At 59.0% G+C, this 57,671-nt stretch carries 49 protein-coding genes and 6 pseudogenes (1 of these 55 running past the window's edge); 29 read left to right on the forward strand and 26 right to left on the reverse strand.

Annotation, left to right across the window (positions count from 1 at the left end):
* Positions 1 to 869, reverse strand: an 869-nt coding sequence (gene clpX, locus SO139_RS23200) for an ATP-dependent Clp protease ATP-binding subunit ClpX (RefSeq protein ID WP_498540668.1), incomplete at its 3' end; no start/stop codon positions are given.
* A 60-nt stretch (positions 870 to 929) separates the two neighbouring features.
* Positions 930 to 1,181, reverse strand: coding sequence for a hypothetical protein (locus SO139_RS23205; protein ID WP_498540619.1), 252 nt, complete (start codon positions 1,179 to 1,181; stop codon positions 930 to 932).
* 1,342 nt (positions 1,182 to 2,523) lie between these two features.
* Here SO139_RS23205 and SO139_RS23210 point away from each other — a divergent pair.
* The 5 genes and pseudogenes from SO139_RS23210 to msrA all read left to right on the forward strand — a co-directional run bounded on the left by SO139_RS23210 (position 2,524) and on the right by msrA (position 5,728).
* Positions 2,524 to 2,763, forward strand: a complete 240-nt coding sequence (locus tag SO139_RS23210) for a hypothetical protein (RefSeq protein WP_498540620.1) — start codon at positions 2,524 to 2,526, stop codon at positions 2,761 to 2,763.
* Between the two features lie 210 nt (positions 2,764 to 2,973).
* Positions 2,974 to 3,909, forward strand: coding sequence for a LysR family transcriptional regulator (locus tag SO139_RS23215; protein ID WP_498540621.1), 936 nt, complete (start codon positions 2,974 to 2,976; stop codon positions 3,907 to 3,909).
* A gap of 207 nt (positions 3,910 to 4,116) precedes the next feature.
* Entirely contained in the window at positions 4,117 to 4,443 is a 327-nt protein-coding gene (locus SO139_RS23220) for a redoxin domain-containing protein (protein WP_498540622.1), read from the forward strand.
* A 326-nt stretch (positions 4,444 to 4,769) separates the two neighbouring features.
* Positions 4,770 to 5,213: pseudogene (gene msrB, locus SO139_RS23225) on the forward strand (peptide-methionine (R)-S-oxide reductase MsrB).
* Positions 5,214 to 5,215: 2 nt separating this feature from the next.
* A complete protein-coding gene (gene msrA, locus SO139_RS23230) occupies positions 5,216 to 5,728 on the forward strand; it encodes a peptide-methionine (S)-S-oxide reductase MsrA (RefSeq protein WP_498540623.1) in 513 nt (170 codons plus the stop codon).
* An 842-nt stretch (positions 5,729 to 6,570) separates the two neighbouring features.
* Here the strand turns inward: msrA and SO139_RS23235 are convergent.
* The 3 genes from SO139_RS23235 to SO139_RS23245 form a co-directional block, all read right to left on the reverse strand.
* Entirely contained in the window at positions 6,571 to 7,524 is a 954-nt protein-coding gene (locus SO139_RS23235) for an AraC family transcriptional regulator (RefSeq protein WP_498540624.1), read from the reverse strand.
* Positions 7,525 to 8,002: 478 nt separating this feature from the next.
* The gene (locus tag SO139_RS23240) at positions 8,003 to 8,392 is read right to left on the reverse strand and encodes a S16 family serine protease (protein ID WP_498540625.1); all 390 of its coding nucleotides are present in this window, start codon (positions 8,390 to 8,392) and stop codon (positions 8,003 to 8,005) included.
* Positions 8,393 to 8,617: 225 nt separating this feature from the next.
* Positions 8,618 to 8,911, reverse strand: coding sequence for an L-histidine N(alpha)-methyltransferase (locus SO139_RS23245; protein ID WP_498540626.1), 294 nt, complete (start codon positions 8,909 to 8,911; stop codon positions 8,618 to 8,620).
* 305 nt (positions 8,912 to 9,216) lie between these two features.
* On the opposite strand from SO139_RS23245, the gene SO139_RS23250 reads away from it, so the two are divergent.
* The 4 genes from SO139_RS23250 (at position 9,217) to SO139_RS23265 (ending at position 12,155) form a co-directional block, all read left to right on the forward strand.
* Positions 9,217 to 9,342, forward strand: a complete 126-nt coding sequence (locus SO139_RS23250; protein WP_498540627.1) for a hypothetical protein — start codon at positions 9,217 to 9,219, stop codon at positions 9,340 to 9,342.
* A 529-nt stretch (positions 9,343 to 9,871) separates the two neighbouring features.
* Entirely contained in the window at positions 9,872 to 10,093 is a 222-nt protein-coding gene (locus SO139_RS23255; protein ID WP_498540669.1) for a GMC oxidoreductase, read from the forward strand.
* The gene (locus tag SO139_RS23260; protein WP_498540628.1) at positions 10,090 to 10,467 is read left to right on the forward strand and encodes a c-type cytochrome; all 378 of its coding nucleotides are present in this window, start codon (positions 10,090 to 10,092) and stop codon (positions 10,465 to 10,467) included. The genes SO139_RS23255 and SO139_RS23260 overlap by 4 nt, the downstream gene beginning before the upstream one ends.
* A 686-nt stretch (positions 10,468 to 11,153) precedes the next feature.
* Positions 11,154 to 12,155: a hypothetical protein gene (locus tag SO139_RS23265; protein ID WP_498540629.1), complete on the forward strand. Its 1,002-nt coding sequence runs from the start codon at positions 11,154 to 11,156 to the stop codon at positions 12,153 to 12,155.
* A 361-nt stretch (positions 12,156 to 12,516) separates the two neighbouring features.
* Here the strand turns inward: SO139_RS23265 and SO139_RS23270 are convergent, their stop codons facing one another.
* The gene (locus SO139_RS23270) at positions 12,517 to 13,098 is read right to left on the reverse strand and encodes a helix-turn-helix domain-containing protein (protein WP_498540630.1); all 582 of its coding nucleotides are present in this window, start codon (positions 13,096 to 13,098) and stop codon (positions 12,517 to 12,519) included.
* A 524-nt stretch (positions 13,099 to 13,622) separates the two neighbouring features.
* Between SO139_RS23270 and SO139_RS23275 the strand changes: the two genes are divergently transcribed.
* The 3 genes from SO139_RS23275 to SO139_RS23285 are packed head-to-tail and all read left to right on the forward strand — an operon-like array spanning position 13,623 to position 15,044.
* A complete protein-coding gene (locus SO139_RS23275; RefSeq protein WP_498540631.1) occupies positions 13,623 to 14,387 on the forward strand; it encodes an MFS transporter in 765 nt (254 codons plus the stop codon).
* The gene (locus tag SO139_RS23280) at positions 14,320 to 14,859 is read left to right on the forward strand and encodes an MFS transporter (protein WP_498540632.1); all 540 of its coding nucleotides are present in this window, start codon (positions 14,320 to 14,322) and stop codon (positions 14,857 to 14,859) included. The genes SO139_RS23275 and SO139_RS23280 overlap by 68 nt, the downstream gene beginning before the upstream one ends.
* A 47-nt stretch (positions 14,860 to 14,906) precedes the next feature.
* Complete coding sequence (locus SO139_RS23285; RefSeq protein WP_498540670.1) at positions 14,907 to 15,044, forward strand: helix-turn-helix domain-containing protein; 138 nt, start codon at positions 14,907 to 14,909, stop codon at positions 15,042 to 15,044.
* 58 nt (positions 15,045 to 15,102) lie between these two features.
* Here SO139_RS23285 and SO139_RS23290 read toward each other — a convergent pair whose 3' ends face one another.
* Both SO139_RS23290 and SO139_RS23295 read right to left on the reverse strand, forming a co-directional pair.
* Positions 15,103 to 16,548: an MFS transporter gene (locus SO139_RS23290; protein ID WP_498540633.1), complete on the reverse strand. Its 1,446-nt coding sequence runs from the start codon at positions 16,546 to 16,548 to the stop codon at positions 15,103 to 15,105.
* 32 nt (positions 16,549 to 16,580) lie between these two features.
* Positions 16,581 to 17,057 carry a redoxin domain-containing protein gene (locus tag SO139_RS23295; protein ID WP_498540634.1) on the reverse strand — a complete coding sequence of 159 codons (477 nt, stop codon included), beginning with the start codon at positions 17,055 to 17,057 and terminating at the stop codon, positions 16,581 to 16,583.
* A gap of 1,096 nt (positions 17,058 to 18,153) precedes the next feature.
* On the opposite strand from SO139_RS23295, the gene SO139_RS23300 reads away from it, so the two are divergent.
* The gene (locus tag SO139_RS23300) at positions 18,154 to 18,624 is read left to right on the forward strand and encodes a hypothetical protein (protein WP_498540635.1); all 471 of its coding nucleotides are present in this window, start codon (positions 18,154 to 18,156) and stop codon (positions 18,622 to 18,624) included.
* Positions 18,625 to 19,031: 407 nt separating this feature from the next.
* Here SO139_RS23300 and SO139_RS23305 read toward each other — a convergent pair whose 3' ends face one another.
* Both SO139_RS23305 and SO139_RS23310 read right to left on the reverse strand, forming a co-directional pair.
* A complete protein-coding gene (locus SO139_RS23305; protein WP_498540636.1) occupies positions 19,032 to 19,313 on the reverse strand; it encodes a DUF427 domain-containing protein in 282 nt (93 codons plus the stop codon).
* Between the two features lie 268 nt (positions 19,314 to 19,581).
* Entirely contained in the window at positions 19,582 to 19,971 is a 390-nt protein-coding gene (locus SO139_RS23310) for an MAPEG family protein (protein WP_498540637.1), read from the reverse strand.
* A gap of 82 nt (positions 19,972 to 20,053) precedes the next feature.
* On the opposite strand from SO139_RS23310, the gene hemH reads away from it, so the two are divergent.
* Both hemH and SO139_RS23320 read left to right on the forward strand, forming a co-directional pair.
* Positions 20,054 to 21,091: a ferrochelatase gene (gene hemH, locus SO139_RS23315; protein WP_498540638.1), complete on the forward strand. Its 1,038-nt coding sequence runs from the start codon at positions 20,054 to 20,056 to the stop codon at positions 21,089 to 21,091.
* A 9-nt stretch (positions 21,092 to 21,100) separates the two neighbouring features.
* Complete coding sequence (locus SO139_RS23320; RefSeq protein WP_498540639.1) at positions 21,101 to 22,123, forward strand: ABC transporter substrate-binding protein; 1,023 nt, start codon at positions 21,101 to 21,103, stop codon at positions 22,121 to 22,123.
* Positions 22,124 to 22,241: 118 nt separating this feature from the next.
* On the opposite strand, the gene SO139_RS23325 is transcribed toward SO139_RS23320, so the two are convergent.
* Positions 22,242 to 23,159, reverse strand: a complete 918-nt coding sequence (locus tag SO139_RS23325) for an NADP-dependent oxidoreductase (protein WP_498540640.1) — start codon at positions 23,157 to 23,159, stop codon at positions 22,242 to 22,244.
* 596 nt (positions 23,160 to 23,755) lie between these two features.
* On the opposite strand from SO139_RS23325, the gene SO139_RS23330 reads away from it, so the two are divergent.
* Positions 23,756 to 24,442, forward strand: coding sequence for an antibiotic biosynthesis monooxygenase family protein (locus SO139_RS23330; RefSeq protein ID WP_498540641.1), 687 nt, complete (start codon positions 23,756 to 23,758; stop codon positions 24,440 to 24,442).
* Positions 24,443 to 24,848: 406 nt separating this feature from the next.
* Here the strand turns inward: SO139_RS23330 and SO139_RS23335 are convergent, their stop codons facing one another.
* Positions 24,849 to 25,394, reverse strand: a complete 546-nt coding sequence (locus SO139_RS23335) for a carboxymuconolactone decarboxylase family protein (RefSeq protein WP_498540642.1) — start codon at positions 25,392 to 25,394, stop codon at positions 24,849 to 24,851.
* Between the two features lie 16 nt (positions 25,395 to 25,410).
* Positions 25,411 to 26,046: a nitroreductase family protein gene (locus tag SO139_RS23340; protein ID WP_498540643.1), complete on the reverse strand. Its 636-nt coding sequence runs from the start codon at positions 26,044 to 26,046 to the stop codon at positions 25,411 to 25,413.
* Between the two features lie 487 nt (positions 26,047 to 26,533).
* Here SO139_RS23340 and SO139_RS23345 point away from each other — a divergent pair, with 487 nt between their 5' ends.
* Positions 26,534 to 27,193: a hypothetical protein gene (locus tag SO139_RS23345; RefSeq protein ID WP_498540671.1), complete on the forward strand. Its 660-nt coding sequence runs from the start codon at positions 26,534 to 26,536 to the stop codon at positions 27,191 to 27,193.
* Between the two features lie 16 nt (positions 27,194 to 27,209).
* On the opposite strand, the pseudogene SO139_RS23350 reads toward SO139_RS23345, so the two are convergent.
* The 7 genes and pseudogenes from SO139_RS23350 to SO139_RS23380 form a co-directional block, all read right to left on the reverse strand.
* Positions 27,210 to 27,272, reverse strand: a pseudogene (locus tag SO139_RS23350) (hypothetical protein); the annotation flags it as partial.
* Positions 27,273 to 27,377: 105 nt separating this feature from the next.
* Positions 27,378 to 28,040: a peroxiredoxin-like family protein gene (locus tag SO139_RS23355; protein WP_498540644.1), complete on the reverse strand. Its 663-nt coding sequence runs from the start codon at positions 28,038 to 28,040 to the stop codon at positions 27,378 to 27,380.
* Positions 28,041 to 28,516: 476 nt separating this feature from the next.
* On the reverse strand, positions 28,517 to 29,062 hold the full coding sequence (locus SO139_RS23360) for an OsmC family protein (protein ID WP_498540645.1): 546 nt from the start codon (positions 29,060 to 29,062) through the stop codon (positions 28,517 to 28,519).
* 519 nt (positions 29,063 to 29,581) lie between these two features.
* Positions 29,582 to 30,463, reverse strand: a complete 882-nt coding sequence (locus SO139_RS23365; RefSeq protein WP_498540646.1) for a LysR family transcriptional regulator — start codon at positions 30,461 to 30,463, stop codon at positions 29,582 to 29,584.
* A pseudogene (locus tag SO139_RS23370) lies at positions 30,463 to 30,789 on the reverse strand (carboxymuconolactone decarboxylase family protein); the annotation flags it as partial. The pseudogene SO139_RS23370 and the gene SO139_RS23365, both read right to left, overlap by 1 nt.
* Before the next feature lie 449 nt (positions 30,790 to 31,238).
* Positions 31,239 to 31,754, reverse strand: a complete 516-nt coding sequence (locus SO139_RS23375; RefSeq protein WP_498540647.1) for a Dps family protein — start codon at positions 31,752 to 31,754, stop codon at positions 31,239 to 31,241.
* Positions 31,751 to 33,502 (reverse strand): GMC family oxidoreductase, encoded by a 1,752-nt coding sequence (locus SO139_RS23380; RefSeq protein ID WP_498540648.1) that lies wholly within the window; start codon positions 33,500 to 33,502, stop codon positions 31,751 to 31,753. The genes SO139_RS23375 and SO139_RS23380 overlap by 4 nt, the downstream gene beginning before the upstream one ends.
* A 946-nt stretch (positions 33,503 to 34,448) precedes the next feature.
* Here SO139_RS23380 and SO139_RS23385 point away from each other — a divergent pair.
* Positions 34,449 to 34,566, forward strand: a pseudogene (locus SO139_RS23385) (LuxR C-terminal-related transcriptional regulator); the annotation flags it as partial.
* Positions 34,567 to 34,595: 29 nt separating this feature from the next.
* On the forward strand, positions 34,596 to 34,883 hold the full coding sequence (locus SO139_RS23390) for a response regulator (RefSeq protein WP_498540649.1): 288 nt from the start codon (positions 34,596 to 34,598) through the stop codon (positions 34,881 to 34,883).
* A 173-nt stretch (positions 34,884 to 35,056) separates the two neighbouring features.
* Here SO139_RS23390 and SO139_RS23395 read toward each other — a convergent pair whose 3' ends face one another.
* Together SO139_RS23395 and tnpA are read right to left on the reverse strand one after the other, a co-directional pair.
* Entirely contained in the window at positions 35,057 to 40,579 is a 5,523-nt protein-coding gene (locus SO139_RS23395; RefSeq protein WP_498540650.1) for a trifunctional serine/threonine-protein kinase/ATP-binding protein/sensor histidine kinase, read from the reverse strand.
* 183 nt (positions 40,580 to 40,762) lie between these two features.
* Positions 40,763 to 41,225, reverse strand: a pseudogene (gene tnpA, locus SO139_RS23400) (IS200/IS605 family transposase).
* Positions 41,226 to 41,371: 146 nt separating this feature from the next.
* Here tnpA and SO139_RS23405 point away from each other — a divergent pair.
* From SO139_RS23405 to SO139_RS23420, 4 genes and pseudogenes are all read left to right on the forward strand, one after another.
* Positions 41,372 to 42,639: pseudogene (locus tag SO139_RS23405) on the forward strand (IS256 family transposase).
* Between the two features lie 320 nt (positions 42,640 to 42,959).
* Positions 42,960 to 43,937: a TRAP transporter substrate-binding protein gene (locus SO139_RS23410; protein ID WP_498540651.1), complete on the forward strand. Its 978-nt coding sequence runs from the start codon at positions 42,960 to 42,962 to the stop codon at positions 43,935 to 43,937.
* Between the two features lie 240 nt (positions 43,938 to 44,177).
* On the forward strand, positions 44,178 to 44,630 hold the full coding sequence (locus SO139_RS23415) for a TRAP transporter small permease (RefSeq protein ID WP_498540652.1): 453 nt from the start codon (positions 44,178 to 44,180) through the stop codon (positions 44,628 to 44,630).
* The gene (locus SO139_RS23420; protein WP_498540653.1) at positions 44,627 to 45,907 is read left to right on the forward strand and encodes a TRAP transporter large permease; all 1,281 of its coding nucleotides are present in this window, start codon (positions 44,627 to 44,629) and stop codon (positions 45,905 to 45,907) included. Before SO139_RS23415 ends, SO139_RS23420 begins: the two co-directional genes overlap by 4 nt.
* A gap of 186 nt (positions 45,908 to 46,093) precedes the next feature.
* Here SO139_RS23420 and SO139_RS23425 read toward each other — a convergent pair whose 3' ends face one another.
* On the reverse strand, positions 46,094 to 46,753 hold the full coding sequence (locus SO139_RS23425) for a response regulator transcription factor (RefSeq protein WP_498540654.1): 660 nt from the start codon (positions 46,751 to 46,753) through the stop codon (positions 46,094 to 46,096).
* Between the two features lie 556 nt (positions 46,754 to 47,309).
* Here SO139_RS23425 and SO139_RS23430 point away from each other — a divergent pair.
* Positions 47,310 to 47,837, forward strand: coding sequence for a response regulator transcription factor (locus SO139_RS23430; RefSeq protein ID WP_498540655.1), 528 nt, complete (start codon positions 47,310 to 47,312; stop codon positions 47,835 to 47,837).
* A gap of 229 nt (positions 47,838 to 48,066) precedes the next feature.
* Here the strand turns inward: SO139_RS23430 and SO139_RS23435 are convergent, their stop codons facing one another.
* Positions 48,067 to 48,531 (reverse strand): hypothetical protein, encoded by a 465-nt coding sequence (locus SO139_RS23435; RefSeq protein WP_498540656.1) that lies wholly within the window; start codon positions 48,529 to 48,531, stop codon positions 48,067 to 48,069.
* Between the two features lie 1,076 nt (positions 48,532 to 49,607).
* Between SO139_RS23435 and SO139_RS23440 the strand changes: the two genes are divergently transcribed.
* From SO139_RS23440 to SO139_RS23455, 4 genes are all read left to right on the forward strand, one after another.
* Positions 49,608 to 50,414, forward strand: a complete 807-nt coding sequence (locus tag SO139_RS23440) for a sensor histidine kinase (RefSeq protein WP_498540657.1) — start codon at positions 49,608 to 49,610, stop codon at positions 50,412 to 50,414.
* 690 nt (positions 50,415 to 51,104) lie between these two features.
* A complete protein-coding gene (locus SO139_RS23445; protein ID WP_498540658.1) occupies positions 51,105 to 52,079 on the forward strand; it encodes a LysR family transcriptional regulator in 975 nt (324 codons plus the stop codon).
* Between the two features lie 516 nt (positions 52,080 to 52,595).
* Entirely contained in the window at positions 52,596 to 52,760 is a 165-nt protein-coding gene (locus SO139_RS23450) for a hypothetical protein (RefSeq protein WP_498540659.1), read from the forward strand.
* Positions 52,761 to 52,958: 198 nt separating this feature from the next.
* On the forward strand, positions 52,959 to 53,357 hold the full coding sequence (locus SO139_RS23455) for a hypothetical protein (protein WP_498537722.1): 399 nt from the start codon (positions 52,959 to 52,961) through the stop codon (positions 53,355 to 53,357).
* A gap of 1,167 nt (positions 53,358 to 54,524) precedes the next feature.
* Here the strand turns inward: SO139_RS23455 and SO139_RS23460 are convergent.
* Positions 54,525 to 54,749 carry a hypothetical protein gene (locus SO139_RS23460; RefSeq protein ID WP_498540660.1) on the reverse strand — a complete coding sequence of 75 codons (225 nt, stop codon included), beginning with the start codon at positions 54,747 to 54,749 and terminating at the stop codon, positions 54,525 to 54,527.
* 78 nt (positions 54,750 to 54,827) lie between these two features.
* On the reverse strand, positions 54,828 to 55,184 hold the full coding sequence (locus SO139_RS23465) for a hypothetical protein (protein ID WP_498540661.1): 357 nt from the start codon (positions 55,182 to 55,184) through the stop codon (positions 54,828 to 54,830).
* A 1,567-nt stretch (positions 55,185 to 56,751) separates the two neighbouring features.
* On the opposite strand from SO139_RS23465, the gene hemC reads away from it, so the two are divergent.
* Positions 56,752 to 57,671: the 5' portion of a hydroxymethylbilane synthase gene (hemC, locus tag SO139_RS23470; protein ID WP_498540662.1), read on the forward strand. Its footprint extends 16 nt past the window's final position; 920 of the gene's 936 nt are visible here — the first part of the coding sequence; the start codon lies at positions 56,752 to 56,754; the stop codon falls past the right edge of the window.

The raw sequence follows: 57,671 nt of genomic DNA on the forward strand, positions 1-57,671 counted from the left end.
TTCAGGAGATCCTCGGGCTCGACGTGACGGAAGATCTCGCCGGTGCGGCGATCTTCCGGTGCCATCACCGAGGCACCAAAGCCGATCGAGGTCGACCGGCCGCGCGCCGAGATGATCTTCTCGAGGCCCGAGAAGGCGCCGCCGCAGATGAACAGGATGTTGGTGGTGTCCACTTGCATGAACTCCTGCTGCGGATGCTTGCGGCCGCCCTGCGGCGGGACCGAAGCCACAGTGCCTTCCATGATCTTCAGCAGTGCCTGCTGCACGCCCTCACCCGACACGTCGCGCGTGATCAAGGGATTGTCGGACTTGCGGCTGATCTTGTCGATCTCGTCGATGTAGACGATGCCGCGCTGCGCGCGCTCGACATTGTAGTCGGCGGCCTGGAGCAGCTTCAGGATGATGTTCTCGACGTCCTCACCGACGTAGCCGGCTTCGGTCAGCGTCGTCGCATCGGCCATCGTGAAGGGCACGTCCAGGATGCGGGCGAGCGTCTGCGCGAGCAGCGTCTTGCCCGAGCCGGTCGGACCGATCAGCAGGATGTTCGACTTCGCGAGCTCGACGTCGTTGTGCTTGGTCTGGTGGTTGAGGCGCTTGTAGTGATTGTGCACCGCGACCGACAGGACCTTCTTCGCATGGCTCTGGCCGATCACGTGGTCGTCCAGCACCTTGCAGATTTCCTTCGGCGTCCGAGTACCGTCGCGCGACTTCACCAGCGAGGACTTGTTCTCCTCACGGATGATGTCCATGCAGAGCTCGACGCACTCGTCGCAGATGAAGACGGTCGGTCCCGCGGCCAGCTTGCGGAGTGTATCCTTGGAGAGTGACTGAACCGCTATGGCGGCCTCAAACCACATCCAGGTGGTCATAAGCGGGAAGATGATCATCTGCAGACCTCGTGCATCGTCGTTGTCAGAGAATAGTGATGGTCAGCCGCCGGATTTCGTCGCCAACAGCCGTTGGAAAGCGTTGATCACGGAATCGAGCGCAGTTAACGCCAGCGCGTCGTCGACGCGGCCAGCAGGAGCCTGCCGCAGCACCTCGGACTCATAAAATGAGGCTGCGTAGGCGCGACACGGCTTCTCTTTGTCGGCCGCATTACCGGGTTCGCTGTGTACAGTCGCCGAGACCGCGCGAGCGGCGTTAACATCGCTGTTTAACGCCGCGAGCGGCGTTAACATCGCTGTTTAACGTGGACCCGCCGCAAGCCTGGGAATGTAAACGCATTGATCAGAGCAGAAGCGATGAGAATAGTGTGATGCTCCCAATGATCGGACTCCACAACGCGAGTTGTTGCGAGAAGATCTACATTTCTGCCGGTCTATCTTCTATTGCACGTGGGTTGTTTAGGGTATTGCTTCTCGGCTCGCCGCTCGTAGTAGTCGGCAAGAGCCTTAAGTTGAGCCGCAATAGCTTGGTCCATCATGATTTTGGCAGGGCGAAGCAAGGTCCGCGCTGTCTTCAAATACTCCTTGCCTCGTTGTGAGTTCTGAAGCGTCATGACGCCCGCGCGCGGTTTTCGGGCGACTGGTCGAAAGCGATTTGGAACCAGCCCATCCAATTGTGGTTACTTTGCCGGCGCGCCTTCAAGGGATCGACGGACTTCATGGAGCAAAGCGGCGTTCGCCACGAATAATGCCGGACGAGACCAAACTTGCCCTCACAGACTGGACATCGCAGGGCCTTGTCAGACCCGTAACTTTCCAAGCGGCAAGGCACTGTTCACTCCTTTCGGCCTTTGTGCATTTCGGCTGAACTAAGACGGGATTGTCACCAACGGGTCAATTGAGCGCAGGTTGAGCTCGGGCATCCAAAGGGAGCGGGACGATGATACGAGGGCTCGGACGAGCCCCGGAGTTCGCCCGCCACGATCCCGCGACTGCTTTCGTCCGGAGGAAGCCTCAATCACAAGCCATGCCGGAATGGTTCGCAATCAGGCTCGCAACTTCGCGTTGAACATGTGCTGCGCTCCGGGGGACCCCGGCGCTGTCCATGAACATGATAACATCCTCAGACGGGCTCTCGGCGAGGCTGTGGAGGGTTTGTCAATTGTCTCTCTGATCTGCATGTCGGGCCTCCTGGCCTGCGATCGTTAACAGAACGCTGACTTCGACTCGTACACGTGCGCGGGCGACGATGGTTGCAGATTGAGTTCAAGCCGGTTGAAAGGAAAATCACCTCTCGCCATGGAGTTGATAGCCGACCGTTATCGGAACGGCTGAGGCACGCCTGGGTCCTGCGGCCAGACTGCGGCGCTCGTTCACGAGGATTCGCTCGAGCGGAACTCTCGGCCGGCGCGAAGAGGTCTTCAAACTCCAATCATCAGACCTCTGTATTACACGCGGTTATGGAGATCATAGCTTTACCGGAGAATTTCGCGGCGATAACGCAGGCTGCCCTGATGGGGTCGCGAGACAGCGGCCGACGGCCCGCACCTCGCGGCAATCAGGATCGCGAGCACGAACATGACCCAGAGCATGGAAGGACAACCTGCCCCTGAACTCCCGCGGCCGCATCACCTCAGTGCGCATTGACAGCCAGCTCGCTATCACCATCGACGAAGGAGCCACGGCAAGGGCCGTCGCCGGGCTGGGAATTGCCGCGTCGGGCGAAAACAGCGCGTGGGCAGAGCTCGAGGCCGGGCAGTTCGTGCGGATGCTGCCTGACTGGGACTTCGGCTCGATAAAAAGTGAATGCGCTCTTCGTCAGCGGAATGACCATAAAGCCTGCCGCCCGGCATTTGTCCACTTCCTACTCAGGTAGCTCCGAACTGATCCCAGTCCTCGCCACCTCGTCACGCACTAGCTCGGCTCTCAGAGGCTCCAGAAAGCGTGTCCGTGAGTCCAAACCAATAGACCGAGCCGTTCCAACGTGTGTATGCAAGCGCATCCATGCGCCATGATTGTGGCGTGCCCCGCACATCGTCGAGTGCAAAGGCTCGTCAGCATGGCAGGAGCAACTGGAGAACAACCCATGGAGCTTCATCAAGTTCGCTACTTCCTCGCCGTCGCGTCCACGCTCAACTTCACCCGCGCGGCCGAGCAGTGCAATGTCACGCAGCCCGCCCTGACCAAGGGGGTGCAGAAGCTCGAGCAGGAGCTCGGCGGCCAGTTGATCTACCGCGAGCGCCAACTGACGCAGCTCACCGACCTTGGGAAGGAAGTCCTTCCAATGCTGGCGCGCACGCTGACCTCGGCAGAGACGGCGCGTCGCAGAGCCAAGGAATTCCAACGCAAGGAGGTCGCGCCACTGAGGATCGGCCTCGCCCCCTCTATCTCGGCCTCGCTCGTCCTCGATCTGATCGCTGAGATCGAAACGTTTGTCCCTGGACTTCAGGTCGAGCTGCGCGAGAACGCAGCGGAGAAGCTCGTCGACCTCTTGCTTGAGGGGGAGATCAACGCCGCAATGGTCGGGGAGATTCGGGACGTGCCCGCTCGCATCGACGACTGGTTGCTGTTCGAGGAGCGCTACGTCGCGGTTCTCGCGCCGACACACCGGCTCGCAAACCGCCCCTCGATCGGCATCGATGATCTCCGCGAGACCGTCTTGCTGGAACGCACCGGATGCGACGTCGCCGCGAAGATTCAACGGTCGTATTTCCCCGAGGAACCGTCCCGCCTGGGCCACTGCAGCGGTCACGACTTGCACCTGCAGCACATGGCCGCAGCTGGCCTTGGCGTGATGCTCGCGCCCGAGCACATGCCGAGCCTTCCGACGCTCAAGACCATTCCGCTCGAAGGCGACCCAATTTCGCGGGAGGTGCGGCTGCTGGCTGTCCAGGGGCGCCGCTATTCGCCGGCCCTGGACGGTTTCGTGAAGGTCGCGCGGCTTCGCGACTGGTCGGTCAAAGTCCCCCAGCGGAGCGTGCCGCACGCAACGCTGCCGGAGATGGCGAGCGCGACCGCATGACCACGACACGCACGCCGGCGGTCAACCGCTCTCGGCCAATCGATCCGCGGCCTGACGATCTCCCGCCCGTGTCAAACCAGACCTACAAGACACTCGCCCAGATTCGCACCGAGCTGTTAACAACCTTGAGCGCCGCGGACTGGGACACTTGTGGGGTAGCTGCGCGACACGGACGTGGTATCGCAGACGTTGAAAGTCTGAGACGCCGTGCCGGACCTTCTCCTCCCAGACGCCGACGGCCGTCTCCACTCCTCCGAGCGACTGCGCGGCAGCGGATCCCCCGTCCTGAGTTTCGTCCGAGGCGGCTGGTGTCCGTTCTGTACCGCCGAGCTGTGCGCGCTGCAGGTCGCGAAGGATGGGTTCGAGAACGTCGACGCGACCCTCGCAGTCGTGACACCCGAGACGAGGGACTTCCCGCGGCGGCTTGACCGGAGCCTGGGCTTGGACCTGAATGTACCCAAGAACGAAACGACGACCTTCTCGGCTGGCATTTCACAGGAAGGCAAAGAGACCTCGCCCGACCTCAGCCAATAAAGGTTAAAGCTGACAACGTCGTCGCCCGAGAGCGCTCGCGCGAATAGTCTGGTCCGCTTTCAATCGCGAGGCTTCCGCACAGTGACGTCGTACCGCAGTCCCTCGTACACGCATGCGCCATAGCCCGTTCGGTATCGCGGCGAGCGCCGATTCAAACTCTTTTTCCAGCAGTGTCAGACCCCTCTCCGCGGGCAAGTGATACGACCCGCGGCAGATCGAAATACCTCCAGCGTCGATTCTCACGGCATCGTTTCGATAGCCGGAGGTGATTGGACGGTCGACAACGAGGTGCCTATCTTGATACCGAACAATAAGGAGTACCGCGTATGCAGCAAAACCCCGAAGCGGTCTCGAAGTTGACGCCCGAGCAATACCGCGTCTCGCAGACTGGCGGGACCGAGCACCCCTTCACTAACAAATAGTGGGACAACAAGGAGCCTGGTCTCTACGTCGACGTGGTTTCCGGCGAGCCGCTCTTCGCATTCTTCGACAAGTTCGACAGAGGGATGGGGTGGCCGAGTTTCACGTGGCCCCTTGAGGCCGCAAACGTCGTCGGCAACGTTGACAGCTCGCACGGCATGACACGGACCGAGATTCGCTCCAAGCACGGTGACAGCCACCTTGGTCACGTTTTCCTGGATGGACCGCGCGACAGGGGCGGGCTGAGATACTGCATGAACTCGGCCAGCTTGAGGTTCATCCACCGCAACTACTTGGAGAGCGAGGGGTACGGCGAGTACGCGAAGCTCTTCGCAAAGCAGGAGGCTTGACGATGGCAGCGACCACAGAACGCGCGATCCTGGCAGGGGGATGCTTCTGGGGAATGCAGCAGTTGGTGCGGCGCCTGCCCGGTGTCGTCTCAACGCGGGTCGGCTATTCGGGTGGCGACGTCAAGAACGCCACGTACCGCAACCACGGCACGCACGCGGAAGCGATCGAGATCACGTTCGACCCGAGTCAGACGAGCTTCCGCGACCTGCTGGAGTTCTTCTTCCAGATCCACGACCCGACGACTCCCAACCGGCAGGGAAACGACCAGGGCGCAAGCTACAGGTCGGCGATTTTCTACACGAACGAGGATCAGCGCAGTGTCGCCCAAGACACCATAGCCGATGTTGAGGAATCGGGGCTGTGGCCGGGCAAGGTGGTGACCGAGCTTTCGCCCGCTGGCGATTTCTGGGAGGCCGAACCTGAGCACCAGGATTATCTGGAACGCTATCCGAACGGCTACACCTGCCACTTCGTCCGCTCGCAGTGGAAGTTGCCGCGGAGGAACGCCGCCTGACTGATTGCGGAGTCGGTGGCCTGCGGCGGGCGCAGCTCCGCGGCGTCTGTGTAGCAAGCCGTCTGCCAAGGATCCTCGCCGCTCCTCGCGAAGTCACTCACAACGCCACAAGGTGGTGAGGTTTGGACGCCGGGACGCGGCGCGCGTCTTCGGCCTGTCCAGCGCGGACGTGCCGACGCAATTAGAAATTCCCCTTGGACATGCATTCACATGCGTGAGGTCGTCCAAGCGCTATAGGGTCACCTCGAGAGGGATTGAAACCGTTGCGCCGCCGCGCGAGCAGCAAAGGACACCCCATGAAATTATCGAGGATCGTCGGCCTGGCTGTCGCCGTCTCGTTCCCAAGATTCTTGCCCCGCCCACCGGAGGATTGCGCCATGGTGGCAACAACCGAGACGCTTCGCGGCGTCGTGCGCACTAGCGTAGCCAACCCATCCTCAAGCTGCAATCCGCGGAACAACGAGCTTCTCTTGCCCTCGATCTTGTTTCGGACGTAGCAGACGCCACCTACGACGACTACGCAAAGGGCTCCGCGATTCAATCGGTCGCGGTCAAGGTGGACGCCGCGAGGATGGGCGAAGCGGCCGCTGCTATCGGGGCGCGGATCGAACGCGAGCTCGCGAAAGACCTCGGCTACATCGATCCCAGCCTCGGGGCCCCGACTACCTTATCGGCAGCGAACTGCCCGGCGCCGACATTTATTTAAGTTTCATCGGAGAGTCGGCGGGCCGGTCCATTCGCGCTGCCCAAGTCTCGACGCCTGGGTGCCGATTCCGGTCGCGTCTAGCGTACCTCGCGGCGGTCGCGGGCGTCGGGCCACGCTCTCGCGGAATGAACGCTTCTCACGCGGCGTTGGCTTCGTCGATCGCATCTTCGGCCGGAGTCGCGCTTGAGCACGGGGCGCGCTGCGCTTTGGAGCGGTATTCTGACGGGTCGCTGCCGTAGTACCTGCGGAAAGTGCGCGTAAAGCTGCTCCGGCTCTGGTAGCCGGCGTTTAGGGCGACCTGGTCGATCGAAAGCGCGTTGGCTGCGAGCAGGTCAGCGGCGTGGCGCATCCTCACGCGGCGCAGCAGTGACATGGGCGACTCTCCGAAGGCGGCGGAGAACCGCACCATGAAAGCTGAGCGGCTGAGGCCGACGGCGTCCGACAGACTTTGCACGGTGTGCGGAAGGGACGGGCGCGAGGCCATCTCGGCGAAAGCCCGTGCGATCGGCGGGTCGCTCAAGACCGAGAAGCGCTCCACCCACACTTTCGTTGAGACCAGGCAACGCCGAAGCAGCGCGAGCAACACGAGCTTCAGCAGCGCCGCCGACATCGGCTCTCCGCCGACGTCCTGCGCCGCGAGCGCGGCCATTGCGTAGGCCATTACCCGGTCGAGCTGGTCGTGCACGTCGAACGTCTCAACAATGGGCGTTGCAAGGGATGCGAACAAGTCCAGTGCCGGCCCGTAGTTGGCTCGGAAGGTGCCACACGCAAGCACTAGGGTCGGCTCGCCGTCTCCGACGGTGTGCCGGTGCGTCGACCCCGGCGCGAAGGCGCCTTCGCTGTGCTTGCCGACGTTCCGTGGTGCGGTCGGGCGCTCCGTCGCGGCGATTGTCATCGCTCGCCCAGGCGGGACGATCACTAGCGTGTGCGGCGTCAGGCGTATGGGCGTTTCGTCGTCCGAGATGATGAACCCGGCGCCTCGAAGGCAGTAGTGGATGGTGGAGGATTCCGCGCGGGCAACCGCCAGGTGGGCACCCGCCGCAAGCACGCACTCCGACAGCCTGACGAAGTTGATGTCCACCGTGGTCATCAACTTGTCGAGGTCTTGTCGCGATATACGCCAGAAGGGCTCACCTGCCACGTCCAGAAACCTTTTATGGTGCTCAGCTTCACATCAGCTCGGCTTCAGGACAGCGGGACGACGCCCTCTCACGCAGGCAGCCAGCCTGCGCATCCGGGCGAAGGGTCCTTCCGCGCTCCAACCTGATCTGGGATTTTGGGTCTTCGTTGCCTTCGACTGAAGACGCTGAACAAGTAGCCAGTCGCGGCTGACCGAGTAGTGGTTGCAGCCGAATTAGATATATTCAGCCGCAACATGAATAATCCGGCTAAACGTCTCGGCGACCGGCGAAGCCTTATGAATTCACGCGAACGCATGCCGACGTGCGTCAGCAGGAGACCCCGAGCCTCGATCGCAGAGCCAGGTTCGTGACGGACCGATCACGCGCGCGGGAGTCAGACGCGCAGCTCGTGCTGTCACCGCGGACTGCTCGGTCACCGCGCAACACCTACCGTTGGCGCGGCCGGGGTCGCTCCCCCTTCCAACGCGGCAGCGATCGCGTTGTCGACGCGTTCGAGCCACCCGAACTCAAGCTTCTCCCGGGCGCCCGCAGGGATGCCGCCGTAGTCGCCGCAGTACGGGCGAGCAGCATGACGCGCGCCAAGCCCGCGGCCGCGGCGACCTTCTTCTTGATCCCGCCTATGGGCAACAGACGTTCCGCAGCGAGATTCCCCACGTCATGGCCCCGTCGCTTCGGACCTGTGACGAGAGACACGAGAGCTGTGAACATCGCGACCCGGGCGTTCGGTCCGTCCTTTGGCGTCGCACCTGCGGGAACGCGGATGTGGATGTCGCTTGCTTCAACCACGTCGAGGCCAACACGGCTCGCGCGGGCCATGGCGAGGTAGCAGCTTCAGGAAGTTCTGATGCACTATCTCGGCGCGCGGGAGCGCGCCAAGCGCGGCGGAGAGCATGCGGTTGACGTGGTCCGCGCCCTGCATCGAGTCTCTCCTGAGTTGCGGTTTTGCGGCGCCTCCGCGAGGTGACATGTCAGCGCGGACTTCGCCCGGCCCGAGGCGAGAGCGCGAACACACCGAACAGCCGCTTTGTCGTCCTCCGACGCCTACGGCACGCGCCAGCCCGCACGCTCCGCGAGCGCGCTCAATCCTTCGTGATCGTATTTCCTCGAACTCTCTGTGTGGATCGTCTTGCCCTCGCGGAAGTGGAATCGGCATTGACCAATCGAGGCCCACTGGTCTGTGAGGTTGAGCAGCTGCATCTCGACCGCTCTTTCGGCGTCGTTCCACCTCGCTACGTGCCGGAGGCGATCCAGGTGGAAATCGCCCCCGAGTTCCCTGTTGATGCGGGCGTGCCGCAAAAGCTGTCCGGCCGAGGGCACGTATCGCGGCCAGCGCATGTCGTTTTCGAAGCGTTGCGACGCGATTGAAAAAGAGTGATCGCGAAATGCCCTATCAATGTCCCCCGCCCGACACGCCAGACTCTTCGACGGCTGATCGCGGACGGGACGGACGCAGGCGCGCACAGCACTTTTGGACGACGATACCTCACGCTATCGAATGCATGTCCAAAGGGAATTTCCAATTTCGTCCGCTGTATCCGATCTTTGGGTCTGCTGGCGCGGCCGAACACACGCGGCCGCCTCGACAAGGACTGAAACTATTGCGCCGGGCCGTGGTGAAGCGCGGGCAGCAAGGAGCCCCGATGAAATTACCGAGGACTGTCGGCTTGGCTGTCGCCGTCTCGCTGCTCGCCGCCACCGTCGGCGCTCGCGTAGATCAGCGGCGCGGCTTCGGCCGGTCGACCGTGAACATGCGTCAGGCAGACTGAGCTCCGCATGAGGCGACCCTTCTTTTAGCGCAGAGAGAAGGACGCCTCGCACATGGATGATCACGCAATTATGCCGCGGAACAAAAGTGGACTGCAACTCCGATGACCAATGACCAGAGCGACAAAACCTTCCATCTGAACCGTCAAGGCCCTCTCGGCGTTGCCGCTGCCACGGGGGCTGCTTCGCCGGCTCCGGGTGTCCTGATAGGCACCGCCGCGACAACCGCGGATCTCGCGGAAGCATTCGGACCGGCCCTCTCCCAATCCGCGGATGCTTCCGCGAGTACTCTCGCTGCCAAGTCGCCTTCGCCAATCCCCGGCTATCTGTCATTTGGCCCGGACGACGCCGGATTCGTCGAGGTAATGGTCAACGTGATGTGTCCTGCGGATGTGCTGACCATCGACCGACAAGTGAGGGGCGGTTTCGGTAACGGCGCGCGCCTTTATATGCGCGGCCCCTGGCAAGAGGGTAACCCTGAACCGGGCTATCAATTGCCGCTCACACCCAAGCAGTTTCACAGGCGGCACGATCATGGGCAGCCATCCCGGCACCAGCATCGTCTCTCCTCATCTGCAACACTGGAATGCGGAGAACCTGTTTGTCGGCGGTGCATCCATCTATCCCTCCAATGCCGGCTACAACCCGACAGGCTCGTTAGGGGCGCGCTTCGACTCGGCGACGATCTCAACGATTACGTTGCGTGGCCGCGCCACCTCTAATCCCGATCCAAAGAAAGGATATTCCCAATGAAAGGCGCAGGAAAGATTGGCGCGATTATCGCGGCGCTTGTATTTGCGGCAGCAACCGCGAATCCAAGCTACGCGCAGGACGCCGAGCACGGAAAAACCATCTTCAAAGCTTGCGCAACGTGCCACGCTACGGATCAGGCGGTTCGCGTCGGGCCGGGTCTGGGAGGAATCATCGGCAGGAAGTCGGGTACGGTTCCCAGCTTCCACTACAGTGACGCGATGAAGATGTCCAATATTGTCTGGGATACGAAGATCCTCGACGCGTATCTGGAATCGCCACAGAAGGTGGTTCCCGGAAACAGGATGCCCTACGCTGGGCTGAACAACCCAACGGACCGGGCCGACCTCGTTGCCTATCTTGCCACGTTAAAGTAGCGGCTCGTTCAGCGAGCGTCAGCAAGACACCATCCATTTGGACATTAACATCGATACGCCGACTAATGTGTTGGACCGGCAGAGCACGCGCGGCCGCTTCGACATTGATTGAAGCCACGAGCGCATGGAGGTCAGCGTGTCCGCCCGGACTATGACATCACTGTTCCTGTCATGGCGTCCCTGATGCCCTGCATCAGGCACGCCATGGACGACTATCTCGACGCGCCAAGTGCTCGAACGGTCCAAGGGGTTTGAGCCTGGGAGGATTCTTGGCGAGCGACTTACGCCCGACATGCTAAGTTCGGAGATCAGTTCTCCGTAAGCTGCACCAGCCTCTGCGGAAGTTTCGGCTCCTTCGTCCTTTGGTTTGACACCGATCGGCGCTTTCACTGGCTCAACGATGACGGTGATCGTCAAAAAGAGACATTTCGTTATTTTTGAAAGCGAGAGGTGACATTTTCGGCCACGTAACCCGGCAGGGAAATAGGAGAAAAATAAAGAAGCGACTCTGCCTTGTGAGTTTATATGAACATCGAAACGATCAAGACTCGATGCGCTGACGCAAGGCGACACGCAAAGGCGAGTTTTCAAAACTGTCTTGTAAATCGTCTCGCACATCGGTTTCTTTGTGGCGACTCTATAGGTTGATGATGGAAGCATTAATTCTCCCGCGGAATCGCAAGAGGTTGCTTGAGAAGCGCTTTGACTCCTTGGCTCTGGTTCCCACGGCGGCGGCGATTTGTTATCCATTTCTGCTAAATGCTTTTCACGCTGTCGTCGGCACGGAAGCCGTAAGCCCACCACCGCTCGCAATCGCCAGCGCGACCTTCATCCTGGTCGTTGCGTTCGTCGTGCCGTTTCTTGGGATCGCTCTGGCTTGTCGTCCCACGTCCGACCCCGGTTCAAGACGCCTCGCTTATGTCAGCGTCGTCTCGCCAACGCTCTATGTCTTTCTCGGCGTCGTCCAGACCTTGATCGAGAGTCCTATTCCCGACGAGGTCGTCTGGTGCGCGATTTGGCTCGGGATCACGATCTGGTCGCAGTCTGCGCGAGATCCGGTCGCTGCAACTGTGCCTGCAGTCGGGGGGTGGCGGGTTGTCCACGGGGTAACGGCCGCGGTCCTGTCCATATATGTGGTGTTTCATCTCACCAATCATCTGTTCGGCTTGATAGGGCCGGATGCGCATGCGGCCGTTATGAAGATCGGACGGGTGGTTTATCGCTCTGCCGTAGGTGAACCGTTGTTGGTGGCGACCATGGTTTTCCAGATTGGCACCGGCCTCTTTCTGGCATGGCGGTGGAGCGCCGCGGCGCATGACTTCCAGCGGACCTATCAGGTGGCTTCGGGAACCTATCTCTCACTGTTCATTCTCGGCCACATGAATTCGGTCTTCGTCTACGCGCGAGGCTTTCTCGGCATATCGACGGATTGGAATTTCGCGATCGGAGCCCCGACTGGGCTAATTCATGACGCATGGAATATCCGTCTGCTGCCTCACTACGCGCTCGGCGCCTTCTTCGTCCTGAGCCACCTTGCTTCAGGGCTAAGAGTGGTACTGATCGCACACGGTGTCGATCAACGTAATGCCGACCGCCTTTGGGGTGTCTGCGTCGCGACGAGCACCATCGTCGCGGCCGCGATCATCGCGGGAATGTCCGGCGTCAGGATCGGTGCATTGGCTTCGTGACTTGCGAAGTGATTATCGTGCTCGTATACGCCGCTCCACGCAAAGCGCGGGAATCCCCGACCGGGGTGGCGCGCCGTGTGAGAGTTTCTCCTTTTTTGTCTCCTGTCGGACGCTCCGGGAAACAACGGAGCGTCTCGTCTTGTGGCGGAGCGAAGCGATGACCAGCGTCCGGCGACCAACGAAGGCTCTGAAATCGTCGTGACTGGCGGCAACGTCACTCAGCAGAGTGGCGGTGACTGCGTGAGAGACGGGCGCGGTGCACGGCACCAGTCGAGGCCTTCGACGTGATAATCTTCGGGCCGATCTTCGGAGCGAAGGCCCACTTTTCCCGTGCGATCCTCCCAGGGATTCCTCACTCGAGCTATCTAAAGCGCGCTGCCGCTTTCTCATGTCGGAGATGATGAAGAAAGGTGGTCGGTGTCACTTTTGTTACTTGTCGGAAGGAAAACGAGAACGCCGAGGTACTGCCAAAGCCCACATCCGCCGCGACCTGCGAGATCGCCCGCCCCGCAGAGAGTTGATCGATTGCGAGGGCTATTCTTGCTCTTTGTCGCCAGGCTTTAAAGGTCAATCCCGTTTCTAATGGAAACATGCGGCTGATCGTACGAATCGACGTTGCGGCGCGAACGGCAAGGTCACTTATGCCGAGTAGCATCTGCGAATCCGCTAACGCCAGATCAGCGACGCGTCTTCCGACCATGCTTGTTGGCATCGGAAGGAACACCGGAACGTCGGGTGTCTCGGTAAGCTCGTGAAGAATCAAGCGGACGGCAAGCTCGGCTTTTTCGGACTGTGTATCGACGTTGAAGGCGGCAAGGATTAATTCCCGTAGAAGCGGTGTAACCGCCAAGGCGAATATGTAATCGAGTGGCCTTTCCGGCGCCCACTTCTGTAAAGCCGATGGGTGCCAATAGATCATCCGTAATTCGGTATCGGAAAGCATGTCGACCCGATGAGGTATGCCGGCTGGCATCCAGAGTGCAAGTTGGGGCGGGACGAACCAGCGTCCTGATACGGTGTAGACCTGGAGCATCCCGAAGCAGCAAAGATCACTTGTGCTTCTTCATGTGCGTGCAGTCCGACGGCCGCACCTCGGGGGAACGTCCTGCTAAGAGTCCTGAACGGCATCGGTAGCTGCGCTTGGCGCGTCATATACGTCGATTGGCCACTCATCGTTGACACGTCTTGGCATCATTGCGCGATGAGCCGGTCGAGCGTCCCGTCGCAGTCCGTGTTGCCCATGTCGATCCCGACACCTCTAACGAGAGACCTCATGTTGAAGAGAATACCGGTCACTGGTGTGCAGTTATGGCCAACACAACTCAACTGTTCGCATAACACTAAACACTTCGCGCCGGAGATTGCATCCTGATGGGCGGCGTCGAATGTTTAACCGCGTCGAAGCGCCGCCGGGCAATGCTCTGCATCTTGCTTGGACTTACTCTAAGTTCCCTCGGAAGCGCGATCGTGAATATCGCCTTGCCAAATATCTCGCGTTCATTCGCAAGCAGTGACGCGGCGACCGTTTGGGTCGTGAATGCCTATCAGCTTTCGGCAACGGTATGCTTGTTGCCCGTTGCAAGTCTGGCCGAGTCACTCGGTCTGAAGCGCGTTTATGCCGCCGGTCTAGCTATTTTTGTTCTCGCGTCGTTGGGTTGCGCTTTCGCTCCAACCTTGCCGATGCTGGTGAGTGCGCGCTTGATTCAGGGCGCTGGAGCGGCCGGCGTTTCTGTGGCCGGCGTTGCATTCGTACGTGTGATCTATCCGCACCGCATGGTCAGTAAGGGCCTCGCGCTCGTCGCATTAGCGGTGGCGATACCCGGAGCATTGGGGCCTACCATGGCCGCGACAATACTTGCCGTCGCAAAATGGCCCTGGTTGTTTCTGGTGAATGCGCCGTTCGGCCTCGCGGTACCGCTATTTATTGCACCTGCACCACCGGACATTCGGGTTGCTCGCTCTCTCGATCTGACCGGGACCGCTCTCAATGCGTTAGCGTTCGGGCTTTTCGTCGTCGATGTCGCGCGCTGGGTGCTGGCGCATTGCGATGGGAGAGATCGTAGCAGGTCTTTTCTGTTTTGGCCTCTTCGTTCGACAACAGCTCCAGCACCCTATGCCAATGTTGCCATTCGATCTTTTTCGTGTACCTCTGTTCACCCTATCGATGTGGACATCTGTCTGCTCCTATGCAGCACAAATTCTGGCTTACGTCTCCTTGCCGTTTTTATTTGAGACGGGGATGCATCTTTCGGCCGTGGAAACAGGTTTTCTTCTGACGCCCTGGCCGTTCATGACTGCCGTCACGGCTCCGATCGCCGGTCGCTTGACAGTCCGCTACCCCGCCTCGGTGCTTTGTAGCATTGGTTTGGCGTTGTTGGCGGCCGGTTTGCTTCTGACGGTCTTCTTGCCGACAACTCCGGCGAAGTGGGATGTCGTATGGCGGCTGGCGCTTTGCGGTATCGGCTTTGGTCTTTTCCAGACCCCAAACAACACGGCGATGATGACGGCTGGACCCATAGGGCGTAGCGGGGCTGCAAGTGGGATGAATGCTGCGGCTCGCTACGTCGGATGGTCGCTTGGTTCCGCGTTGGTCTCACTGATCTTCGGCTTGGGCGGAGATTATGGCGCGGTCTTTTGTTTGGCCGCCGGAATGGCCTTCGCTCTGATGGGAGCCGCGACCAGCAGCGCTCGTCGGTTCAGGTAGCGTCTCCGAATGCGGGACGCCTGCACCTCGTCGAAGGTTGTGTGGCGATGTGTTCGCCGCTAGCCAAACGTGGCTTTCGACGTGCCGCCGCCGAACTCGGGGTACAGGAATCGACGATCAGCCGTGGCATCCGAGAGTTGGAAGATGAAGTCGGGGTTGCTTTATACGTCACCCTGGTGGCGTAACGCTCACCAATGGGGGCAGAGTTATGCTCGCGTGGCGAACGGTCGTGTCGAATACGCCTTAGAAGATGGTGGTGGCCGGAGTCGGGGTTATTGCAGCCGTAAGGGCGCCGCCGATCGAGGTCACGGCGGCAACGGCGAGACCGACCTCGTAGCCAGATTCGAAAGACGCGACACCGGCGGCCAGCGCCACGCCGATGAGCTGCGCAATCCGGCTCGCCGCATTGTTGATGCCGGAGGCGAGCCCCTCGTTCGTCTGGTCAACGCTCGACATGACGGATGCGGTGAGCGGTGCCACGAGCACTGCGAACGACAGGCCAAGCAGCGTCATGGGTGCGATAACGCCAAGCATCAAAGGTTCCTTCTGACCGAGCGCCATCCAAACATACGCCAGAGCGGCCCCTGCCGGTCCCGCGATAAGCATGGTTCGCGCGCCAATCTTGTCCGCCAACCTGCCGAAGACATTCGACAGGAGTCCCACGCCGAGCGTGAAGGGCAGGAATACCAACCCGGCATCGGTCGACGACAGAGCGCGGCGATCGACGAGATCGAAAGGTAGCAGGAAGAACATGATCGAGATCCCCGTATAGATCATCAGGGTCGCGACGTTCAGCCCGAGGAAGGCGTGGTTCTCAACTAGGCGGGGCGGCGTCATCGGGTGTTCGCTTCTGCGCTCCCAGAACGCGTAGACCGCGAGCCCAACAATGCCGAGCCCGGCGACGATCGCGAGCGCCGTGCCTGTCCGGGCCGGAGCGTCCGCGGCGCCCTGAGCTTCACTAGGTCCGATCTGGCTGAGCGCCCAGGCGAGCGCCCCAAGCGCGGAAGCCAGGATCGTGGCGCCGATCACGTCGAACGGGCGTCGGATGCGGCCATCTTTGGGCGCGAAGACCAGCAGAACTCCCACTGCTACGAGCGCGAGCGGCGGGTTGATCCAGAACACGGAGGGCCAGCCAAGGGTTTCGGTTAGCCAGCCGCCCAGGACAGGACCTCCGGCGGTGGTAAGAGCCGATGCAGCGGCCCATACTCCGATCGCTCGATTTCGCTCCGCGCGCGGATAGGTGGCCCCGATCAGGGCGAGACTGGCGGGGGTGACGATTGCTGCGGCCGCTCCCTGAACGAAGCGCGCGGCGATCAACCAGGCGGGCGAAGGCGCCAGAGCGCAAATCGCGGACGCCAGACCGAACAGGACGCAACCGAGCGCGAGCATGCGCGCCTTGCCGTAAACATCGGCGAGCGCGCCGCCGATCAATGTCAGCGAGGCGAGCGCCAGCATATACCCGTTGAGAACCCATTGAATGGAGGCGAGGTCCGCACCGAGATCAGCGCGCAATCTCGGCAACGCGACGGGCAGCGCCGTCCCGTCGATGAACGCCATCGAGGATGCGAGCACGCAGGCGGCCAGCACAATGCCCCGGTGCCGACCCGCCTCTCCCCGTCCGAGCTCTCCCGGGCCCGATTCCGCATCGATAACGCCGCGGCTGCACGGCTCTACAAACGGCTGTGCCATTCATCGACCTCTCCGCTATCTGCCGCTGGTCGTCAGTTCTTTGCCAAAGATTTGAGGTGGCGGACAAAACCGAGCACATCGTCGGGCATCAGACGGCCGATCGCGCGGGTCGAATAGACGGCAGTAACCACCCGGCCTTCGGGATTGAGGACGAAGCCGGTCGCTTGGAGACAGACGGGACCGTCATTGACGAAGGCGCCGGTGACTGCGGAAACCGCTCGCGCGTTGGCGCCGTAAGCGACTGGCAAACCTAGCTTGTGCTTTTCGACGAGCGTTTCCGACTTTTCCCGATCGTCTACCGATACCGAGACGACCTTGATGTCTTCCCCAGCGAATTTGTCTGCCGCTCGCGCGAAAGCGGCAAGCTGGGCGTTGCAGTACGGACACCAGGAACCGCGGCGGAACAGGACCACACCGAACCCACTGGCCAGATCGCCAGGTAAATGCATTTTGCAGCCACCGACGCGATCAAAGGTAAGAGAAGGAAAGACATCGCCATTTCGCAGCATCACAATTGCTCCGTTGTTTGAGCTGCCTGGCGCTCAAAGTGCCCGCGGTTCCCGCGAGAACGCCTGTCGCATCCGGGAATAGGATAACTTCGCTGATCCCACCTCCGAGAGGCGTGACGGCTTCGATGACGTCGTTGCGAGCCTCCTGACTTCTCAATCCGGCATCGCGTGTCGGTCGCGGCACCGAAATTCTATGACGACGTTTTGGAGAATGACATTGCAGCGCAAGCGAGGGAAATCACAACTTGGCATCGAGTCGATAGACGATCGTTATTGCCGCTTGCCACACCGCGTGATGCCATAGCAGGAATGCCACCAGCCGGATCTGCAGGGATTCTAAACCCGTTCCACCCCGGCATTTCACTGGGGAGATATTGTTTCCATTCCCACGCGTTTACAGCGACGATGAGGTGTCGAGCGCGTACGTAGAGACGGCTGCTGCTCTAGTCTCCAGCCGGCGAAGACCGTGCCGCCTGTCCGCAACTCACCTAGGCAACCCACTCCTCAAGCGTACTGTCGCGTCGGGCGACATAATCACTACGCCATGTTCGGTTATCGGTTCAGGGGCTGACTAGCCTGACCAACGGATTTCCGACTCCTGCAGAGTGCGATGTCTTTGTTCATCGCATGGCCTTATTCCAACGTGGCGCCGTGCGCTCGAATGTCAAATCGGTTATTGGTTGCCTGACTCTGCGTCCGTCGCTATCGCACCACAATCAGCCAGAGACCACATCGAGTTCAAGCTTATTGGTCGACGGTCCCAGGAGCGCACCAACCGCATCAAGCAACCCGCCGAACACCCGAAGAACCACAGGTGTGTAGAAAGACATTTCTACTCGAGCGCTCGTCTGACCTCCTGCGCGGGTCGTTACCGTCTGAAAGCTTTAGACCCGGGCCGGAGAGAATGAAAACAATAGCGATCCGGCATTTCTAACAACGCACAGACGGGAATACCTTCCCCATACACCTCATCGATACTTGGTGGCAGCACGGGGGCCCATCGATCACAACGCGGTCGATCCGCGTTCGTGTGTGCGGCCCCTACTCTCGATGTCCAAGAACTCGATCGAGCAGCCCAGCATGAAGGAGTTGCGCCATGCCCTTTCGCTTCATCGCGAAGTCTATCCACACCTACCTAATCGACTATCCTGTTGCCATCGTCTTGATGGTTGCACCAGTCCGGCTGAACTCAGTCAAGAGCAGTCCTGTCGCGCTGTGGCTTTCGGCCGTGCCCCGCGGCGCGGCAGTGCTGCTGCCGGCTTTCACGGACCATGCGACCGGGCTCCTCTGGGTCATGCGTTACTGGCTGCATCTCTGGGTGGACCGCGCATTGGGTGCAATCTCCATCACTGCCCCCTCTGCTCTCCATTTTACTGGGTTTGACGCCTGGCACTACTGGTTTCTCGCCGCTGGGTTCTTGCTGACGACCTCAGTTCTCAGCGCGCCCGAGGTGAGCGCCGCCCAGCGCGCGAAACTTGCCACGCGGAACTACCATGTGAGAATCGGTTCCGATTTGGCGCCGCATCGCGTTGCAGATGCGATCGCAAGAAAGCTGTGTCGTGGTTGAATAGACTGTAGCTATTGACACTACGATCGAGGCCACATATGGCCACCTAACTCTTCGATCGCAGTAAGACCCGCGCGTGAGTTAGCGGAGGCGGCGCCTACATTCTACGCTGCGGGGCCTTGCTCCAGGGAGACCGAGCTCTTCTTCCATCGATACGTTACTTGCGCCATTCAGGTGAGTGGTCGGCTAGCGGTTACCCCATGTCGGTGTTGATCGCGAATTCCTGGGACTACCGGATTGACGAAGCTGATGAACTTCGTGTGGGCCGCCATTCGACTGGGCAGCATAATCATCAAGACCGATGCTAATGGTTCGTCCAAAGTAGCGTGAGCCTGAGCACTCTTCTTGCCGTGACCCCGATTGGCCGCCGTCAGCCTTTAAGGTGGGGGAATACTGTGGTCATTCCATTACCTTACATCCACACCTTTCCAGAATGCGATGTAGCCTTTGATGACCACAGCTGCATCGGAGGGCTCGGCGTAATACCACGCTGCATCTTCATTAGTTTTGGCATCGACGACAAGCGAATAGTAATTCGCAAGACCCTTACATGGACACCGGCTGGTCGTCGTGCTCTGCCTAAGATATTGCGTATTGACGGAATCGGGCGCGAAGTAGTGGTTGCCTTCGACGATAACGGTCTTGTCCGATTTCGCTACCATTGTCCCGTTCCACGTCGCGACTGCCATTTCTCATTCCTTACTATGCGATAAGCTTGAGCCGATACAATCCATGCTTGATCCGTTCGGTCGGCGCTAATTAGAACACTATCAGGCGACGGCCACAGCGCCGATCCCGTACAGAAGCAGGTTCCTGGCGAGTGGACGACGCAAAAAGAGATTGACTAACCAGGCCCGTTACAGAAGCCGGATGGAGCGAAGCGCAATCCGGGTTGACGTCATTGCGGATGCTCCCGGATTTCGCTTCGCTCCATCCGGGCTACGATCTCCGCCACCGTCACACCGGCAGAAACCGCTTCAAGGCGGGCAGGAAGAAGATCGCGACGTTGATCGTGCTCCAGAAGATGGAGCGCAGAGTCGGGCGGTTGCCGAGATAGGTGAAGACGTAGGCGATCCGCACGATCAGGAAGAGCGCGGCGAGCTCGTCGACCAGGCGCTGCGGGGAATCGCGGAATTCGGCGAGCAGCACGGCAATCGCAAAGAAGGGGAAGGTCTCGATGCCGTTCTGGTGCGCGCCCAGCGCGCGCTGGGAGATGGCATCCTCATAGAAGGCCGGGTCGCGCGGCTTCGAATTGTCGAAACGACCGAACCTGATCCATTCGATCGAGGCGATCGTCGCAAGATAGAGCAGCAGCGCCCCAAATACGCACCATTCCGCGAGCGTCATGGTTCCTTCCCCCCTAGCTCGCAACCTAGCGAAGTCGGCCCAATCTTGACAAGTTCGGTCCAACGCGCGAACCCGTTGGGCCATGACGCGCGTTCTCCCGATCGACACAGCGAAGGCCACCGCGGCACCGGCCGCCTCGCGTGTCGGCGTGCTGCTGGTCAATCTCGGGACGCCCGACACCGCGGATGCCCCGGGCGTGCGCGTCTACCTCAAGGAGTTCCTGAGCGATCCCCGCGTCATCGAGGACCAGGGCCTGGTCTGGCAGTTCGTGCTGAACGGCATCATCCTGCGAAAGCGCCCGCGCACCAAGGCGCTCGACTATCGAAAGATCTGGAACACCGAGAAGAACGAATCGCCGCTCAAGACCATCACCCGCTCGCAGGCCGACAAGCTCGCCGCCGCGCTCGCCGACCGCACGCATGTCGTGGTGGACTGGGCGATGCGCTACGGCAACCCGTCGATCAAGTCCGGCATCGATGCGCTGATCGCGCAAGGCTGCGACCGGATCCTGGCGGTGCCGCTCTATCCGCAATATTCGGCCTCGACCTCGGCGACCGTCTGCGACGAGGTGTTTCGCGTGCTCGCCCGCCTGCGCGCACAGCCGACGCTGCGGGTGACGCCGCCCTACTACGAGGACGAGGCCTATATCGAGGCGCTCGCGGCCTCGATCGAGGCGAGCCTGGCGCACCTGCCGTTCAAACCGGAGCTGATCGTCGCCTCCTTCCACGGCATGCCGAAATCCTATGTCGACAAGGGCGACCCTTATCAGAGCCACTGCGTCGCGACGACCGAGGCGCTGCGTCGCCGGCTCGGCATGGACGCCTCAAAGCTGCTGCTCACCTTCCAGTCGCGCTTCGGCAATGAGGAATGGCTCCAGCCCTATACGGATGCGACCATGAAGCGCCTGGCGCAGGAAGGCGTGCGCCGCATCGCGGTGGTGACGCCGGGCTTTGCCGCCGACTGCCTGGAGACGCTGGAGGAGATCGCGCAGGAGAATGCCGAGATCTTCCGGCACAATGGCGGCGAGGCATTTGCCGCGATCCCCTGCCTCAACGACAGCGAGCCCGGCATGGACGTGATCCGCACCCTGGTGCTGTGCGAACTGCAAGGCTGGATCTGAGGGCGCTCCATGAAGCGGCGTGAGGTTCTGGCACTTCTCGGCGGCGTCGCCCTGCTGCCGCTGCCGGCGGTCGCGCAGCCGGCGGCGGCCGCGATGCGCCGGCTCGGCGTGCTCACGGTGACGGCGGCCGATGACGCGATCGGGCAGATGCGCGCGACGATCCTGGCCGATGCGCTCGCAACGCTTGGCTGGAAGGAGCAGGACAACTTGCGGATCGACTGGCGCCACGGCGGCGGCGATCGGGCGCTGATCGCACGGCAGGCCGGCGAGCTGGTTGAGCTTGGTCCCGACATCCTGCTCGCCATCGGCACGCCGTCGGTCGAGGAGTTGCGCAAGCGTGCCGCGGCAACGCCGATCGTGTTCGCCGTCGTCACGGATCCCGTTGGCCAGGGTTTCGTCAAAACCCTTTCGCATCCGGGCGGCAACATCACCGGCTTCACCGACTATGACGGGCCGATGGCCGGCAAATGGCTGGAGATGCTGGCGCAGATCACGCCGAAAGTCTCCCGCATCGCCGTGGTCAATCCGTCCACGGCGCCTTTCGCCGGCCTCATGCTGCCCGCGATCGAACAGGCGGCGCGCTCGCTCGGCGTGTCGGTTGACCCGGTGCCGGTCCATGACGCGGCCTCGATCGCGGCGCTCGCGGCCCGCAAGGGCGAAGGCCTGCTCGTCCTGCCCGATTTCTTCACGCTGGCGAATCGCGCGCGCCTCCAGGCGGCGGTCGCCGAGGCACGCATCCCTGCGGTCTACTGGAACCGGACCTTCGTCGATGAGGGCGGCCTGATGTCGTACAGCACCGATAGCGCCGAGCAGGTGCGGCGCGCCGCCGCCTATATCGACCGCACCGGGCGCTCTCAGCGTTCCGGCATTACGTGGAAGGGCGCAAGTCCTGCCGATCTTCCGGTGCAAAACCCCACCAAATTCGAGCTTGCGATCAACCTGCGGACCGCACGAACGCTCGGCGTCCACCATTCCGCCGGCGCTGCTTGCGATCGCCGACGAGGTTATCGAATAGCAGCCCGGATCTGCTAAATTAGATGGCGTGGTCCCCGAATGCGCGGTCAACCGTTGCGAGCTTCCTCCTCCTCGAAGGTGACGGGACGATCTGGACAGCGCCGGTCGGCCGCGTGCATCGATAGGCGCTTGTCGCTCACGGACGAACGCGGATGATGGTCTTCCCATTGATCCGCTTGGCCTGGTTGAAGGCGGCCACGGCGTCCTCGAGGGTCGACACAGTGCCGATGTTCGTCCGCAGTCGTCCGTCCCGCACCCGCTGAACGATCTCACCCAGCTGGGCACGATTGGACTCGACAACGAAGTCGACCGCCAGACCGTCGTCGGGCCGAGCCTCGCTCGGCCCGACGATGGACACCAGCATTCCTCCGGCTCGAACCAGGCGCGCGGATCGCTTCCCGATGTCGCCGCCGATGAGATCGAACACCAAATCGACGCCGCCGACGTCTTCCAGGTCGTCGTTCTCGAGGTCGACGAACTCTTGCGCGCCGAAGTCGAGCGCCTTCTGACGGTGGGGGGCGCGTCCGGTGCCGATCACGTAGGCACCGGCCTCACGTGCGAGCTGGGTCACGATCGACCCGACCGCGCCGGCCGCGCCGTGTGCGATGACGCTCTGCCCCGCCCGAAGGCGGCCGTGCTCGAACAGTCCCTGCCACGCGGTCAGGCCCGAGATCGGCAGGTTCGCGCCCACCGTGAAGTCGACGTCGCCCGGCAGCGGCGCGAGGTTGCGTGCTTCGACTGCCACGTACTCCGCCAGAGTGCCGTCGCGATACCAGTCGGCGAGGCCGAACACTCGCTGTCCGACCGACAGCCCGGTCGTGCCGTAGCCGAGGGCGGTAACCACTCCGGCCAGCTCGTGCCCAGGAATTGACGGTGTTCGGTCACGGTCGAGGCGATCGGTCCAGGTCGAAGGCCACGCCAACTCAGTCCCGACGAATCCCGACGCATGAACCTGAACGACGACGTCGTTTATCGCCGCCTGCGGCTCGGGCCGCTCCACTAGCTTCATTCCGGCCGTTCCCGCAGCCTGGTCCGTCACCACTATCGCTTTCATCGTCCACCTCTTCGAGTGTGGTATGTCGTCTTCATTCGAATTCCTTTGCAGATCACCGAAAATACGACGCAAAACTCGATGGTCTAATGACCTGTAGTTATGGAATCGATGCCATCGGCGTAAGAAGCAGAGGTTTGTACCGCACCTTTGACTTTCGCGCGCTGCGTTGACAGTTCCTTTCGGCGCAGTGGGCGGAAACTGATGATTTCGAGACGGCGCCGGTAGTCAACCGCGCGCCGGCTCGCCGCGACAGCCGGTCGGCGGGTAATTGGCGCGAGCGCGTGCGGCGCTGGTGTCGAGAGCCGTGCCGGAGCACCTGTCCGTTGCGGCACTTCCCTCCGCGAGGATTCGCTCGAACGGAACTCTTGGCGACCGCGACGAGGTGTTCACGTGCCGGTCCACTGGTCGCGACCGTATTACACGCGGTTATCGAAATCATAGCTTTACGAGTCGATTCTTTGCCAATAACGCTGTCGCGGTGAGCACGGTCGTCAGGCCGCGGCCGACGGCGTACAGCCTCGCGGCAATTTGGAATTGCGAGCACATCCGGGGCCGAGGTCGATTACGTCGCAGCACTCTAGGAGCGAGATACGACGATGTTTTCTGTGATTTTCGAGGCGCTCCCCAATAAAGAGAACTGGGATGACTACCTTGACTACGCAAAGATACTGCGCCCTGAGCTGGAGCAGGTCGAGGGCTTCGTCGACAACATCCGCTACAAGAGCCTGACCCGCGAGGGTTGGATCCTATCGCATTCGAACTGGCGGGACGAGAAGTCGCTCGTGCGCTGGCGGATCCACATGCGCCATCACGAGGCCGAGCAGAAGGGCCGCGGCGAAATCCTCGCTGACTACCACCTGCGCGTCGGCCAGATCACTGCTGACAATCAAGTGCCGCCGGGGTATGCCCTCACGGAGCAGAGGCTCGAGGAGACCGAAGTCGGGGAGGGAACGACGGTCACGCTGATTAACGCGACTCGCCCCGCGGAGTGGAAGCAGACCAACAACCCGTATGATTGCGCCGAGTGGCTTGGCCTAAATCCGTGGGCCGCCGACACCACCTCCTGGGACATCTTCGAGGCCTTGCTCAACCCCGGCGACCTGATTCTGCTTATATCCTGGAAGGACGCAGCTGCAGCTCAGGCCTACGAGGACACTTCCGCGCTGAATGACAAGGCGAGGGTCCGGAGAGTGCGGATCGTGCGCGACTACGGGAAATACGACCGTCGTGAGGCGCCTCAGTATTACGCGGACGCCAAGGGCGGCGAGACGCTCCACGCCTGATATTGCTCCGTGCAGGACCCCGAGCGGACTGAACCGTGGCTTCAGCGTCGACATGCTCGTCGAAGCTTAACCACCCTCCTTCACTATCTGAGAGAAGATTTGTTGCCAGCCAGGTCCTGAACAGGGCTCTGGCTTCGCGCGTGAGTCGGCTCCTTGAGCGTGCCCACCGACGTGGACACGATGGACGAGGACCCGGGCACTTGTTGGCGATCTCGGTGTCCCATCATGCTAGGTCTTCAAGGAAAGGCGGCAGCGCGGCCCCCAGCGAGCGGCGGTCGGCACATGTGAAAGCCCAGATGCGTTCCCAAGAATCTTTCCTGGCTGCATCTGGGCTGTGCCGTTACGCTCCCATCATATGAAACTCCCAGAAGGCCGCTTGGAGATGGTCGACGTGACCGGATAGAGTTCAGAGCGAGCCGGCTGGCGTAACGACGGGAAAGTCCTTCTCGGGATCGAACACGTTATTGAAAAAGTTCGTCAGAGAGTACATGGCCACCAGCGCGACGATCTCCATGACGTTCGCATCCGTGTAGCCGGCCTCGCGGACGGCTTTCAGATCGGCGTCACTGACATTGCCTCGAGTCTCGACGACTTTTCGCGCAAACTGGACGGCGGCGTCCCGCTTCGGGTCGGTGGCATGGCCCTTTCGAGCGAGAATGATTTCATCGGCCGGCAGCCTTGCCATATGCTCAGCCGTAAAGCTGTGAACCGTCAGACAATAGTTGCAGCCATTCACTTCGGAGACAGCAAGGCCGATGCTGTCACGGGTTTTCACGTCGAGCGCTTTGCTCAAGGAGCCGAGCAGGGTGGCCCAGGCGTTGAACGCGATCGGGCTCTGCGCGAAGGTCGCCATCATATTTGGGGTGAACCCGATGTTCTTGGACAGCGCATCGAGCGTCGGTTTGCAGTCGGCCGGCACCTGTTCCAACTTTAGAGCTGCGGTTCTTGGCATCGTAGTCTCCTGATAACTACACGAGATCCAGCACATCAGCCACCGGACGGCGCGGCTTCTGCGGCCAATTTCCCGGACGCTCCGCCCCTACGGACAACAGCATGACCGGTACTTCGTCCTTGGTCAGCCCGAACTCGCGGTGCACCGCGTCGGCATCAAAACCGATCATCGGCGTCGAACCCAAACCCAGCGAACGGGCCGCATAGATCATCGCCGCCGCGCCGAAAGTGCCGGTGCGTACTGCTTCGTCGCGCTGACGCTGCGGGTACTCCATGTACAGATCACGTGCGGGGATCTCCCATTCCGGCACCATCTCTGCCGGCATGATGCCTGCTTCCACTAGTGGTGCCAGACGCTCTGGTACTACGCTGGAATCGGCCAACTGGCCGCAGACGATGAAGGTAACGGCCGCTTCGGTAATCGCGGGCTGACTCCAAGCGATCGGACTCAACCGAGCTTTGGCTTCAGGCGTGCGCACGGCGATGAAGCGCCAGTTCTGCAAGTGGAACGATGTCGGCGCGGTGGTGCCGATTCGCACTAGCTCGCAGATTTGGTCGTCGCTCAAGGTGGCGGCGGGGTCGTAATACTTGGCGGCGCTTCGGCTCAGGATACATTCGATGACGGCGTTGGTCATGGTGATTCCGTTGGTCATGGTGCTCCCGTTGGTAGTGGTGGTACTTAAGCGTGTAGGAAATGTTGTGGCGATGGAGCCCAATTGACATCTCATGCCAGGGGCCATGGGTAGTTCCCTCAGGTTACCGCGGCGAGTCTGCTAGACTGGATGTCGCCGGCCACCGTCACAACTATTGCCTTCATCGTCCAAAACCTCGTGTGCGGTGGGTCGTCCTCTCTCGAATTCCTTTGTACACGAATGAAAATATTGCGGCGAAACTCGATGAGCCAATGACCTTTGGTTATGGAATCGATGCCATCGAGGCGGCGCGCAAGACTCGATGGGGCGGTCAAACACATGCTTCTCACACCGAAAGGGAGCGTTTGATGGATGGAGAAGCATTGATTTCGAGGAGCGCAAGCAGCCCTCCCTGAGGGCTGCAGCGGCGATATGGTGTGGGCTTTCGCCAATCCGACCATGGACGACGCAACTGCCTGTTTGCGCGGGAATTGGCAGGAAACAGACATTGTCCCAACCTGATTTGCTTAATCAGTTTCCGAACTATTCCGAACCCCGCGACGGCCAAATGTTGCAGGTGCAAGTCCCGGCTGCTGCGATGATTGTAATGCGGCAGCGCGTCGGGAAAGCAGAGACGCTGACATTTCGGAGCCACGTCACAGTTGAAGAGATCCACAATAGTGGCTTCGCGAAGCGCTTCCATTCCAATCACCGGAAGGCCAGCAAGTTCATGCGACGGGGCGAGCACGGTGAATTAACGCTCGAACAATGCCCAATCGTCGATACGTTCTGGCGTATCGTCGAGATCACCAACCAAGGCGACATTTACTTCGCCCTCCAGCAGAAGCTCAACCAAGCGGCTTGGCGGCCCTTCCCGAAGCTCGACGTGGAGGCCAGCGAGGAAGTTGCGAATCTCGGCGATTGGCTCCAGAACGAGCGAAGCGGAAACGGATGGGGCGAGACCGATAATTCATGGAGCCACTTCCTTTTGCCGAAAGTCACGCGCTCGGCGTCGAACAGCCTCCGTCGATGCAGGTACGCGCTCGAGCATCGGCAGCACCGCCTTCCCCAAGTCAGTGAGGTGGGTACGTTGACGCTCTCGATAGATAAGCTGCCCCCGAGCTACTGCTCGAGCTTTGCATGCCCTTGGTCAGCGCCGGTTGCGTGACGTTGCACATCTCCGCAGCACGCGTGAAGTTCAAAGTGCTTGCGACGGCTAGAGAGTACTGAACCTGGTGGAGCTCCATTGGATGTCCACTCTCAACTATTCTTGTCACTAGTGAGCACGTGTGTTGGCAACGCAGCAACACGCGGCGCGCTGAGGCGCAATATTCTAAAGCCACTGCCGAGGATCAGTGCGCCAGTCGTGCGCGAATCTGGCTTAGGACGGGAAGCAGCGCGGTTGGGTCACAGCGCCGAGTGTAATCGGCGCTGATATCGGCGTACTCGACGATCCCTTCTGGGCTTATTACGTACCGAGCTGGCATTGTCAGTGTCCAGCTCGACTCGCCATTCAGGGCAGCGAGGTCGAGACCACATTCTACTTCAGTGGCTCGCAACTCCCGGGATAGCTTCCAACGCAGACCGAACGCGCGAGCAACCTTTCCGCCATGGTCGACGAGGTTGGGGAATGATAAGCCGTTCATTTGCTCAGTGGAGCGGCTCTCGTTCGCAGACTGCTGAGAAACCGCTATGATCGACGCACCCGATGAGCGGAGCTGCCGCGCGACAGCCTGGATCGCGCGCAAATCGAGCTTGCAATAGGGGCACCATCCCCCCCTATAGAAAACAATGAGAACTGGGCCACTGTTTAGAACAGCGTAGGATGAAATCGCTTTGCCATCAGGATCACGCAGCCGGAATTCGGGAGCATGGTCTCCAGCGTGAATAGCTTTTTCGGCGATGCCAGAGGACACCAGCTGGTCAATGGCTTCCTGGCGGACACGCCTAATACGCAGAGCGGTGTTTTCATAACACTTGTCCCTAAGTGCATCGAGCTCATCTTGGAGTCGCATTGCGGCTTCCTCACCGTATATCGACGTTATGGAGGTGGCGGCAGCCCGGCTGTAGTGCCGAAATGCAAATTTGACATATTCTCGCACGACATGAGGGGATGCTCTATCGCACAACCTCCGTCTTGGTCTCTTGCCACTTCTGGAACTTATCTCAGCTTTGCGAGGACGTCGTGTCCAAGGACTTCCGCAGGCGAAAACGGCAAAATCGACGAAGAGGCGCATTTTCAATGGCAAGAGCGCCTGTCGGACGTGAATAATATGGACCGGGGTCGGGGTTCAAATTCTTATAGGATGAGGGACTGCTTCTCCTCGGAGACCGGCTTGACGATTTGAGAGGACGTTTGTAATGCCCGATACCCGCAACGAGGACAATCGCCAGTCATCGAGAGGCGACACACAGATTGTACGGAACTTTAGACTCTGTGGGTCCGATAGGCTGCCAAGCCTCAACTGCTTGATCGACCCCCGAGAGACCCTCAATCCGGATCGATGTAGGGGATCTGGAGTTCAGCCAGATCATCCTCATAACTGGCCTGAGTGCCTTCGTCGCGGCCGGAAGTAGTGGCGCCCGAGCGCGTGTGAATATCCGCACTAATGCCGAGAATTTTGCCAACGGGGCAGAGGTTTGCGGCCTCCAGCAAGAACGCGCGTTGTTGCCCGTCAAGTTCTCCCTCCAATACAACAGTGCGCTCGAACGAACCTCTTTCGCCCTCGGCGTTGTGATGGAAGCTGACGCCCACTTCTAGCCTCTCCAGCGGAAGTTTCTGGCGCCGAGCCTGAAAACGAACGGTCATGGCGGTGCATGCAGCCAGAGCTGCGCTGAGAAGGTCGTAAGGATTGGGACCGGGTGATATATGGCCAACGCCATCCGGACCGCCGATAGGAAACTCAGATGCGTCGACATGGCCAACCAGCGCGCCATGATTAGTGGGGTCGTTTGCGACGACAACTTCGCGGATCCTGCGTGCGTTTTTCTCTGGTATCATAGAGTGTCCATCCATTGTGGTGAGCGCGTCATGCAAAGCGGCGTCGGCTAGCCGCCACGGAAACGGGTCCCAACTCCTCTGATCGAAACCCACGCAACGACGAGGACGGTCTGGACGATGATAAATTTTCAGGAGTCCATGACGCCTGCGACCTTGTCTGCCACACGTTGGCCGACTGAGAGCTACTCAATCGGATCCCACGTGTCAGTCGGACGAAAGCGCAATGAGCGGCGCAGCCGCCGCAATTGGCGAGCGGTTCAGGCTCAGTGGGCTCCATGCTGTCGATCCCAGTTCTACGGATTTGATGGCCCTGATCCTCATCCGTCCGCTCTATTACATTTCCAATCAACCGCGTTGAGGCGACGCCACATCGTCCAACTTATTGGTCAACCAGCATGTACGCGCGCGTAGGTCGATAGCAGCGCAAAGTAGGTCTTGGAATTCATCGCAGATCTCCGTGCCGTATCTACCCCAATCAGTGCGTTCGGTAATTAAATTCGGCTACCATTCGGGTAAAGCTATCATATCCATAACTGGCAGGATTGCTCTGTGAAGTCAGTCTCGAAGCTCGCTGATGAGGAAATCCGCGAACGCGCGCGCGGCTGGCTTAATGGTCTTTCCGCTCACGAATAGAGCATTGACTTCCATCGAGCCGAAATCCCAGTCGGACAGGATACGAACGAGCGCACCGCTTTCCAACTCTGCCTTCGCACCGATCAGGCTTGAGGCGACGATACCCAGCCCAGCCTTCGCGGCGGCAATGGCGCCTTCAGTGATTGTCACAGCCAACTGACTTTGCACACGGACCGACGCGACGCGCCCGTCCTTGCGGAACGAGTACGTCGGTGAGAGATGGGCAGGGCCGATAATCATCGCATGGTGTGCAAGATCTGACGGCATCAACGGCGTGCCGTGCTCTTCGAGGTACAGGGGGGCGGCTGCAAGAATGCGCGGAACGTCGATCACCTTCCGCACGGTGGCGCTTGAGTCAGCCAGGCTTCCAAACCGGAAGGCGACGTCAATGCCCTCGGCGACCAGATCCTGATATCGATCGTTAGACAGCAATTCGACACGAAGCGCCGGATGCGCTGACAAAAATTTCGACAGCCTGGGAGTAATCTCCCGGAGCACGAAACTCGACGAGGTTCCGACGCGAAGCACCCCTCGCAGTTCTCCGGTGCCACGAGCCTCGTGGTCGGCCTCCTCAAGCGAGGCCAGGATCGCCTCTACACGCATTAAGTAGGTTGCTCCCGCCTCCGTCAGCGTGACCGCTCGGGTTGTCCGGCTGAACAGTGTCGCGCCCACGTCGGCTTCCAACGCGGCGATAAGGCGTGAGGCCGAGGGCTGAGAGAGACCGAGTTCACGACCGGCGCTCGAAAAGCTCCCGACGCGACCTGCGCGAGCAAACAGTTTCAGCGCTGTAAGTCGGTCGTTCATCTGTGGGCACTGTCCGGCGCCCCAGTCTTGGCGACGCGCGGCACGCTCTCGGCCCACACAAGCGCCCCGCGTTCGGTCGCGCTGGAAGGACCGCCGCCCTCCTCCCAGGCCTGCAGTGCTAGCTTCTCGACCTTCACCCTTTTCTTGGTGATGTCGTGCGTGTGCATGTCGAGACAAGAGGCACAGTTGTTAATCTGCGAGACCCGCAAATAGATTGCGTCCAGCAGTTCACTCGGCAGACCGCTCTCCATAACATAGCCATAGACGCCGCCGAGCGCCTTGGCCCCGTTGGGAACGATCTGTTTGCAATCGAGCCTCTTGGTCATAATTCTGAACCGTTCGATTTACTTTCACAGCGGTGGTGAGCGCCTCATCGTCGGAGTCGACGACGCAGACTGCGAGCGACTTCACCGGCTTGATCTTGCTCGCGTTACGGCTGATCGAATGGGTTGAGTTCCGCGGTTCGGACCAGCTCTCGCGGGCCTCGTAGATGGGTCTCGCCGTCATTCGCCTTCGATTCGATCGCGCCCGAGATCACATGGGCGTAGATGAACGCGGGCTTTGCACTAGCCGCCAGACGCAGGCTCGTTCATGGAGATCCATCGGGAGATGACGCAGGGACCTGCGTACTTCCAGATGGGCGTGCCGGCGACCGAGAGCTTAACCGCCACAAAATGCCATTCCAAGCGAACGAGTCTGAGGTCAAGGCCAAGAGGGGATTTTTGCGGGAGCGTAAGCAGTCACTCGAACTTCGGGGGTGGACGTGCGCTCGGGGTTAAGCACTCCTGGTCGCCTCGAACAGGAACCATGTGCGACGTTCCGCCTCGTCGATCCAGTTTTCGATTAGGCCAGCCGTGGCGACATCGCCATGCTCGTCGCAGACATTGCGTGTCTGCCGCATACGCTGGGTGAGCGCTAGGTTGTCTTCCTTCAGCTCGGCCAGCATGTCTTCGGGTGTGACGTAATCAGCATCATTGTCTTGGATATGCTTCATCCTGGCGATTTGGCCAATCGAGCGGATCGTTGTGCCGCCGATCTTGCGAGCTCTTTCCGCGATGTCGTCCGTCATCGCGAAAATCTGCGCGCCCTGCTCATCAAGAAGGAGGTGATAATCCCGGAAATGCGGACCTGAAATGTGCCAATGGAAGTTCTTGGTCTTGACGTAAAGCGCGAACACGTCTGCCAGAAGGACAGTGAGGGCGGCCGAAATATCCTTGGTGGCATTGGAGCCGAGATTGCTCGGAGTGTCTAGTGGCGCCTCACGGTGTTTTCTCGCGTCCTCTACACTCATTTTGATCCCTCCTTCAGGGTTGCTGCTGGGGACGGCTCTGAACAAGCAATTTTGCAAAATAGAGTCTGCACGTTTGCAAGGGCTCGGCCCTTTGTTCCGCCTCCGATGACTATCGACTTCGGGCCACCCACGTCGGCTTGCGCCAGAGCTCCCCAAGTCCGGTTCAGATCCTCGACCAGCATCGCCGTAGCGTGGCGCGCGAGCGCCTGGGTCGGGGCGTTCGTGTTGCCGCTAGTGATGCTCGGCATGATCGAGGCGTCGATCACGCGGAGGCCGTCGACCCCGCGGACTCTGAGCCTTGCGTCAACCACCGCTCGCACATCCTGGCCCATTCGGCACGTGCCGACCGGGTGAAACATCGTTGTCACGACACGCTTCACCCATTCGCCGATCTCGACGTCCGATTGGATGCGCGGGCCGGGCTCGATTTCTTCCTCGATCACCGGCGCCAGCGACTCCTGCGCCATGACCTTGCGGATCGCGCGCACCGATTCCACCGCGGCCCTTAGGTCTTCTTCCTCACCCATGAAGTTCGGGTTGATGAGGGGCATCGACGTCGGGTCGTTATCGGCCAACCGCACCCAGCCGCGGCTCTTGGGCTGAAGCACTACGAGCTCGAAGGTGATGCCAGAGCGGTCGCCCGTCGGGCTGATCCCATCGGCCGCGATGATAGGCACGTGATAGCATTGGATCGTGGGTTCGGCGGTGAAGTCGGACGGATTCCAGTGGGAAACCGTCTCGATGCCGTTGCCCGACGCCGGGCCATCCTTGGTGGCGAAATAGCGCAGGCCCGCCTTCACGCTGCCGAGGCCCTGCGCGGATGCCTGATAGCCGAGATCGCCCTTTACGTAGGCACGGACTGGCACGATCGCGTGGTCGTGGAGATTTTCGCCCACCTCCGGAGAATCGACGATTACTGCGATGCCGTGCTGGCCAAGCTGCTCGGCTGGCCCGATGCCCGAGTGCATGAGGATCTTCGGGCTATGGACACTGCCGGCCGACAGTACAACCTCCCCGGCCGTGATCCTCGCGAGGCCCGTGTCCATGAGTTCGACGCCAACGGCCCGCTTGTTCTCGACGAGGATGCGAAGGACGGTCTTGCCGGTGAGAAGGGTCACGCGGCCCGAGGCGAGGTGGGGGCGCAGATAAGCGTCGACCGCGCTGCACCGCCGCTGATCTCCAACCGTAGATTGCACCGGGGAGACGCCGATCTGCGTCTTGCCGTTATAGTCGGGATTATAGGGGATCCCATATTCCTGGAAGGCCTTGAGGCAATATTGGTTCAGCTCGTTGATGCCCTTGGGCAACTGAACCGCCAGACCACCATCGATGCCGTGATATTTGTCGTGGAAGGTGTCGTTGTGTTCCTGCGCCAAGAAGACGGGAAGCAAATCTTCATACGACCATTTACCGGTGTCGCCGACCGCGTCCTGCCACGCGGCGTAGTCGCGTATCTGACCACGGACGTAGGCCATCGCGTTGATCGAAGAGCCGCCGCCGAGCACTTTGCCTGAACGATATGCTCGCTTGGTTCCGTGCTGGGGAACCGTCTCGTATTTCCAGACATGGCGATCTTGGGCTAATATTTTGGCGAAGCCGGCAGGAATGTGGATGAACGGATCGCGATCCGTATCGCCCGCTTCTATCAGCGCGATCGAAGCATCGGAATGTTCGGCGAGATAACTCGCAACGACGCAGCCGGCCGCGCCCGCGCCAACAATGACAATGTCGTACGCTTCTTGGGACATCAGCGTCTTTCTCTTTCACGCCATTTGTATCGTTCAATCAACAGCAGTAGCTGGCGGAGCGCCATCGCGGCGCCTGATCCTGAGGGATCGGACTATGCGTTTGGAGAGTGATCTTGCAACGCCGGCGAGGGAAATCACCTCTCGCCATAAAGTCGATAGACGATCGTTATTGCCGCTTGCCGAGCGGCGTGATGCCGTAGCGAGGAATGCCACGAGCCGCCTGGCACGCGAACCCAATTTCTGCTCTGCAGAGACTTCTAAGCTGCGTTCAGTCGCTGAATCGGCAATCAATGCCGTCGCGACTTGCATAACTGGTGCCGCGAAATTCGCGCAGTGAGCCCGAAAGATGTTCGTATATTTGTACGAGAACGGGAGGAGGCGCGCGGGCACTGTGGGCATTCATGATCCGCGTGAATAACCAAACGCATTTTCATGGTCTAGCGCCTCTTGGAGAGATTTTGCTGCGCCGACGCATTCGAAGATCACTCAGGAGATGGCCAGACTCTGCGTCTTTCAAGCGATAACCAATACACTGTCAACGTTACAGTGTGATCGCTACGCCCCGCGTGCTGGTCATGGCATTTCAAGGCGTGGCGCTATGGCTCTCGTTCCGTACGGAACCGACCAAGACTCGGCAGATCACTCCTGCCGTAATCGAATAGGAAGATTCAATCGATGGCGTACCGTTCAACCTCAGACTTCTCAGCTGAACCGACGGATTACTTCGAACAGCCGACCGCACGATCGAGCCAAGTGTTTCGTCGGCGCGGTCGCGACGCCAAACGGCGAGCTGCGAAAGCCGCGCGCGCTGATGCGGCTACAACATCGGCATCGGCGGCCTCGGGCTGAATGTAAGCGCTGACGTGGGAGTGTTCGCCGAAGGCCTCGTCGAGGTGGTCAACCGGCAAGGCGCGCGCGGTCGGCGTGGCAGATTTCAATGCGGACGGCAGAGCTCGGACTAAGTGAAATCAAAGTCAATGCACCGCGGTGCGGTCATGCGAAAGATGGGAGCTCACTCCCTCGCGGATCTGGTTCGTATGGAGACACCATCAGGAACAGACCGCGCTGAAAATTGGTTAGGAGTACAGGAAGGATGGCACGTGGCAAAAATAGTTCATCCGTGCCTACGAAGGGCAAGCAGACGGCTACAGACATGATTACCGTTGTAGATGACGATGCCGCGGTGCGGGAAATGCTCGTCTCGCTGGTTCGATCACTTGGATATGATGCCCGTGCCTTCGCGTCTGCTGAAGACTTTCTGGCATCGGATGATTTTGGTAGGTGCACTTGCACGATTGCTCACATTCATATGCCAGGAATGAATGGTTTCGAACTCATGGAGCTACTTGACGCGCGCAGTGATCATTTTCGGTCATCATGATCACCGCCCATACCGAACCTGATCTTGAGGAAAAGGCCATTTCCAGTGGCGCGATATGCTTTCTGCGCAAGCCCTTCGAAATCGACGTTCTGGTCAGCTGCATCGAGAAGGCTTTGAGAGACTGAAAATCAATTCGCTCTGCACCTTCTCCACATGATGCCGCGAGAGATTTATCACCGAGCCATGGGGATGGTGATATGAAAGGCAGCGCCCCGTGGGACGTTCGCTGTCACCCAAATTCGTCCTCTGTGACTTTCGACGATGGATTGGCAGATTGACAGTCCCATCCCCATGCCGGCCGGCTTGGTCGTGTAGAATGGGTCGAAAAGACGTCCAATATCTTCCGCGCTTACGCCTGGTCCCGAGTCTCGTACGGAGATGGTGACGTCGGGCGACTCGTTCACCGAAGTACTGATCGACACTTCGCGCGGACCCTTTGTGCCCTCAGCCAATGCCTGGATGGCGTTGATAATCAAATTCAGAATCACCTGTTGCAGCTGAATCCGATCGGCTTCGACGAAAGGCAAAGCCTCTGCAAGCTGCGCATGCACCGTGACATCGTTCTTCACCGCCTCGCTGCGCGTAAGCTCAATCACCTCGTCGATCGCGCCATTGAGCTCCGTACGTTCCATACGTGAGGGGCTCTTTTTGGTGAGGTCCCGAATCCGGTCGAGGACATCGCTTGCTCGACGACCGCCTTTGGAGATTCTGCGAAGCAGCTGGCGAGTTTCCTCCAGATTCGGCGGTTGATGTGCCAGCCAACGCAGGGCCGCCTCAGCGCTACTGACCGTTGCGGCGATCGGTTGCTTGACCTCGTGTGCGATCGAGGCCGTGAGTTGTCCCATGGTCGCCACGCGGCTCGCGTGCGCAAGCTCTGTTTGGACCTCGCGATATCGCCTCTCGCTCTCACGCGCCCCCGCTTCAGTTTGCTTGCGTTCAGTTAGGTCAAGCACAAAAGCGACACCTTGATTTCCAGTTTGTTCGAAGCGTGCGCCGCCGACCAGCACCGGCACGCGGCTGCCGTCCTTGCGGCAATACTCCTTTTCGGAAGCCTGTGAGGTGCCGGTCATTCTTACCTCTTCAATACGCTGCGCGTCGCGGTCGCGCCATTCCGGCGGCGTCAGGTCTGTCCAGCGCATGCGATGTGTGACGAGATCCTCTCGATCGTACCCAACAATCCGGAGAAACGCGTCATTGGCCTCAATGATGCGACCTTCGAAATCAAAGATTAATATGCCAATGATGTTGGCGTCCACTAAGCGCCGGATCTTCCCCTCTCGTTCCTTGAGATCGCTGTAAAGACGGGAATTCTCCAGGGCGACCGCTGCCTGCGTCGACACTAATTTCAGCACCTCGACCCGGCTCGGCGCGAAGACGCCGGGAGCCAGGTTATTCTCAAGAAAGATCACGCCGATCAGTTTGGTCTGATTGAGCAACGGCAAGCAGAGAATCGACCGGGCCTGGTGCCGACGGACATATGGATCCGCCACGAACGTAGATTGGATCGCAGCATCGTCGAGAATGACGCTTTCGTGGGTACGCAGTACGTAGTGAAGCACTGATTCGGGCAGCAGCGCTTCCGCTACCACCTCGTCTTGCAAGTGCACCGTCACTGTATCGCCGCTGGTTGTCGCTTCCGCTGCGATCCGGAATTCGTTGCTACGCCACAGGATCAGTAAACCTCGTTCCGCCCCAGCCTGCTGGAGCGCGGTGCGCAGGAGCGTGCCGATCAGCTTTTCGAGGACAATTTCTCCCGAGACAGCTTGGGATACTTTGAGCACGGTCGCGAGGTCGAGGTGTTCGACCGGGGCAAGAAACGTGCTTGTGGGATTAGTTAATTGTTCTACCCCCATGTGCGGATACAACTCATCAAGTTGCCGCACCTTTCCGTGCGCGCCCCAACGAAGGTAACCATGACGGGCGACGCGAAGGTAGGCATTCGCGATGATCTCACGTCCATGCTTCCGATAGAAGCGTACCGCCATTTCGCCCGCTAACGCTTCGTTATGCACGAACCCGCTCTCTCGAGCCGATTTAATCGCCTGATCGTACAGACGTTGGGCATCAAGCTCTCGACCTTCGAGGCGAGCGATCTCTGCGCCCACAAGCGCGGTTCGATTCTCGAAATTTGCAGGGCAATTCTCCGCCCATTCTGCGAGCTGTTTATGGTGGGATACCAATGCTTCGAAATGCTCTGTGCGCCGGCTTAAATATGCGGAATCGAAGAGCGCAGCACGGGAAAGGGCGCTATAGAAATGATACTCCGCCGTCTCAAACGTCGATGTTAATGTCCAAATCAGCTGTTGCGCCTTGAGTGATGCATCGATGGCAGCCTCGTAGTCGCCGGCCGAGAAGCGTGCCTGCAGCTTTCGAATCCAGTAGCAGCACGCGGGAAGCGCCATGGCCGAGTTGTTCGCCAAACGACGCTCAAACTGGAACTCATCAAACTCACCATCATCGAAGGAACCGAATTTCGATGTCACCCCGCGGAGAGTGCGGATAAGCCCGAGCTGAAGCCCTATGGTGTCGATCGAGTGGACAAATCGAGCACTTTGCGCAAGCTTAAGGCTGTTTTCTGCTTCACGTTGCACGTCAACGAGCGGATCCCCTGTCGCAAGAAGGTTCGTGTTCAGGTTCTCACAGGCGACCGTCGCATAAGGAAGGTCGCCGACCTTGTTTGCAGCATCGATCGCCTGACGCAGCAGATCGCGACTCTCCCTGACATGTCTTGTCCAGGGCATGACATGATTTCCGAAGATCACATAGGTCCTATCCTGGAAGCGCTTGAAGTTGCGCTTCTGGACCAGCTCATAACCAAGCTGACCGAATTGAAATCCGGCCCTATAGTTGCCGAAGTGCGGTCCGGCTATGACGCCAAGGGAGGCATAAGGAATACAAGAACCATCGCTGTTGCCGCGCTCGACGCTTAAATTCACCGCCCAGCAGACGGCCAGGCAATATAGATTCGCATCCGTGAACTTGGCTGCCAGCAGGACCATTGTCAGCACGTCCAGAGTTGCACGCGATGCCGGGTCACTCATAACAGGCAGATCAATGAGCTCCTCGATGGTGCGACTCCCAAGCTGTGACCAAATCCGCTCATATTCGCGATGTGCTTGCGCCTTCGTCGGATGCGGTGACCATTCAACGCCCAGATGCCGAAGGAATTCGAGGCAGACAGTAACTGCACGATCGCACTGGTTGAGCATCGTGAAGAGATTCATGTGCAAGCACGCAACGGTAGCCAGTTCGACCGTGCCCGCGGCGCGGGACGAAAGCACGGTCAAGTGCTCCGTCGCCGCCTCCGTTTCACCAGTTAGAAACTCGCATTCTGCGCGGTGCAGCTCTAAGTCGAAGATGAGCTCATGCCGGCGCTCCCAACAGTCGTGCGCCAGCAGCAACGCGCCAGCACTAAAATATTTGAGCGCCGAGGCGTACGCCGATGAGGCCTTGGCCCGCTTCCCGGCCGCGAGATTGAGTTCGGCGAGCTGTTCGCGCTCGTCTCGCGAGGTAATCAAAGGGGCGCCGCGATTGAGCTGGCCAACGATCTCGAAGATGTTTTCGTCGCGCTTTCCGGATAGCGTATTTGCCGCGAGGCGCCTGCCTATTTTGAGATGAGCAGCCGGACGGGCCTCCTCGGGAATCAGAGAATAGGCCGCTTCGTGCACGCGGTCGTGGGCAAATCTGTAGGAGCTATCCGAGCGTACGATCAATTCGGCACGAAGAGCCTCCCACAGATCGGCGGCAACTTGCTCCTCGGCCATCTGGTGCACGACCGAAAGCGTAGCGATGTCAGCACTGTTTCCGAAGCAGGCCAATATCTGGAGTGCGCTTCGTGTCGTGAGTCCTAGTCGGCTCAGCCTACCGACCATTAGGTCGATCACGTTGTCCGCATAGCCCTTGCCGCGGATTTGATTCAGATCCCAGCGCCATCGGCCCTCGTCGCGGTCGAACGAAAGCCATGTCTCTTCGGTCATAGCCCGGATGAACTGGATAGAGAAAAACGGATTGCCTGCCGTCTTCTCATAGATCAGATCTGCCAATGGCTCGACCTGTCGCATGTCGCAGCGCAGAGTATCTCCAACCAGCTGCGTCAGATCCTCGTGGGCCAGCGGCGCCAGCACGAGCTCACTGACCGCCGCGCCGTTTTTGCGAATTGTCCGGATCTTGCGCATTAAGGAGTGACCGGGGCTGACCTCGTTGTCGCGGTAGGCACCGATGAGCATCAAATTGCGGACGTCCGGCTGTCTCAGCAGATCTTCGATCAGGTCCAGCGTCGCCGCATCTAGCCATTGCAGATCGTCGAGGAAGAGGGCAAGCGGATGTTGTGGACGCGCGAATACGTCGATGATCCGGCGAAGGAGCAAATGGAACCGAGCCTTGGCCTCCTGCGGTGGGAGATCAGGAACAGGCGGCTGTTCGCCGACGAAGAGTCTCAGTTCAGGCACGAGATCGATAATGAGCGCGCCGTTCGGACCCAACGCCTGGAGAAGGTCATCGCGCCACTTACCGAGCTCGGCTTCCGGCTTGCTGAGAAAGGAGCGAACCAAACCCTGAAACGCCTGTGCCAGCGTCGCGTACGGGACATCTCGCATGTATTGATCGAATTTTCCCGACGCGAAGAGACCGCGCGGCGGAACAAGCACCTTGTGCAGTTCATTGATCACGGCGGACTTGCCGATGCCGGAATATCCGGAGACCAGCACGAGCTCCGGTACACCGCTTTTCACGACGCGATCGAAAGAGGCGAGCAAGATCTCGACCTCGCGCTCTCTCCCATACAGCTTCTCGGGAATCAGCAGCCTGTCGGGCGTGTCCTGTTCGCCCAATGGAAAATCATCGACGAGCCGTCCGGCCTCTAAATCGATGAGGCAGCGCCGCAGATCGTGTTCGAGTCCAGCCGCCGTCTGATAGCGATCCTCAGCCGTCTTGGCGAGGAGCTTCATGATGATCGCCGATACAATTGATGGGACAGTCGCCGATCGCTCTGCCGGCGCTACCGGCCGTCTTGCGATGTGGCAATGCACCCATTCCATCGGGTCCGCAGCGGTAAACGGCACTGCACCGATGAGCATTTGATAGAAGGTGACGCCGAGTGCGTAGAGATCGCTGCGGGAGTCGATTGACCGATTCATTCGTCCCGTCTGTTCGGGAGCCATGTAGGCTAGTGTGCCAGCAATGGTCTCGGGCGGCTCAGGTGACTGCCGCTCGCGCGGAAGACGCGAGGTGAGACCGAACCCAGAGAGCTTGACCTCTCTGGTGGCGCTGTTCACGAGGATGTTACTCGGCTTGAGATCTTTGTGGATGAGGCCGCTTCGGTGAAGTTTGCCCAGCGCCCCAGCGATGCTCATCGCGAGGCGCAAGAAATCCGCCGTTTCCATCGTCACGCCCAGCAGTCGATCGAGCGGCTCGCCGCCTGTATCCTCAAGGACCAACATGGTCCGCGGGCCATCGCGAATTAACTCGAGCGGCCGCGCCGCCCATGCCGCGTCTAGGTCATCCCTCAACTCGTATTCGCGCTTGAGGCGATCGAGGATAGCGGGCGTCGGATCTTCGGCGGCAGGCAATACAACCAGCACGGCGGAGTGGTCGGCGGTGCCGTGCCTGAAACCTCGGCAGAAGACACGTTCGCCGTCCTCCCACAAGACCTCGAACTTGCCATTGCCATCCGTGCTCAACAGAGTGGAGGAAACCAATTTCCTCTCTCCAAGCTCAAGCGAACCACCGCCCTGCGGCTATGGCGGCATACCACGAACAATGAAGGGGGACAATTTCCGGCGTTGGCCCGGAATTCAATCCGGCATTTCGTCTTGCAAGCCGATAACCTCCAGCAAAGCCGGAGTTTGATCGGGAACCGCCAAAGGCGGTTTTAAGGGATGTTAGGACGATTGATTGGATTTTTGGGCAGCTGAGATTTTCAGCTCAAGCTGCTCCAATTCCCGGTCGGCTAGTTCTTGGTTTCGGATGTAGGCTCGGACCACATCCTCATCCCAACCGACGGTAGTGACAAAATATCCGCGCGCCCAGAATTTGTGGCCGAGAAAATTCCGCATCTTCCGTTCGACATTCTGCGCGATCCAGATCGAACTCTTCCCTTTTGTGTATCCGATGATCTGTGCCACCGAATATTTCGGAGGTATCGAAATCAACATATGGACGCGATCGGGCATCAGATGCCCTCTTCGATCCGGCACTCCTTGGGGCGTGCGAGATCGTGAAACACTTGGCCCAGATGCCGTTTTATCTTCCCGAACAGCATCTTCTTGCGCCACTTCGGCGTAAACACGACGTGGCATTGCACTCCCAGGTCGCGCGATTAAGATGATTGAACTCTGCTTCCATCATGGTCTCCTTGAGGGTTCTTGGCGGTTCCCCAAGGAGACCTCACTCGAACTTCCTGTTTTCGCCCGCCGGGGATGTCCCGGGTTCTGTTGAATTTCTGAAGAGGTCGGCGTTGCCCACCTTGAGCCGGTAGGCTTGGCAACGCCATGACGAGAGATATCACACCGGCTGGTTCGCCGGCGACCGGGGATGTGGACGAAGCGTTTGCAGAAGTGCGGGCGAGCTTCGATCGGTTCTGCCTTGCGGCAGGGATCGAGGCGCTCGTCACGATGATGGAGGCGGATGTCACGGCCGCCTGCGGGCCGCACCACGGTCGCGACGTGGCGCGGCGGGCGCACCGTTGGGGCCGAACGTGGGGACGGATCGGCTTCCACGGCGGCAAGATCGAGGTCGAGCGCCCGAGGCGTGGACGGCCGCGAGGTCACGATCCCGAGCTGGGAAACGGCAGCGCAGGAGGACTGGCTCGGTCGCTGGGCGATGAACCTGATGCTGATCAATGTGTCGACGCGCCGGTTCGGCCGCGCTGTCCGGCTGCCCGAGGGTGACGTGCCGGCACCGCCCGGATCGGGGGTTTCGAAGTCGGCGGCCTCGCGGAGGTTTGTGGCGCTGTCGGCGGCGCGGCTGGCGGACTTCATGGCTACCGATCTGTCCGCGCTCGACCTTCTGGTGGTCCAAATCGACGGGCTGCATCTCGGCGACGATCTCGTGCTGGTCGCCGCGATCGGGGTTGACGGCGAAGGCAACAAGCATCCGCTGGCGCTGGTGGAAGGGGCGACCGAGAACGCCGCAACGGTTCAGGTCCTGCTGGACAACCTGGTCTCGCGCGGGCTCGACCCGACGGTGCCAAGACTGTTCATCGTCGACGGCGCGAAAGCGTTGTCGAAGGCGATCCGCCGCACCTTTCGGTTCGGCCGCCGCGATCCAGCGCTGCCAGATCCGCAAGGCGCGCAACATCATGGAACGCCTGCCGAAAGAGCACCATGCGGCCACCCGTCGGGTGCTACGCCAGGCCTGGGAGCTCGATGACGCCGACAAGGCTGAAAAATTGATCCGCAATCTCGCGCGTCGACTCGACCAGCAATGGCCCGGCGTAGCGGCCAGCATCCTCGAAGGCCTCGACGAGATCCTGACTGCCGGCCGGTTGAAGCTGCCGAAGGAGCTTCGTCGATCGCTCGCCTGTACCAACATCGCCGAGAACATCATGGGCACCATTCGCCGCGTCACGCGCAACGTCAAACGCTGGCGAGATGCAGGTATGGCCTTGCGATGGGTCGCGGCCGGCATGATCGAGGCCCACAAGGGCTTCCGACGCTTGAAGGCGCATAAGCAATTGTCAGTCTTGCGTGCGGCCCTTCAGGCTCACTACGATCGCATGACGATCAAGCCCGTTGCCCACGTCACGAGGGCCGCGTAACATTCCTTCCGGCAAACGTCGGAGGTAGTTCAACAGCGATCGGAACATCTCCCGCCCCGCCATAGGCGGAGGCTTAGCAGGTTTGGTTAGACGGTATAACACGCATACGCCATTGCCCATAAGGGTCTTCCGGGTCTGAAAAAGGGCTGATCGACCTGCACTTCGATCCTCGGCGCACGGCGAGCGAGTGTGTGCGACGGCATAATGTGCCACGCGAATCTTTCATTTCATGGTGCCGGCCCATCTTGAGACGAAATCGAAGAGACGGCGCAAGTAGGGACGGGACTGGGTTCAGACCGGCATGTCAAAGGAGCCTGGATATGAATTTGTTCACGGCGAAAACAGCAAGTCTAGTAGTGGCCATGGCATTGGTGCTGGCGTGCTATCACCCCGCGCGCGCGGGGACGGAAATCCGGATGGCGCTCACTGATCCAGCTGGAAGTACTGTCTATCGTGCAATAAGCGAGGTTTTTAAGAAGCGAGTTGAAGAGCTTACTAACGGTCAAGTCGCCGTTACGCTGTTTCCAGGCTCGCAGCTGGGGACATACAAAGAAGCGCTCGAACAAATCCGTGCCGGTGCTCTCACATCACTCTATGACAGCATCGGCACTATTGGACCCTGGGATCCAATCGCCGGAATCGAAAGCGTCCCCTATCTTTACAAGGATGAATCGGACTTCTTTAAGAAATGGCGCAGCCCCGTAGGTCAACAATTACTCGATCAGCTCGCTAAGGATTCCGGGTTTCGATTGGTCGGTCCGGCGTTTCGCGGCTTCCGAGTCATGTCAGCGAACCAGAAGGTCGAGAGGGTTCAAGACGTATCAGGGATGAAGCTTCGCGTCCCAGCGATTAAGATCTATATGGACACTTGGAAGGCATTCGGCGCTAATCCAACACCGATTGCTTTTGAACAGGTCTTCACCGCCCTTCAGCAAGGTGTCGTAACGGGCCAAGAAAACCCTGTCAGCGTGATTTATGACAATCACTTTAACGAGGTTTGCAAATATCTAATCCTCACGAATCACGCCGCCGAAACAGTCGGCGTGATTTTTAACGACAATTGGTGGCAGAAGCAGTCGCCCGAAGACCGCCAGGCGATCGAAACGGCAGCCGCGGCTGTTTCTAATTGGCTCCGAGATTTCACTGACCAGAACGAGGCTCGGCAAATCGATAGTCTTCGCGCTAAGGGAATGACGGTGATCAAGCCAGACATTTCCGGCTTTGTGACTCGCGGCAAGAACGTACCCCTCGATCCAAAGCTTGAAGTTTGGGTCAAACGTTTTGAGGCACTGGATTAGTGTGTCGGTAACATCCTTGGGATTCGTTTCGTCCACGCTTGTCCGTCGTACGCGATCCTCAACGAGAGATCCGCTAGCCAGATCTCCGACTGAGAAATGCGAACAGTCGGAGGACCAGGAACGCAATGGCGGGAGCCGCAAAGTATCGGTCCGCGTAACCATTCAGGTCAGATGAAGCCGCTTCTTTGTAAGTCACTACTAACACTAAGAATCTTGCAGGATCGACTTTACCAGGTCGTGATGCTGGCCCTTGTTCTTCTTACGACCTTGATGGTCGCCTCTTTGTGCGCACAAGTATTTTGGCGCTACTTTCTAAATGACTCCCTGATTTGGCCCGAGGAGGTCTCCCGCTACGCCTTTATCTGGGTATCATGCCTTGGGATGTGTGCGGGTGTCCGACGTGGCGATCTGATCGCGATTGATGTTCTATGGGTTGACAGACCGAAGCGAGTACGTCTGTTCGTTTCTCTTATCGCGCGCATGCTAATCATACCACTGCTGATCGTGTTCATCTGGGAAGGATCGGCTCTCATTGATGTTGTTGCTGGCCAGCGCACGGCGGGCACGAACATACCGGTTGGATGGGTCTATCTGGCACTACCACTTTCATCGGTGTTCGCTCTTTTGTTTGTCTTTGAAACAATCGCTAGAGATATTTGCGAGCTGTCGATACCAGAGGATCACGCAGAATGAGCCAACTGCTGGTAATCGTCGCAGTGAGCGTGGGCTTGCTATTGCTTTCGGTCCCAGTGGCGTTTGCACTGGGATTGAGTTGTCTTGTCGTGATGGTCCTATGGCCAGGAACGCCTTTTATCTTAGTTGCGCAAAAGACTCTGAACGGGATGGACTCTTTTCCTCTTCTCGCGATCCCGTTCTTCCTATTGGCCTCAGGCGTTATGAATGCCGGCGGGCTTACGGATCGGGTCGTCAACGTGTTCAACAGCATCGTTGGCCCGTTGCGCGGTGGGCTTGCGATGGTCAATGTCGCGGTCAATATTTTCTTCGCTGGAATTTCTGGCTCGGCAGTTGCTGACGCGACCGCTACCGGTTCAGTTCTGATTCCAGCGATGAAACAGAGCGGTTATCCGGGCCCATTTGCAGCAGCATTGACCGCCGCCGCGGCCGCTTGTGGACCAGTTATCCCTCCAAGCATAGCTTTGATTGTCTATGCCGTCGTAGCCCACGTCTCCATTTTCAGGCTCTTTCTCGCTGGTTACCTTCCCGCACTGTTGCTCGCCAGTCTTCTCCTCGGCTACGTCTGGCACGCAGCAGCCAGCCGTGGCTTTCCAAAACAGCCGAGAGTTGGATTGCATGAGATCACTTCGCGGCTAAGACATGGATTCTGGGCGCTCACGATGCCGGTGGGGCTCGTGCTTGGCATATTGCTTGGTGTGTTCACGGTTGTAGAGCTTGGAGCGGTCCTAGTGCTCTACGCTATCCTAGTATCTCTGATGTATCGTCAGCTGTCAGTCCGAGAAGTACCCAAGATTCTACAGCAGATAGGGCTCGATGCCGCGAATATAATGTTTATTGTAGGGGTCAGCAGCCTGTTAGCGTACCTGATTGCAATAAATCGTATTCCAGATCTCGTGCTCACAGAAGTGCTGTCATTTACACAAAACAAATGGTCGTTTTTGATAGCTGTGAATGCAATATTATTAATCGCCGGCACGTTACTTGATTCTACCCCGGCCACGATCATCCTCGTTCCTATATTCTTGCCCATTGCTAAGGAGCTCGGGATAGACCCAATTCATTTTGGCATTGTTTTTGTATTCAATTTGAGCATCGGCACAGTGCATCCGCCAGTCGGACTTAACCTTTATGTGACATCAAAAATAGCCAAAGAGACGATTGGCCAAGTAATGATTGAACTCATACCCTTGTACGCCTTGATGTTCATAGTTCTGATATTTGTTACGTTTTTCCCGGAACCGCTATTGTGGCTTTCGAATTTCATGTCCCACTGAGCTACTCGAGCGTCCACCCCTATCGAGCGCGTCAGCGGTGGCTGAGCCAGCGCAGCTCGAAACTCATCGACTGGCTCGAAAACGTGGGTGGTTGGATTCATTGGCCGCAGATGATCAACCGCGAAAGAACGGTGACCGAGACGCGCTCGATCGGGCTCGGCCCCGATGGCGTCACATCCGCCTGTGTCACGGACCGGTCGGACCGAGCCCAAGCGTTTCCGCCATTCTCACCAGATGAGCCAACGATCTCGCTCCCATCTTTCTCAAGACGTTGCCGCGATAAAGCTTAACTGTAGCCTCGCTAATGCGCATTTCGGCCGCTATCTGCTTGTTCGCCAGCCCGACAGTCACGAAGGTCATCACCTGTTGTTCGCGTGCGGTCAGAGATTTGAAAAGAGCTTGAATGTCAGAAACGCTCGTCTCGTGTTGGCGCCTCTTCTGATCCCGGTCGAGTGCCGTTGAAACTGCGTCGATGAGATCCTGGTCGCGAAACGGCTTAGTGAGGAAGTCGACCGCGCCAGCCTTCATCGCTCTTACCGACATCTGGATATCGCCATGTCCGGTCAAAAAAACAATTGGAATATGAATGTTCACTCTTGCCAATTCACCTTGAAGGTCAAAACCACCTAGACCGGGCAACCTGATGTCGAGAACCAGACAACTAGGAACGTCCTCTAATTCGCTTTGTAGCAATTCCGCAGCAGATTCAAACAGTCGAACCCGTAAGCCAATCGATCGAAGTAGGCTACTGAGCGTCTCACGCATGGGGGGATCATCGTCGACTATGTAGACCATGGGGTGCGCTTTAGACGGGTCGCGGCGCTGTAAATGGGAGCGATTGTTCATGACAAAATCGCATGAGTCGGCAGCACGGTGAATTGAAGGGTCGTCGCCCATCCGAAGCTTACACCCGCCTGCCGCAAACTTCGATAGCCGGGCGACGGTCCGGTTCCCTACCGAGGGGTTGATGCGGCCGCACGCACCGGTTTGGACGGCACCGCAACGAAGCAGCCGAGGCGACAACAAGGCGAACGGAACCTCTCCCAGTCCCAGCTTCTATACGTTGGTATTATTTTCTACGCCGAACGTCTAGCTAACACGACCCAAGTCGGGTGGCAGGTCGGATCGCGTCGGATTAGCGTTACAAGTGAAGGCAGATGATTTAGTCAGCGCCGCCATAAAGATGATCGACCTAACGGTTCGGTGCCGGGCGCGCCCTTTTAGGCCGAGGTATGAGCCCGCATCGCCCGCAGCACAGCCGAACGGGCAACTGCCCTGGCGGCTCTGGTCCGGTGCCTGTATCGAGTACAAGAGGCTCAAGGAGGAGTGCCTTGGAGCGGACCAATTCACATCGCGCTGCGATTTTCCGGATCCGAACCAAAGCCACGATAGGTCCGATCGCTTGGACCTCACGCAGCGGGACAACTGCGGCAACAAGGACGGCAAGCACTTTTTCGCTGGAGCACGCGAACGTACATTGTGTTCGGGCTTGCCAACGCTTCTGCGTGCGCCGGGTATACTCGTAATGAATCGGGCACATGCAAAAGCGCCTGTCGTCTCGATTGTGGACGATGACGATTTGATGCGTTCGGTCGTGCGCAGCTTTGTAATGTCGCTTGGACTCACAGTATACGACTTTGCCTCCGCCGCTGAGTTTTTGCAATCTCCCTGGCTGAGCGAGACGTCGTGCCTGATTTCGGATGTTCAAATGCCAAATATGAGTGGTGTCGAGTTGCAGAATGCTTTAATCGCGCAGGGCCGTCGTATCCCTATCATCTTCCTTACGGCTTTCCCCGATAAGACTCTTGAGGTGCGCGCGATGAATGCGGGGGCCATTGCTTATCTAAGCAAACCTTTCGATGAACATGAAATGATCACGTGCATCGGTAAAGCCATAAACGCGGCCGGGCTCGGCAGCTCAGAGAACTAGATGTACTGGCGGCCTGATGCTCCCGAATGGCTTGGCGCCACGTTACATAGTACCACGTGGCGGCACAGGTAATGTGAATTGAAAGACCGCCCCTTTGGACGGCTTCGCTGTTGCCCACACTCGACCCCCGTGGGCTTCTATGACCGAACGGCAATCGACAGTCCGATGCCCATGCCGCTAGGCTTGGTTGTGTAGAACGGGTCGAAGAGATGCTTGAGAGTCGTAGGGCTCAATCCTGGGCCCGAATCTGCGAGCGCGACGAGACGTTGCTCGAACCATCGTCGGCGTTGCTGATCAACAGCTCGCGCAATTCTTCTCTCACTTCTTTCATCGCTCCGACCGCGTTCATGATTATATTGAGTATAACTTGTTGCAGTTGGACGCGATCCGCGCAAATGAATGGCAAGCCTTGCGCCAGTTCGGTCTGCACCGAGATGCCATTTCGCAGCATTTCGCTCCGTGCCAGTTCGAGGACGTCGATGATGATTGCGTTGATATCCAGCTGGTCGTTCCGCGGAGGCAGCTTTTTGATGCTGGCGCGAATCCGGTCGATGACATCGCTGGCTCGATTGCCAGCCTCGAGGATACGACAGGGCGATTGCCGCATCTCCTCTGGGTTTGACGACTTTGCTCGGCCAACGCAAAGCGGTTTGGGCACTGCTAACTGACACTGCGATCGGCTGCTTGATTTCATGGGCAATCGACGCTGTCGGCTGCCCCATCGTGGTGATGCGATTAACGTGTGCAAGCTCCACTTGTGCTTCGCGGTGTCGCTGCTCGCTTTGACGTAAGCCTTCCTCGGCGCGCTTGCGCTCTGTCAAATCGAGCGCGAAATGCAGGCCCTCGTTGCATCCTTCGTTTGAACAGCGCGGCGCCAATAAGGACGAGAACGCGGATGCCGTCTTTCCGAATATACTTATTTCTCGAAGGCTGGACGATCCCGGTTGAGTTTAGTTCAGCCTGGGTGAGTACGTCCCACTCGCGCCATTCGGCGGGGACAGCTCGGTCCAGCGCACGCGGCCCGAAACCAAGTCTTCACGGCCATATCCTACGAGACGTAGAAACGCGTCATTGGCTTCAAGAAGCATCCGCAATGGAGAGGGTGTCTGGTTGCGAGCGACCGCCTTTCATTCTCATGCGTCCCGCGTTAACGGATGCAGTTGCGCTCATAATCGCGGCTCAGACACATCCTCGGCCTAGATGGAACAAGCTGACCCGGAAAGGCGATTTCGCTACCAGAGTCTCGGCATCCTAACCAAAAGTCTCGTGACCGCACGAATTCCACTACGCCGATCCGCCGCAGGTGCAGTTGAGCCTTGCGACGCGCGCCTCTAGCTTGTGGGGGTGCAGGGGCAACACCGGCTCCAAAGCTCAAACGTGAAATCACAATGCGCCGGAGCAGATGTCATTCATCCAGCCGTTGCGATTACCCCACTCGATATCGTGACGCTTCGCCAGCGCGTAAACCAAAGGGAGGTTCGAAATGAGTGATTTCTTGGCCTCGTATGTCTTAAGAGTATTGTTTGCGCCCCCTCATTCGGCGCACGGAGGCAATACGACCGCGCGGCGTTGGCGCCGGCTGGCGCCTTTTCCATTCGAACAGTACCGGCCAGAGCTGCACTATATGCGCGGCCCCGGCCCGAAATGGCGAGAGAAGCATAAGCGCGGCGCCGGGCAGCCGCGGCACGATTAGTCGTTTAGGCTAGGACGCACTTTGTAGCTGCCGATCCATTTGCACCACGTCTGTTAGTCGCCTGAAAGAGGAACATCATGCGCGAATCGAGCAGTTGCATCGAAACGGCCGAACGGAGTGGGAAGCTAAAGAAAAGCGATGTTGTCCTCGAGCCAATCACCTGGAGTATGACTGCGACCTCCGATCCGCACCTAGCTCACAACTTCGAAACTCTGCTGCTTGCGATAGCCGGTCACGATCTCCGTCAACCCCTGCAGATCCTTCAGAGCGCCAACGAGCTCCTAGGGCTCGGACCTCGGACAAGTTCCGAGTTGCGACTCCTTCGATCCAGTCAAGATGCGATTGACCGGTTAAACGACCAGTTGGCGCAACTAGTGACGGCCCTTCGGTTCCGCGAGCGCACGAAGGAAGCGAGACTCGCGCCAGTGCACGTCGGCCAAGTCATCCGGCAGGTGCGGCGCGACAATGAAGAGACGGCTCTGAAGAAGGGCATCTTCATCCGCTCCGTTCCATCAGATGCATTGATACTAAGCGACCGTCTGCTTCTAAGCGCCGCGCTGCACAACCTGGTGAGCAACGCGGTAAAATATACCGAGCCGGGTGGTCGTATCGTGCTTGGCTGCCGCAACGTAGGCCCGTTCATCCGTATCGACGTGTACGATAACGGCATAGGCATCCCAGGCGACCAGGTGTCCATGGCCTTCGAACCTTTTACCCGCCTGGATTCTACGCAACGCGACGGCCTCGGCATCGGCCTGTTCATTGTTTGCCAGGCGATCAGACTTCTTGGACACCGCATCGACGTCGCTTCCACTCCATGTCGGGGATCTCGTTTCTCCATTTTCGTTGGCCGTGCGGCGCGGCAGGATTGTGATCAAACATGAAGGACTGAGAACGAGCTTGAGCATCCGGGAGTACGGCCATGAAATTCGTACTGGTGAATCGCAGGACACCTGTCGTTCCGTCGAAATGCGCGGCGTGTCGCCGTCCGGTGGAGAAAGGCTATTTACGCGATCTCTCTACTCTAAGACGGTATTGCGGAGTTGAGTGTTACCCCGGACGGAATGGGAACGTTCCACCTCTTCGACCATACGCAGAGATCAATCCGTTCGAGCTGATCGTTGAATGGCAGGAGTCAACGTTCGACATCGTCTCCACGGTATTCGGATTGGGATGAGCACCAACACGCTGCCTCTTCTGACACGATCATTCCGAGCATTGCGTATGGCATATACCGCAGAAATCACGGGAGTGTGTGCTGACCGACTAGTGGTTCATAGTGGTTAGCTGACACCACGCTTATCGGGCGGAGAAACGTTGGCTGATCCGATCCCGATGCACACCCTGATATTTAGCTGGTCTCGCCTATGATGTTCTAGACGCAGCCGCGACGTTAATAGGAAACAGCGTCGGTGAGAACACTTTCCGCAACGCGAGTCGACAATTCCGAGCCGGCGCGCAATATCTGTTTCCCCGGATGCTGCTCCGCGACAAACAGCTTCTTCATCGCCCCTGCCTACTTTGGCAACGAACTGGAACGGTCCGAACCACGGCAAATCTTTCGAGTATGAGTTATGCAGCTGCAGCTTCATCAGGTGCGATATTTCCTAGCCCTAGCAAGGACACTCAATTTTACGCGGGCTGCGGAGCAATGCAATGTGACCCAGCCGGCGCTGACAAAGGCGGTACACAAGCTGGAGCAACAACTCGGTGGCGCGTTGATTCACCGTGAACGTCACCTCACCCAGCTCACAGAGCTGGGCAAGATGATTTTGCCCACGATGGAGAAAATACTTGCCGCCGCGGAGGCGGTACGGTTTCAGGCGCAAGGCTATCAAAAAAAGACAATCGCCCCGCTCAAGATCGGGCTGGTGCCGTCAGTCTCCGCCGCGCTCATCACGGAATTGTTCTTGGAGCTCGCCAGGATCATCCCTGACTTTCGAGCCGATCTGCACGAGGCAGATGCCGACAGGCTCGTTGCAATGCTTTTGGATGGCGAGATCAACGCCGCATTCGTCGGTGACGCCATGGAGATACCCGAGCGTATCGACCGTTGGCAGCTGTTCGAGGAGCGGTACGTGCTCGTCCTGTCTCGGAAACATCCGATGGCAATGCAAACTGTTATCCCGCACCAAGACTTGCATGAGGCGGTGTTTCTCGAACGGCTCGGATGTGACGTCGCAGACCGATTCAAGCAGGCTTGTTTTGCTGACCATCCAGGCCCTAAAGTTGTCCACAGGAGCGCTCAGGAGTGCCATCTTCAGCAAATGGCATCCGCCGGTTTGGGGGCCATCCTGGCGCCAGAACACGCCCCCAGGCTGCCGTCGCTCGCCGCTATTCCAATTGAGGGCGACCCCGTCCGGCGCGAGGTGCAGCTTTTGGCCGTGGCGGGGAGACAGTATTCGCCGGCACTTGACGCCTTTATCAAGGTTGCTCGTGTTCGCGACTGGATGAGTGCGCTGGACAAACTCCGACACGCATCTGCCCCTGCCCCGAACAAGGACAATGTTCGTAAGGCTGACCCACAAGGCGCAGCCTCCTTGATCTAAATCACGGGCCCCGGTCCCGCCTCGAGTTTGTCGCGGGCACGAAGTCGTGGATGGCCGGGAAAAGCCCGGCCATGACGCCGTTACAGTCGCCACGCGTAGCCTCTTGAATTGACTCGTCTCATTTCCGCGAGGCTTAGGCCCATCCAATTCGGACAGAGCAGCAGCAAGCACGGTTTCGGTCGTCGCTCCCGTGATGGAGATCAATGCTGGTTTGATTGGTATAGCATGGTGCACTGCCGGCCTAGCGAGGTCTCGAATGTGACGCTCTCCTGTGCCGGCAAGGGTATCGAATTGCGAAATCATGAAGCGGCATCGATACATTGTCGAAGACTCCGCAGCGCTTATGAGAACGCGAAAGTTGGCGCGCTGTCTTAAATCACCGCTCGCAAGCGACGAAAAAGTCTCATAATTTCAGGGAGTCGAGTCCGGACTATCGTGTCGCCCAAGAACAAGGTCGAAAGCTGCCCCTTGGCATAACGCGCGGCAACCGTCGCGAACCTGTGTGAGTGGCCGGGAATGACGCGGATGACGTGTGGCGCGGTCCGGGCGATCTTCCCAGCCTTTCCTGACGTCGAGAGCCAGACACTGAAGCATCGTCGCCTCGTGCGCCTGAAGTTCACTCCGCTCTCGGACTGCCGGACGCTCAGCGCCACACTAACCCACTTCCATGGCGACGGGTGAGTGGAATGGAAACAATAACGACTGGGCATTTCCAATGGTTGGCGTATCGGCATAGGCTTCTGTGCGTCTAACCGGGCTGACCCGTGGCGGTTTGTACGGCGTGCTTGCCAGCATAGGGCGGCGTGATCGTCGTCTTGGGTGGCTGCACTCGACGCGTCGCGAGGACCGTTCGGGCAACCAAGCACGTAGGAGTCACTGATGTCGTTCCGCTTCATCACCAAGTCTATCCACGCCTATTTAGTCGATTATCCCGTCGCGATCCTCTTGATAGCAGCGCCGTTTGTGCTGAAGCTCGGCCAGAGCGGACCCGTCGCAATGTGGCTTTCGGTTGTTGTCGGTGTCGCGGCGCTATTCTTGGCCGCCCTGACCGACCATCCCACCGGGCTCGTCCGCATCATTCCCTACTGGCTGCACCTTAGGGTCGATCGCGCCATCGGCGTGGTTTTTGTCGTCGCCCCGTTTGCTTTCAAATTCTTCGGGCTCGACGCCTGGTACTACTGGGTCCTCGCTGCCGCTGTCCTGCTAACGACCTCAGTCTTTAACGCGCCTGACGAGCCGTTCGCGCGTTTGGGGTTGAACACGCCCGCAGCGGGTTGAAGGCGGCGGCGTCGTGGGTCGCGACGTTTGTGTTCGTCCCTGAGCACTCGGGAAGTGCGAGCGGTTCTGCTTCCTCACGAGCGCTCATGGCATGGGGCACCATTGATGTCGTCGTCCGAATGCTCGCGGGATTGTGGGCTAAGAAAGGACGCCTATCCTTGGCTTCGGATCGAGCGCTCGCACTGCAAGGCGCCGAACCAGGTCGATCTCGCTACCGTGGTCCATCCGCCGACAACCTTCGTTCATGATCTCGGCGGCATGGCTACGATATCCGGACGAACTCAAGAAGGGGCCTGATGCTGCCGTTTTGCCCCTCGCTTCTGCTCCGACTAGCATTGTCTTGAAGGTGATTTCGATGAGCTATTCAGGAAAGGCCGGTCTTGGCACACCGGTCACGTTACTTGCACACCGAGGTCTTGTCGTGCCGTCGGCCTCCTTGCGAACTTTGCCCGCCGCGACGAATGCGGCGTCGACATCGAGGACATAGAGCGTCTCCTCGGCGACGTTGTCCAACGTTGCCGAAGCGCGCCAAACGCTTGACGGCATCGGCGTAGTCGCCCGCATCCGCTGTTCCTTCATCGAGAACTCAGCCGGCTTGCCGGATTCATCGAGAGACGCAAGCGCGATGAGGTTCCTCCTCCCCGAAGACATGGATCGTGTGGCCAACCATGATCGCGTGTGCGTATCGGTAGGCATCTTCTCACGGCAAACCGGCATAGGCCGCCTCCTTGCCATTTACTCAGCTGCACTTGCGTCGTTGCTTTGCATATCGAACCTCCTGGCTTCTCAGTTCGGCATCGCGTCGCGAGTGGCGGCACTGAAAGCTTCGATACGACGATGCCTTGGAGAAGGACCTTGCAACGCCCGCGACGGAAACCACCTCTCACAGACGACGTTATTGCCGCCCCGCCACATGATTCCGTAGCGAGGAAAGCCACCAGCCGCTTCTGCAGAGATTCCCGTTGCCGCCCTTAGACCAATCGAGGTGGCGCACGCCAACGCGCCGCTCTCGTTGACCATGATGCCGCTTCTACGGTGTAGACCGCGCTGAACTGTGGTTATCGCCTTCACTGAAACACGATCCGCTAGCCGGCGTTGGGACATTCCCGAGCCACACTCGGGCCTGACGGCCTCCCGGCATTGCCTTTATCTCTGGAGTGAGGACAATCATGTTGATGCCAATCTCGCTGAACGGCTGCGCCCAAGCAGATTCTCATTGCGTGTCGGCAATAATCCGCGCTCATAAGCAAGCTTGTAGGCGTATGCGGCCGATAGTCCCTCGCTCATCGCAAGTTCGGTTCCTTTAATGGGATCGCCTAGATAAGCATACAGGATTTGCTCGCGAATCTCTTTGGTGATCCTGTTGCGGCTATTCCATCTTCCAGTTGTCAATTGACGCCTCCTTATGCATTGTAATACGCGGCATCAGACGAGTTGGAGCTAGTGGGCGGATCGGCCTTCGACTCGCGCTCAGCCCATACTCCCCGGCATGAAGCAGCGCGCCTTGGGGTGACCATTTAGGTTGTAAGGCCAGACCATCGTACGGCCAGCGCGGTTCGGTCCATCCACGACAGCGTTGCTCGGAACATCAACCCACTCGCCATCAATGCGTACGCGGTAGTGGCCATCCTTAGTTTCCCAATCGGCGTCATCAACGCGCTTCGCATCGCTGCCATCGCAGCAGGGCCCTTTGCCGCTGTGCAAGCTCTCATACCAACTGTTCAACTCAGGATGCTGATAATCGTGGGCGCGGGCCCGACCAATTGTAGAAGTCGGCGCCATGACGACGAATACAATAAGCATTGCATACCAAATGTGATTGTTCATCTCACACCCGATTCCGGAATCTCTCTGTGCAGTCAGAAAATCTAACCATCCGCATCATGCGACGCTTTCTGAGATCGCCGCTGGTGGTCGTCGGCAAGGGTCTTTAGCCGATCAGCAATCGCCAAGTCCGTCATAGTTCGGGCAGCGCGGAGCAAAGTCCGTGCCGTTTCTAGATATTGCTTGCCTCGTCGTGAAATCTGCAATGTCATGAAGCCCTCGCAGGGTTCTCGGGCGGCTGGTTGAAGGCGATTTGGAGCCAGCCCACCCAGTCGCGGTCACTTTCCCTGCGAACTCTGAAGCGATCGACGCACTTCTTGGAACAAAGCGGGGTCCGCCACGAGTAATGCCGGATGAGACCAAACTTGCCATCACAAACTGCGCATCGCGCGGCTCTGCCAGATTTGAGACTTTCCGAGAAGCCGGGCATTGGAGTCTCCTCTTGATAATATCCTCGCTGTTACTCGATCGTCCTCTTTTTCACCGTCGCATATCATGAGCTTGTGCGCTTTTAAAAACGCACGCAGCGTAGGACGATCGCGATCAGCGGCTCAATTGAACCTAGGTAACCGTCGGGCATCATAAGGGGGCAAAGAACGATACCAAGGTTTATGGCGCTCCCGGCTAAAGCCACACTTCCGCATAGGGTCCCAAAATGCGAAGAATCAGTGTGACCACATCTAGTGCGCCGTACCTCGCTAACCAGACCTCGACAAGGCTGATGTGCCTAGAGGCGACGTAACTCGTCCGGGTCAGCTCGGATCGAGTCGCGGGTCGGGAGACTTGGCTTCGTGCCACCGCCAGACCTGAGTGTGCAAGAACAGTTTGATCGTTACCCATGTAACGCAATTCTGCATTCTGAGCTTCTCTGTAGGCATCCTGCGCCATCTGCAAAATGACGATGTCTTTCCCTCTCTTACTCGGTCCGGCACCGGCGACGACGTCGCGTTGGTACGCGCAACCTCGAATTGGTCTGAGGGCGGCGACGGGACTCTCTGCGGAAACGGCTGGTGGCATTCCTAGCTACGGCGTCACGTGGCGGGGCGGCAATAACGATCGTGTATCGACACTATGGCGAGAGGTGATTTCCGTCGCGGACGTTGCAAGGTATTCTCCAAGGCATCGGCACACCGAAACTTTCAGTGTTGCCACTCGGGACGCGATGCCGGACTGAGAAGCCAGGAGCTTCGATATGCAACGCAACGAGGTAATTGCAGCCGCAGTAAACGGCAAGGAAACCGCCTATGTCGGTGTGCCTTGGGATTCCACGTCAATGAATCCATTCGAATAGCGCACCCGAGATACGAGCTCAACGATGAGCTGTGGCTACCGACCTAACCGGACATCCGAAAAACAGGACGAATATACGCTTTCGTGACACACTGCGTCGTGGCGATCAGAAAGCGACGCGATCTAATCCAGGGGCTTTGGCTCCCCGACGACCGGGGCTCCCCTTCGTTTAATGTGATGCCGCACACGATACTTCGATCACAGTTCTACAGATGCAAACTCCATGCAACTTGGCAGCACTAGAGGTTGGCGAGCTACTCAAGAAGCAAGAGGTTTGATCGTGGAAATCCGGATCGGTACCAGGCGAAGTGATTTAGCCCGCTGGCAAGCCAATCACGTCGCCGATCTTATTCGTAGCGTGGAGCCGGCCGCTAAGGTACAAATGGTCTTCGTCAGTTCCCTTGGCGATAAAGATCGACGGTCGGGATTTCAGCAGATTGGCGGCATTGGAGCATTCACGAAGGAGAGTGAAGACACGCTTCTGCGCGACGAAGTTGACCTGGTCGTTCATTCCCTCAAAGATCTTCCGACAAAGTTACAGCCCGGCTTGGTCTTGGCGGCCGTTCCCAAAAGAGAGGATCCTCGCGACGCGATATGCGGCGTTACACTAGATCAGCTACGACCGGGGCTGCGCGTCGGCACTGGATCAATTCGTCGCAAGGCTCAACTTCTCGCTCTATGCAGTGGTCTGGATATTCGACCCATCCGAGGGAACGTTTCTCCAAGGCTGCGTAAGGCAAAGAACCGAGAGGGAATAGACGCGACTCTGTTGGCAGCGGCGGGGTTGTCCCGGCTAGGATTGCTACATGAGACCTCACAGATTTTAGACGCGTATGTTTTCCCGTATGCAGTCGGCCAAGGCGCTCTCGCGGCCGAAGCTCGCGAAGAGGATACGGCACTCATAGCGCTGCTTCAAAAGATTGAAGATCGGCAATCGCGCACCGAAGTGGATGCAGAGCGCGCATTAATGAGAAGTCTCGATGCGGGTTGCAGCCTACCCGTCGGGGTCTCTGCCACATGGCTCGCCGGGACATTAACACTTCGAGGACAGGTGACCCATCCGGACGGCCAAACGAAGATTGCCGATGAAAGCGTGGGTCTGGCCGATCAAGCCGACGCAATAGGCAGAAGTCTCGGGCATAAACTTCTTCAGCAAGGTGCGGAGGAGATATTGAAGGCCGCGCGACGTTCCGTGGAACA

The sequence above is a fragment of the Bradyrhizobium sp. UFLA05-89 genome (genome assembly GCF_059803475.1).

Coding starts and splice junctions, on each gene's coding strand:
- SO139_RS23205 (WP_498540619.1), bottom strand. CDS start 1,181: ATGTTAACGCCGCTCGCGGCGTTAAACAGCGATGTTAACGCCGCTCGC.
- SO139_RS23215 (WP_498540621.1), top strand. CDS start 2,974: ATGGAGCTTCATCAAGTTCGCTACTTCCTCGCCGTCGCGTCCACGCTC.
- msrA (WP_498540623.1), top strand. CDS start 5,216: ATGGCAGCGACCACAGAACGCGCGATCCTGGCAGGGGGATGCTTCTGG.
- SO139_RS23235 (WP_498540624.1), bottom strand. CDS start 7,524: ATGACCACGGTGGACATCAACTTCGTCAGGCTGTCGGAGTGCGTGCTT.
- SO139_RS23240 (WP_498540625.1), bottom strand. CDS start 8,392: ATGGCCCGCGCGAGCCGTGTTGGCCTCGACGTGGTTGAAGCAAGCGAC.
- SO139_RS23245 (WP_498540626.1), bottom strand. CDS start 8,911: ATGCGCTGGCCGCGATACGTGCCCTCGGCCGGACAGCTTTTGCGGCAC.
- SO139_RS23250 (WP_498540627.1), top strand. CDS start 9,217: ATGAAATTACCGAGGACTGTCGGCTTGGCTGTCGCCGTCTCGCTGCTC.
- SO139_RS23260 (WP_498540628.1), top strand. CDS start 10,090: ATGAAAGGCGCAGGAAAGATTGGCGCGATTATCGCGGCGCTTGTATTT.
- SO139_RS23270 (WP_498540630.1), bottom strand. CDS start 13,098: ATGCTTTCCGATACCGAATTACGGATGATCTATTGGCACCCATCGGCT.
- SO139_RS23280 (WP_498540632.1), top strand. CDS start 14,320: ATGTGGACATCTGTCTGCTCCTATGCAGCACAAATTCTGGCTTACGTC.
- SO139_RS23285 (WP_498540670.1), top strand. CDS start 14,907: ATGTGTTCGCCGCTAGCCAAACGTGGCTTTCGACGTGCCGCCGCCGAA.
- SO139_RS23290 (WP_498540633.1), bottom strand. CDS start 16,548: ATGGCACAGCCGTTTGTAGAGCCGTGCAGCCGCGGCGTTATCGATGCG.
- SO139_RS23295 (WP_498540634.1), bottom strand. CDS start 17,057: ATGCTGCGAAATGGCGATGTCTTTCCTTCTCTTACCTTTGATCGCGTC.
- SO139_RS23300 (WP_498540635.1), top strand. CDS start 18,154: ATGCCCTTTCGCTTCATCGCGAAGTCTATCCACACCTACCTAATCGAC.
- SO139_RS23305 (WP_498540636.1), bottom strand. CDS start 19,313: ATGGCAGTCGCGACGTGGAACGGGACAATGGTAGCGAAATCGGACAAG.
- SO139_RS23310 (WP_498540637.1), bottom strand. CDS start 19,971: ATGACGCTCGCGGAATGGTGCGTATTTGGGGCGCTGCTGCTCTATCTT.
- hemH (WP_498540638.1), top strand. CDS start 20,054: ATGACGCGCGTTCTCCCGATCGACACAGCGAAGGCCACCGCGGCACCG.
- SO139_RS23320 (WP_498540639.1), top strand. CDS start 21,101: ATGAAGCGGCGTGAGGTTCTGGCACTTCTCGGCGGCGTCGCCCTGCTG.
- SO139_RS23325 (WP_498540640.1), bottom strand. CDS start 23,159: ATGAAAGCGATAGTGGTGACGGACCAGGCTGCGGGAACGGCCGGAATG.
- SO139_RS23330 (WP_498540641.1), top strand. CDS start 23,756: ATGTTTTCTGTGATTTTCGAGGCGCTCCCCAATAAAGAGAACTGGGAT.
- SO139_RS23335 (WP_498540642.1), bottom strand. CDS start 25,394: ATGCCAAGAACCGCAGCTCTAAAGTTGGAACAGGTGCCGGCCGACTGC.
- SO139_RS23340 (WP_498540643.1), bottom strand. CDS start 26,046: ATGACCAACGGAATCACCATGACCAACGCCGTCATCGAATGTATCCTG.
- SO139_RS23355 (WP_498540644.1), bottom strand. CDS start 28,040: ATGCGACTCCAAGATGAGCTCGATGCACTTAGGGACAAGTGTTATGAA.
- SO139_RS23365 (WP_498540646.1), bottom strand. CDS start 30,463: ATGAACGACCGACTTACAGCGCTGAAACTGTTTGCTCGCGCAGGTCGC.
- SO139_RS23375 (WP_498540647.1), bottom strand. CDS start 31,754: ATGAGTGTAGAGGACGCGAGAAAACACCGTGAGGCGCCACTAGACACT.
- SO139_RS23380 (WP_498540648.1), bottom strand. CDS start 33,502: ATGTCCCAAGAAGCGTACGACATTGTCATTGTTGGCGCGGGCGCGGCC.
- SO139_RS23390 (WP_498540649.1), top strand. CDS start 34,596: ATGGCACGTGGCAAAAATAGTTCATCCGTGCCTACGAAGGGCAAGCAG.
- SO139_RS23410 (WP_498540651.1), top strand. CDS start 42,960: ATGAATTTGTTCACGGCGAAAACAGCAAGTCTAGTAGTGGCCATGGCA.
- SO139_RS23415 (WP_498540652.1), top strand. CDS start 44,178: ATGCTGGCCCTTGTTCTTCTTACGACCTTGATGGTCGCCTCTTTGTGC.
- SO139_RS23420 (WP_498540653.1), top strand. CDS start 44,627: ATGAGCCAACTGCTGGTAATCGTCGCAGTGAGCGTGGGCTTGCTATTG.
- SO139_RS23425 (WP_498540654.1), bottom strand. CDS start 46,753: ATGAACAATCGCTCCCATTTACAGCGCCGCGACCCGTCTAAAGCGCAC.
- SO139_RS23435 (WP_498540656.1), bottom strand. CDS start 48,531: ATGAAATCAAGCAGCCGATCGCAGTGTCAGTTAGCAGTGCCCAAACCG.
- SO139_RS23440 (WP_498540657.1), top strand. CDS start 49,608: ATGCGCGAATCGAGCAGTTGCATCGAAACGGCCGAACGGAGTGGGAAG.
- SO139_RS23445 (WP_498540658.1), top strand. CDS start 51,105: ATGCAGCTGCAGCTTCATCAGGTGCGATATTTCCTAGCCCTAGCAAGG.
- SO139_RS23450 (WP_498540659.1), top strand. CDS start 52,596: ATGACGCGGATGACGTGTGGCGCGGTCCGGGCGATCTTCCCAGCCTTT.
- SO139_RS23455 (WP_498537722.1), top strand. CDS start 52,959: ATGTCGTTCCGCTTCATCACCAAGTCTATCCACGCCTATTTAGTCGAT.
- SO139_RS23465 (WP_498540661.1), bottom strand. CDS start 55,184: ATGAACAATCACATTTGGTATGCAATGCTTATTGTATTCGTCGTCATG.